We start from the raw sequence: 57230 nt of genomic DNA on the forward strand, positions 1-57230 counted from the left end.
AGAGACGCTTGCGTTTTGGAGTGCGGCGCTACTGCCTAACCATTACCCACATCTTTTTTGAAGGTCCCGCGGAGAGAAGAAGTGCCTGCGAATCACGCAAATCACGCGAATAAAATCCTCCCCATTCGCGTTATCTGCGTGATTCGCGGGCCCCATCCGCAGTCTTTTTGAGATGTGGGTAATGCTTAGGCTGCTGCGCCGCTTTTCAATGCGATCGTTCTGAGAAGCACCCGCTGATAAAGGTCGGGAGCCGTCATCTCAAAGCGGCGCAGCAGCGCCGCGCTCCAAAACGCAAGCGTCGAAGGGAGCCAATGCCCGGCTCAGGCAGCCCCGTCCTATTCCCGCGGCGGCGTGTGTTGGAGAATTTGCCACCACTTGTGCGGCGGGGGCGTTGGAGCCGGAGTCGCTGCCGGAGCCGCCGCAACCTTCGGCTTTTCCGGCTCTGGTCGCGCCGGCGGTGTCCCATGGACTTTTACCGGCGTCCCGACCTCGGCAATGCTATAAAACAGTTCTGCCTTGACCTCTGGCATCCGCACACATCCATGCGACGCCGGATATCCCGGCAAATACCCCGAGTGCAACCCCGTGGCTCCATCGAACCGCAGAAAATGTTTCATCGGCGCCTGCACGAACTTCGCTCCCTTGGGGACCGACATATCCGCATCCGCATCGCGGACCAGCGTTTTGCCGTTGGTGTCCACGATCCTCCCGTAAAGCGAGGAGAGATGGTTCTCATCCTTCTCCAACACCTGGAAATCGCCCGTTGGGGTGAGATGCCCCGGTCGGCCACTGCAGATCGGCGATTCGTAAACGACCTTCCCGTCCTGCAGCAGAAAGGCCTTTTGGAGGCCGAGGTCGATATCAATAGCCAATGGGGCAACCGCTCGAGCGGCGACGCAGGAGGCAAAAAAGAGGACGACGGGGAAGCGCACGCGGCTGACTATAGCAAACCCCGCGCCTAATGTCGCCTGGCGAGTGACAAAGTAACGTCACTTCGACAGCATGACGCCATGTCCGCTCCTCTTCCTGACGGTGTCACGCTGATCGACCATCCTCTTGTGCAGGTCAAGCTTACCCAGTTGCGTGATGCCCGCACGGACACCGCCGGTTTCCGCACACGGCTGCAGGAATTGTCCGCGCTCGCGGTCGTCGAAGCGACTCGGACACTGACTACTCGGCCGGTTCGCATCGAGACGCCGCTCGCCCCCTGCGAAGGCCGCACCCTCGTCCGTCCGGTGATCGTCGCTCCCATTCTGCGTGCCGGCCTCGGTCTTGCGGAGGGCATGCTCGACCTGCTGCCGGATGCGAGCGTCGCGCACATCGGCCTGTCGCGGAATAAGACCACGCACCGTCCGGAGAGTTACTTCTTCAAAGCGCCCGCGCACCTGGCCGAAGCGGATGTCATCGCTCTCGATCCCATGCTGGCCACCGGTTTCAGCGCCGCGGGCGCGATGGCGCAACTCAAGGCGGCCGGCGCTACATCCATCCGATTTGTCTGCCTGGTGAGCTGCCCGCAAGGCCTGGCGCACTTGCGCAGCGAGCATCCCGACGTGGAGATTTACACGGCAGCCATCGATCCCGGAATGAATGAGCAGTCCTATGTCGTCCCCGGTTTTGGGAATGCCGGGGACCGCTATTTCGGGACGGCCGCGGCCCGCGTCTTCGCATAATAATCCCGCAGCCCTTCCACGACCGCATCCGCATACTCGCGGAAGATACTCGGCCGAGGCTCTCCCCCGAGCATCTGTTCGCCCTCGTAATCCCCGGCCTGCACGCGTTCCCAGATGATCTCGCTGTTCATCACGTAGGGCTCCAGAAAGACCACCGGCGCATGGTAGAGCCGGTTGGCGAGAAGATTGCGCGCCCAGATGTAAGGATTCTCCGCCGCGCGAATGGCATTGCCCGTGGTATAGGCATAGGGCGGGAGTTTCGTGGCCGCCGACACGGCGCCGGCCATTTGATCGGACACTGCCAGGTCTTCGACAAAGGTCCCGCTGAGCAGCTTCTGCAGCATCTCAAACCGTTGGTCGTCGAAATGTAATTCACCGGCGGAGTAACAGCCATTGACGATGAGGTGCAGATGATTGCGCGGCACGAAATCGGGATGCAACGGATCGCCCCAACCTTCGGCATTGAAGTGCAGACAGACCACGAGGTCGGGCTTGAGCTGCGTGTTCACCAGATCGGCGCGCTTGCGAATTTCGCTAATCCGATAAAAGAGCAATTCGCTCTTCGACTGGACGGTTTCCCCGCGGCCCGGGTCGTTCATACCGTTGTACGTTTCCCGCGGCGAAGTGACGCCTTCTTTGGCCAGTTCCTCGCGGGCGGCGTCGCGCAAGGTCTCCGGACGTTCGTTTGTCACCGGTTCAGTCGAATCGCGCACCATCGAGACCTGCGCGCCGAGCGCTTGAAGCTTCGGCACGAGCATCTTCGCCACGCGCAGGGTCATGTCGCCCTCGGTGACCGGCCGCGATTCACCGATCTGGTAAAAGCGTTCTTCCATCTGCGCCCACTTGCCGCCGAGATGTCCCGGATCGAGCGCGATCTTGAGCCCGGCCAGCGGCTGCCCTTCCGGCGGCGCACCGAGTTCCGCAGCCGTGCGCCAAAAACGCGGTGCCGCTTTCACGGAGGCAATGTCCCTGGCGAAGAGCAGGCGAAATTCCGTGGGTGGCGTTAGCGTCTTCTTGATCACTGCGGCATCGGCTTCGACATCGATCACTCCCTTGGCCGCACCATTGGGCGCGTAGACATGATCGAGCAACCGCAGGAATTCATCGTGGGTGATGGTTTCTTGGAAGGCCTCGAGTTGTGACCAATCCGGCTGGGGGGCAAGGGCACTGAGGCGTTGGGCAAACGCGGGGACGGCGGCGATCAGCAGCGCCAGCAGGAGAAGGGGGCGAGGGAGAATCACCGGAGGAACATCCAACATCCAACACCCAACGTCCAACATCCAATAGCGCGAGCGTTTGCGCGGCGGATCTCTTCGATTGGATGTTGGGTGTTGGGTGTTGGATGTTCTGTCTTTCATTCGATGTTGGATGTTGGATGTTCTGCCTTTCCGTACTGGATATTCTGCCTTCAAACTCATCCCTGTGAATCGCCTGCAAAAAATCCTCGATACCAAAGAGACCGAAATCGCGAAGCTGTTGCCGCGCCTCGACCACCTGCGTGCCGCCGCCTTGCAGCGCAATGATTTCCGCCCTTTTGCCGCCGCGCTGGACCGCGGCTCGGATGCGCTGGGGCTGATCGCCGAGGTGAAGAAGGCCAGCCCGAGCGCCGGGGTCATCGCGGAGAATTTCGACCCGGTGGCGATCGCGCGACAGTATGAAGAGGCTGGGGCGCACGCCATTTCCGTGCTGACCGACGAGCAGTACTTTCAAGGCCATCTCACGTATCTCACGAAAGTGCGTTCCGCGGTGGGCCTGCCCTGCCTGCGCAAGGATTTCATCCTCCACGATGTCCAGATTTTCGAAGCAACCGTGGCCGGCGCCGATGCCATTCTGCTCATTGTCGCCGCGCTGGAGCAGGCGCAGCTCGAGGCGCTCTACAAGACCGCTGACCTCTGCCAGCTCGACGTGCTGGTGGAAGTGCACACGCGCGAGGAGCTCGATCGGGCGATCGATCTTGGGGCGAAACTCATCGGCATCAACAACCGCAACCTGACGACCTTCGAGGTCGACCTCGCCACCACCGAACAGCTCAGTGAGGAAGTGCCAGACGGTGTCACGCTGGTGAGCGAGAGCGGTCTCAAGACCCAGGCGGATACCCGCCGCGTTCACGCCGCGGGTTGCCAGGCGATTCTCGTGGGAGAAAGCCTCATGCGCACCGGCGACATCGCTGGGCAGGTGAAGGAATTGCTGAACGTGGAGTAGTTCCTATCCGCGCTTCACCTCGTCCCAGAGCGTATCCAGCTCCGCGAGGCTAAGCTTGTCCATCGCGATGCCCCGTTCGCGGGCGAGTGCTTCGACCTTCCGAAAGCGCATGGAAAATTTGTCCGTCGCGCTTTGCAGCGCGGTCTCACCGTCGACCTTGAGCTTGCGCGCGAGGTTCACCACGGAAAAAAGCAGATCGCCGATTTCTTCTTCGATCTTCGCGGTTGCGCCCTGCGCCACCTCTGCTTCGACTTCGGCGAGTTCTTCACGAATCTTGGCCACGACCGGCGCCGCTTCGCTCCAGTCGAAACCCACCCGGGCGGCTTTCTTCTGCACCTTTTCCGCGCGCATCAAAGCCGGCAGCCCGCCGGAAACGCCATCGAGCGCCGAGGTCGCCTTGTCGCCCTTTTCCACCCGTTTGATGTCGTCCCATTTCTTGAGCACTTCCGACGAATCCGCGCAGCGATCCTCACCGAACACATGGGGATGCCGCCGCAACAATTTTTCCACGATGCTCCGTGCCACGTCGTCGAAGGTGAACCGCCCCTCCTCCGTCGCGATTTGCGCGTGAAAGATGGGCTGTAGCAGCAGGTCGCCGAGTTCCTCGCAAAGATTCGCGTCGTCTTTCTGGTTGATCGCCTCAACCACCTCGTACGCTTCCTCGATCAACCCCGCGCGCAGACTCTCGTGCGTCTGCTCATGATCCCACGGACATCCATCCGGCGCGCGCAGCGCCGCCATGATAGCGCAGAGTTGCTGGATAGGAGGCTGGGAATTGTCGAGAGCGGCGGCGTGGGCGGGATTGGGCATGGGAGATTTAGCATCTAGCATTTGGCATTGAACATTTGGAAGAATGGCCTTCGGCGTTGGATGGGCGAGACGATGCGGCTGCGCGGCGGCAATCTTAAATGCTCGATCCTCAAATGCTCAGTTTTCAAATTCGCCACAGCGACCGGTGGGCGCCGAACTCGGAGATTTCTCCCGTCGTATTCCGTGCGATGTAGACCGTGATCCCGATGACGCTGATAAAGGTGCCGACGAAAACGATGGCCACCAGCCAGCTCGGAATCGAGGTGCCGATGGCGAGCGCCTGGTAGAACGACGCAAAGGAAGTGATCGGCTGGCTGGCATGCAGGAAGATCTTCGTGACCCAGGCCACGAGAATGATCATGAAAATGAAAACGTAGTTCCGTTTCAGGCGTCGTCCGACGGCTTCAAACGCGCTGATCTTGAACGACGGCAACAGCAGATCCTCGCAGACCAGCTTCTGCCATTCGCCCTGCAGCAACGTGGTATTCTGTGCGACGATCGGCACGAGGAAATGCGCCTCGAGCATGCGCACCCGGGCGCGAAAGGCATCGTAGAAACGGTAACGCCGCGCCTCGATCCAGAGCATGATCCAGACGATGGCGAGATTGAAAAAGAAGATGATGTGCGGCACACGCTCGAACGAAAATGCCACGGTAAAAATCGACGAGGTCGCGGTGATGGCCCAGTTTGTGGTCGGGTCGAGCCGCGCGCGCCAGGCCATGATCCGCGAGATTTCTCCGCGGTAGAAATGGGCCATGGCCGTGACATAGCTACTGTCGAAGTGAGGGGCGGTGGCCGATTTGGATTCCGGCGGAGGTGCGGGGGGCGGCGGCGCACTGGGCTCTTCGCTCATGGCTGAATATGGGAGCGCGCCACGGTTCGGCTGTCGAGGCGCAAACGCGGACGCTCAGTGCTGGTCCTTGCGGATCAGAGCCTCGCGGGCCTTTTGCAGCGATGCCTTTTCCTTCGGCGTGAGGCTGTCGATGCCGGACTTGGCGATCTTATCGAGCAGGGTATCGAGCTCGCTATCTGGTTCATTGACAGCGGCGGCTGCTCGATAGGCGGAGGTGCGAGGCGAGGGCAGGACCCGCAACTTGGGTTTGCGACGGAAAAACTGTTTCAAGCGCCTGATCGGCGACTCGTAGTCGTCGTATTCGACGGCCTTCGCCTGCCGGATGTAGAGAAATCCGACGATGCAGGAACTCCAGAGCTGAGCGATCTCGAACCAGTGCTTTTCGCCGAGCATCATGAAAGTGCCACAGGCGATACAGGCGAAAGCCAGCCATTTGAAAGGAATCCAACTCCATGCATCCGCATTTGGATACAGGGTGGCGAAGGCGACGATGAGCCCGCCGATGAGCATGTAATAGCCATCGAGGAGCGAAGAATGACCGAATCCCCACCACCAGACCGCCGCGACCGCCGGAGGCGTTAGCGCGAGAAGCACAAGCAGACGGGTCAGCACCACCCGGCCGAGATGAGTTTCAATGCCGACAGCCACCCAATAAAAGAAAAGGATGGCGAAGGGGCTGAAAAAAGAGACCGGAGAGATCAGGACGTAGGTGATGGCTCGCCAAATCCACCATGGTGGGTCCAGCGGCATGGCAAAAACGAAGAGCCGCAGAAATTGCGGTGCGGTGGCGTTCATGATCGCCGTTCCGATCAGCCCAAGACCCATTGCGGCACTGAGAATCGTCGTGAGATAAATGGGAAAATTGTTCCATTGTCCCAATGGAAGGGTCGGGCTGGAATTATAGCGGGCCATGCAAGATAAGAGATAACCGTTTGCGTGGCGGACCGCAAATCTCCCGTGGGGGCTCATCGAAAAGAGGAAAATATTCAAGTCCCGTGTCCTAATTCCACCCGGCCGTGCTGTTACCCGATTGAAACTGTAACCCTCAAATCACGATTCCTACCTCAATGAAATCCACGACTCTCCTCCTTTGCGCTGCCGGCCTTCTCGCTCTCGCCGTCCCGGCTTCCGTCCACGCCGGCGGCAACCCGGACAAGAAAGCCGCCAAGAAGGCCGCAAAGGCGATCCTGGCGCAGTATGACAAGAACGGCAACGGCGCCATCGATGGCGATGAAGTCGACGCGGTAAAGAAGGCCTATGCCGCCGACCCGAACGGCCCGCTCAAGCAGTTCGACACCAACGCGGATGGCAAGCTCGACGACACCGAAATCGCTGCGATTCAGGCCGGCAAAGGTGGTAAGAAGAAGAATAAGAACGGCACACCTTCGACCCCGACCCCCACGACCAACACCAGCACCGCCAACTGAGCACGGCCTGTTTTCGCCGCGCCTGATGTGCGGTAGACTCCCACTTTGATGAATCCCGAATCCGACGCTGCCGCCGGCCTCGACCGCAACAAGCAATTGATGCGGCTCATGACCCAGCATCAGCGTCGGATTTTCGGTTATATCTATACGCTGGTTCCAGATCGGCACGACGCGGAGGACATCCTGCAGGAGACCAGCGTGGTGGTTTGCGAGAAGTTCGAGCAGTTCAAGGAAGGCACCGACTTCGTGGCCTGGGCCTGCCAGATCGCCTATTGGGAAGTGCGACGGGCGCGGCAGAAATTCGCCCGCGCGAAGGTGGTGTTCGATCAGGATGTGGTCGATGCCGTGGCGCAGACCGCGGCGGAGATGATTCCCGAGGTGAGCGCGCGGCACGAGGCGCTGGCCCATTGTCTGCAGAAACTGCATGCGCGCGATCGGGAACTGGTCCTCACGCGCTACGAGCCAGGAAGTGGCGTTGAAGTGGCGGCGCAACGCTCGGGGCGTTCGCTGGAGGCGGCCTATAAGGCGCTCGGGCGCATTCGCAAGCTGCTGCACGATTGTGTAAGCAATCAACTTTCCGTGGAGGGGGCCGCATGAACCTGAGTGATCCGGAATTGCTGGAGCTGAACGCGCTCTGCAATGCGCTGGTCGATGGCATCATCACCGATGCGGAGAAAGCGCGCCTGGAGGAGATGCTGCGCACCTCGGAAGAGGCCCGTCGCTTTTATGTGCGGGCCCTCGCGCTTTCCTCCAGTCTCATGCAATACGCCGGCGAAATGCAGGCGGATGCGCCGGATATTCCGGCCGTGAGTTCGCGGGTGGTGCGACCGGCGGCATGGATCTGGACATTCGGTTCGCTGGCGGCCGCGGCAGCGATCGTGCTCGCGTTTTGGCTGGGCTGGACGTCCGACCGTCAGCCCAAAAAAGCGGACGGCGCGGAAATCGCGGACGCATCCGCGGAGAACGACGAGAGCGTAGCCCGGCTCTCGGGCGCGAAGGATTGCCATTGGTCGGGAACTGCGCTGCAGCCCGGGGAGGAATTGCACCGCGGACAGCGGATCAATCTGGATGCGGGTTTTGCGGAGATCACCTTTGACTGCGGCGCGCAGGTGACGCTGGAAGGTCCGGCTTCGCTCGACCTGGACTCCGCGTGGGAAGCGGTTTTGCAGCGGGGTACGCTGAAGGCCAACGTGCCGACGGAAGCGGTTGGATTTCGCGTGTCGAATCCGAGCGTCAACGTGGTGGATCTCGGCACGGAGTTCAGCATGGTTGCCGATGAAGGTGGGGCGACGGAAGTGTTTGTCTTGAAAGGTGCGGTCGAGACGACCGCTCGCGATGCGTCGGGCAATGAAGAACGCCCCGTGGTGCTAAGGGAAAAGCAGGCACGACGCTTTGCGCACGCCGGTGGTTCCGAGGTGCGCGACCGCGAGGCGAAACTCGAGAGATTCATGCGCAAGGTCGCGTTCGAGCGCATGTCCCGACCGGTGAATTATGTGCATTGGTCGTTCGATGAATCCACCGGTGACGTTGCGGCAGCCAGTGCCGCGGGGTTCGAGGCGAAATTGGAGGCGCCCTCGGCATCGGACCTGATGGAGGCGCACGGCAACGGTCGGGTGCATGGTGCTTTGCAATTGGACGGACGAAGCTTTGCCCGCGCGGCGTTCCCGGGTATCCGCCAGCGGACGGCTCGCACCGTGGCTTTTTGGGCGAATGTCCCGGCCGATGCCTCACTCCCCGATGCCGAGGCGATGCTGGCCTGGCCGCTCGGGAATGCGGGGCGCAGCGTGCAGATTGGTTGGAATCGCAATCCCAACCTCGGAGTGCTGGGGGCGTTGCGGACCGATGCGGGGCGCAACAGCATCATCGGCAGCATCGCCTTGCGCGACGGTCGCTGGCATCATCTCGCCATTGTTCTCTCGCCGAAGGTAAAGGGGGAAAAGGGCGAGAGGGAAGGTGGATTGCAGTTGCGGCAATATGTGGACGGGCGGCTGGAAACGACTTCCTACAAGCACACCAACCGACGAGCCAAAGGCGCTGAGGCGTCGAGTCTCGCGGAGGATGTCTTATGGATCGGTCGCCCGGTCGATGACGCCAGTGGCGCGCGTTTCCGCGGTTCGCTGGATGAACTCTTCATCGCCGATGCCGCGCTCACCCCCCAGGAAATCCGGCACCTCATGCGCGAGAACAAGCCGGCGACGCAGGAAATGCTGGCGGCCCAGTAGGGGGGGACGGTTTCTAGTTTCTGGTTCCTGGTTTGCCCCCGCAGCACCATGGGCGTCTCGCCAAGCCTCGGCTCTGGTTTGCCCCCGTTGCGCCATGGGTGTCTCGGCTTAGAGACTGTGAAAGAAAGCGGCAGCGAGATTATTTGGCCCGCGAATCACCCAGATAACGCGAATGAAAAACACTCCATTCGTGTCATTCGCGTGATTCGCGGGCCCTTTTTCACAGTCTCTTAGACCGGATCGGCTCTGGTTTTGGTCTCGCTTCTTGCTGCCGGAATTGGCCTGCCATACGGTCTCGTATGCCCCGCCCATTGATCCTTCTCCTCTTGGTGGCTCTTGCGTTTACCGGATGTACGCTCTATCGCCGCGACCGCGAATTGCTGCAGGATCATCACATCTCCGGGGCGCTGTACGACAAGATGATGCGTCACGAGCCGCTGGCGCTGGATGAGATCATCGAATTGTCACATCGTGGAGTGCCGGGGCCGTTTATTGTGCATTACCTGCAGCCGACTTATTACGTCTATAAGCTGGACGCCAACGATGTGGCGCGACTGAAACAATCGGGCGTTCCCGAGGGTGTGACGCGTTATCTGCTGGCGACGCCGGGAATGTTCAGCCCCAGCCAGGCGCCGGTCTGGTACGACGACGACCCGCACTTCCACGATCCCTATTGGGATTGGCGGCGGTACTGACGAATGTCGGAATACAAATTTGTTTTTCCGCGAAGCGCTTCCTCCCTACAACCGCGAGATCAGTAACTCGCGCTGGAAGATCAGCTCTTTCGGCAAGCGATCGTGGAGCAGCAGAAAAAGCTCGGTCTGCGAGATGAGTTCGCGCTGCCATTCGGCGGCGTCGATCTTCATGCATTGCGCGAATTTCTCGCGGGAGTAATCGAGGCCGGTCCAGTCGAACTCCTCGTAGCGCGGCATCCAGCCGATGGACGTTTCGCTCGCCCGGGCGCGGCCGCGGGTGCGGTCGATGATCCAGCGCAGCACACGGAAGTTTTCCCCGAAGCCAGGCCAGAGGAATTTGTCGCTGCCGTCTTTGCGGAACCAATTGACGTGAAAGATGCGCGGCGGATCGGTGATGCCTTCGCGCATGCCCAGCCAGTGGTTGAGATAATCGCCCATGTTGTAGCCGCAGAAGGGCAGCATCGCCATCGGGTCGCGGCGCACCTGGCCGACCCCTCCGACGGCCGCCGCGGTCATCTCGCTGCCCATGGTCGCGCCGAGATACACGCCGTGGATCCAATTGAAGCTCTGGAAGATGAGCGGCATGGTGCTGGCCCGGCGACCGCCGAAGATGATCGCGCTGATGGGCACGCCGTGCGGATCATGCACCTCGGAGGCCAGCGCCGGATTGTTCTTCATCGGCGCGGTGAAGCGCGAATTGGGATGGGCCGCTTTCTCGGATGAATCAGGTGTCCACGGGTTGCCATTCCAGTCGAGCAAACCGGCGGGCGGCGGATCGTCGTGGCCTTCCCACCACACCGTGCCATCGGGTGCAAGGGCGACATTCGTGTAGATCGTGTCCCGCGAGATCGAGTCCATGGCGTTCGGGTTCGACTTACGATTCGTCCCCGGCGCCACGCCGAAGTAACCGGTCTCGGGATTGATCGCGTAGAGCCGCCCGTCGGGGCCCGGCTTCATCCAGGCGATGTCATCGCCGATGGTCGTGATCTTCCAGCCATGGAACGCCTTCGGAGGAATGAGCATGGCGAAGTTCGTCTTGCCACAGGCACTGGGAAAAGCCGCGGCCACATACGTCTTCTCGCCCTCGGGCGATTCGACGCAGAGGATCAGCATGTGCTCCGCCATCCAGCCCTGGATGCGTCCGAGATAACTGCCGATGCGCAGCGCGAGGCATTTTTTCCCGAGCAACACATTGCCGCCGTAGCCGGAACCGACGCTGATGATCGTATTGTCTTGCGGAAAGTGGGCGATGTAGCGGCGCTCGGGTTGGCAATCGAGCACGCTGTGGATGCCGCGGTTGAACTCGTCGCCCGTGCCGAGCTGATCGAGCGCGATCTTCCCCATTCGGGACATGATGCGCATGTTCAGCACCACGTAGATGGAATCGGTGATCTCGATGCCCACCTTGGTCAGCGGCGAACCGGGTGGTCCCATGAGATAGGGGATGACATACATCGTGCGCCCGACCATGGCGCCGCGGAGCAGGGTGTAGAGCTTGTCGTACATCTCGCGCGGGGCCATCCAGTTATTCGTCGGGCCGGCGCCTTTTCTCCCTGGCGTGCAGATGAAAGTCGACTGCTCCACGCGGGCCACGTCGTTGGGATTCGAGCGGTGATAGTAGCAGCCGGGCAGCTTTTCCTGATTGAGCTCGATCAGCACTCCTTGCTGGACGGCGCGTCCGGTCAGAAATTGCTTTTCCTCCTCGGAGCCATCGACCCAGAAAACTTGATCGGGAGTGACCAACGTGCGGACCTGTTCGACCCATCGGAGCAGGACTTCGTTCGCGGGCGCTTGCACGCCGAATTGCTTCGTTTCCATAGCGGATGGAGCATCGCGCCCCGCGCCGCCAATGGCAAGGCGGCTGCCACTGCCGCAGCACTATTTGGAAAATCGCGCAGGTCCACGAGGAATTTTTTGACCGCGAATTTCAGATTTCAGGGATTGAAAGGGGCGGCGGATTCTTTAATCCGCGAAATCACTCGCGCCCTCCTTGCGTGTCATTCTGAGCGGAGTGCTCCGGTGGTAAGGTGGCGGAGCACGCAGTCGAAGAACCCCGCCGCTTTACCAGAGATCATCGCTGGTTGTTCCACGGGGTTCTTCGACTGCGTTCCGGTCGTTAGACTCCCTCCACTCCGCTCAGAATGACCCGCGAATAGAAGCGAATTTATTTCACAGTCTCTCAGGCTGTTCGGCCCGCTGAACCATACGCCAATAAATCCAACCTCTTTGGTTGTGGCTCCCGAACTGACCGACACGTGGCCCACTATGAGACTTAGGTCCTATACTCCGGTGGGCGGCTTTCGCGGTAAATAGGCAGGCTTTTTTCTCTCGCCGCATCCCATGAACAAAATGGCGCGCACATCTTCGGTCCAGGGGCTCTCGGCTGCCCTGGTGGGATGCGCACCGCGCGCCGCTCTTCGTCACGCCATGAAAATGAATCTCCGTCATCTCTGCATTTCGATTGGTTCGTTGTTGGCCATCGCGGCGTGCGATTCGAAAGAGAAGGCCGCCGGCCCGCCGCCGCCTCCCGACGTACTCGTGGCCCCGGCCGAGGCGCGCGATGTCCCGGTGTATCGTGAATGGATTGGCACACTCGATGGTTCGGAGAATGCAGAGATTCGCGCGCGGGTCACGGGTTACCTGATGAAGCGCGATTACCAGGAGGGCGCCCTGGTGAAAAAGGGAGATTTGCTCTTCGAGATCGATCCGCGGCCCTTCGAAGCGGCGCTGGCCGAGGCGAAGAGCCAGCTCGAGCAGGGCAAGGCGGTGCAACTCGCATCGCAATCGGAGGCGGATCGGAACAAGGAGCTGTTCAACAAAAAGGTGATCTCCGAGACGGAATACATCAACAAGACGCAGCTCAATCAATCGAACCTCGCGAAGGTCGAGGCGCTCAAGGCGGGTGTCGAGCAGGCGCAATTGAACCTGAATTTCTGCAAGGTCACCTCGCCCGTCGAAGGCATTGTGGGCATCGCGCAGGCGCAGGTGGGCGATCTCGTGGGTACGCCAGCGAGCACTGTGCTCACCCGAGTGTCCACGCTTGATCCGGTGAAGATTCTCTTTCCGGTCAGCGAGGCGGACTACCTCCTGGCGCACGCGCGCGCTCAGGAGGCGCTTGCGGTTCCCATCGAGCAGCGGGCGGGGACGATCGAGCTGATCCTCGCGGACGGCTCGATTTTTCCGCACAAGGCGAAGCTGCTTTCGATCGATCGGCAGGTCGACCCATCCACGGGGACGATCCTCATCACCGCGCTGCTGGCGAATCCAGGCAGCGTGTTGCGGCCGGGGTTTTTCGCGCGGGCGCGGATCGTCGCGGAGATTCTGAAAGACGCTGTCGTGGTGCCGCAGCGCGCGGTGTCGGAGGTGCAGGGCAGCTATCAGCTCGCGATCGTCGGCGCGGATGGAAAGGCGGAGATTCGGCCCGTGCAGGCGGGCGCGCGCGTCGGCACGGACTGGGTGATCACGTCGGGGCTGAAGGCCGGAGAGAAAGTGATCGTCGAGGGCATTCAGAAAGTGCGCACCGGCGTGCCGGTCGCGGCGAAAGCGTGGACGCCGCCGGCGCCGCCATCGACTGCCGAGCCGAAGGCGGAAGCGAAATAACGCGCCATGTCTTCCTTCTTCGTCAACCGCCCGATCGTCGCGATGGTCATCTCCATCGTCATGACGATCGTGGGCATCACCGCCTACTTGAGCCTGCCGGTCGCGCAGTTCCCGGACATCGTGCCGCCGGAAATCCAGGTGAGGACCACCTTCACGGGCGCCGACGCGCTGACCGTCGAGCAGGCGGTCGCCACGCCCATCGAGCAGCAGATGAGCGGCGTGGACAACATGAACTACATGCAGTCCGTCAATGGCAACGACGGCACGCTCAAACTGACGGTGAACTTCGAGGTCGGGACCGACGTGAACACCGCGCAGATTCTTTCGCAGATGCGCGCGAATCAGGCGTCGTCGCAGCTTCCGCAGGACGTGAACAAATTCGGCGTCACGGTGCAAAAGTCCACGTCGTCACCGCTCATCATGTTCGCGCTCTATTCGCCGAAGGGCACCTACGATAACATCTTCCTTGCGAACTACGCGAACATCAACCTGAGCGATGAATTCACCCGCGTGAAGGGCATCGCCAGCGTGACCGTCTTCGGCGCCGGGCAATACGCGATGCGTATCTGGGTGAAGCCCGACCAGCTCGCAAAACTCGGTCTCACGATCCCGGAAATCCTCAACGCCGTGCAGGCGCAAAACACGGTGAATCCCGCGGGCACCATCGGCGGCGAGCCAGTGCCGAAGGGGCAGGAGTTCACCTATGCCGTGCGCGCGAAGGGGCGTCTGCAAACGGCGCAGGAGTTTGGCGAGATCGTGGTGCGCGCGAACGCTGACGGCTCGATGATGCGCGTGAAAGACGTGGCCCGGATCGAACTCGGCGCGCAGAACTACGCGATCGTCGGCCGGCTCAATGGCAAGCCCGCCGCGCTGGTCGCACTCTATCAGCTGCCCGGCTCAAATGCGGTCGCCGCCGCGGACGGCGCGAAGCGGACGATGAAGAAGCTGGCGGAGAAATTCCCCGCGGATCTCGGTTACGCGGTCTGTCTCGACACCACGCTCGCGGTCACCGAGGGCATGGTGGAAATCCAGCACACGCTCGCCGAGGCGCTCCTCCTGGTCATCCTCGTGGTCTTTCTTTTCCTGCAAGGCTGGCGCGCGACGCTCATCCCGCTGCTCGCCGTTCCGGTGTCGCTGGTCAGCACCTTCGCGCTCTTCCCGATGTTTGGCTTCACGATCAATACGATCTCCCTCTTTGGACTGGTGCTGGCGATCGGCATCGTCGTCGATGACGCGATCATCGTTGTCGAGGCGGTCGAGCATCATATCGATCGCGGGCTCTCGCCGCGGGAAGCGACGTTGCTCGCGATGAAGGACGTCACCGGTCCGGTCATCGCCACGACGCTGGTGCTCGCGGCGGTGTTCGTACCGACGGCCTTCATTCCCGGAATTACCGGGCGATTGTATCAACAGTTCGCGCTGACCATCGCCATCTCGGTTCTGATCTCGTCCATCAACGCGCTCACGCTCTCGCCCGCGCTCGCCGCGATGCTTTTGAGGCCGAAGAAAAAGAGTAAAGGGCTGCTGCAAAAATTCTTCGATTGGTTCAACCGCGCCTTTGGTGTAGCGACCAACGGCTACGTTACCGGCTGCCACTTCCTGATCCGCAAATCGCTCCTCGCCGTGCTCCTGCTGGGCGGCGTGGTGGTGCTCACCGGAATGCTTGGCAAACGCATTCCCGGCAGCTTCCTGCCCGAGGAAGACCAGGGCTATTTCTTCGCGCAGATCATCCTGCCCGACGCTGCGTCGCTCCAGCGCACGGATGAAGTGATGAAGCAGTGCGAGGAGATTTTGAAGAACACACCCGGCGTCGAATATTACTCGACAGTCACCGGCCTCAACTTCCTCAGTGGCGTCAATACGACTTACAGCGGCATCTTTTTCGTCTCGCTGAAGGGATGGTCCGAACGCAAGGCGCCCGGGGAGCAATACGCCGCCATCATGAAGCATGTGAACGCGGCCTTTTCCAAAATCCCCGCCGCGCAGGCGTTCGCTTTTTCGCCGCCGGCGATTCCCGGCATCGGCACCAGTGGCGGTGTCACCTTCATGCTCCAGGATCGCGCGGGCCGGGACGTCGCCGTGCTCGCGGAAAACGTGATGAAGTATGTGGCCGCCGCCCGCGCGCGACCGGAACTCGCCAGCGTCACGCCGATGTTTTCGCCCGCAGTGCCGCAGGTTTTCATCAACGTGGATCGCGACAAGGTGCTGAAGCAAAACGTCGAGCTGAGCGCCGTGTATCAAACGCTGCAAACCTTCATGGGCAGCTACTTTGTGAACTACTTCAACCGCTTCGGCCGGCAGTGGCAGGTCTTCGTGCAGGCCGAGGGCGACTACCGCACGAGCGCCGATCAGGTCGGGCAGTTCTTCGTGAAAAACAAGAATGGCGCGATGGTCCCGCTCAGCGCGCTCATGAACTCGAAGCCGATCAGCGGCCCGGAATTCACGATGCGCTACAACCTTTACCGCAGCGCGCAAATCAACGCTACGCCGGCCGCCGGCTACAGCTCCGGCCAGGCGATGCGCGCGATGGAGGAAGTCTTTCACGCCACGATGTCGAACGAGATGGGCTTTGCCTACATGGGCATGAGCTATCAGGAAAAGCGGGCACAGGAAGGGGTGTCGTCGAGCGCGATCTTCGCGATGTCGCTGCTCTTCGTCTTCCTCATCCTTGCCGCGCAGTATGAAAGCTGGAGCCTGCCCTTCAGTGTGTTGCTCGGCGTGCCGGTCGCCGTCTGCGGTGCCTTCGGCGGGCTGATGTGCGGCCATTATGAAAACAACATTTACGCGCAAATCGGGCTCGTCATGCTCATCGGCCTCGCGGCCAAAAACGCCATCCTCATTGTCGAGTTTGCCAAAATGAAACACCAGGAGGGCTTGAGCCTCGTCGAAGCCTCGCTCGAAGGGGCGAAGCTGCGGCTGCGCCCGATCTTGATGACTTCGCTCTCCTTCATTCTCGGGTGCCTCCCACTCGCGCGCGCCAGCGGCGCCGGTGCGCTCTCGCGGCAGGTCATGGGCTACGTCGTCATCGGCGGCATGATGGCCGCCAGCTTCATCGCCATCTTCCTCATTCCGGTGCTCTTTTACGTCGTGGAAAAACCTCACCGGCGGAAAACCACATGCGAAGAAAGCCGACGCCCCCGCGCCCCCCGCGCCGCACTAACCACCCCACCTGCCCAAACGGGCACCACAGACAGAAACCAAAACCCCCACAAAGCCCACCATGAAGTACCTCAGCATCCTCACCGCCGCAGCTCTCTTGCTCGGCATCACCACCGCACTACCCACGAGCGCCCACGCCTCGAGCGCTGTCCAAATCAGTTCCGCCGCGCGTTCCGCCCTCCGCGGTCTCTATTCCAACAACGCGAAAGCGCGCGAAGTCGGCCGGCAATCCGTCGCCGTCCTCGTCTTTCCGAGCATTACCAAGGGCGGATTCATCATCGGTGGGCAGCACGGCGAAGGCGCGCTGCTTTCGCAGAGTGGCACCCTCGGCTATTACAACACCGTGGCCGCTTCCTACGGCCTCCAGGTCGGCCTGCAAAGATTCGGCTACGCGATGTTTTTCATGAATCGCCGTGCGATGGGGCACCTGCATCGCCAGGGTGGTTGGGAACTTGGCAGCGCCCCAAGTCTCGTCGTCGTGGATCGGGGCACGGCCGGTTCCTTGAACACCACCAACCTCAAGAGCGGGATCTACGCCTTTTTCTTCAATCAAAAGGGGCTCATGGGTGGTCTCGGACTCCAGGGCTCGAAAATCACCCAAATCCATCCCAGGTGATCGAACCTCATCCGTTGCCGTAACCCGCCGCGCAGATCACCTGCTTCACGCCATCGCGCTGAGGCAAGCAAATGGCACAATCCGATGACCTCGCCACCTCCTCCCAGTCTCGATTGGTTCACGCTGACGATGGGCCTGTTCGGCGGGTTGGCCCTGTTTCTTTACGGTCTGGATCAGTTGTCCGAGGGACTGAAGCAGGCTGCCGGCAACAGTCTGAAGACGCTGCTTGCGCGGCTGACGTCCAACCGGTTCCTCGGCGCACTGACCGGCGCGGTCGTCACCGGCATTCTCAATTCCTCCTCAGTCACCTCCGTTCTCGTGGTGGGATTTGTCACCGCGGGCGTCATGTCGCTCGCGCAGTCGGTCGCGGTCATCATGGGTGCGAACATCGGCAGCACCGTGACCGCCCAACTGCTCGCCTTCAACCTGTCGGCCTATGCGCTTCTGCCGGTGGCCGTTGGTTTTTTCATGCTCTTCGCGGGCAAGCGCGCCACGCTGCGGTATTGGGGGATGATCGTGATGGGTCTTGGTCTTGTCTTCTACGGCATGGGCGTGATGAGCGAGGCCATGAAGCCGCTGCGTTCCCACGAACCATTTGTCCAGGCGCTGGCGCGGATGGAGAACCCTCTCCTCGGCATTCTGGGCGGAGCTCTGTTCACCGGCCTGGTCCAATCGTCGGCGGCGACCGTCGGCCTGGCCATCGCGCTGGCCGGCGAAGGGTTGCTGACGCTGCCTGCGGGAATCGCGCTGGCATTGGGCGCGAACATCGGCACGTGTGTGACGGCGCTGCTCGCCGCGCTCGGCAAGCCAGCCGAAGCGGTGCGAGCCGCGGCAGTGCATGTGGGGTTCAATGTGGTCGGGGTCATTGTCTGGCTCCCATTCATTGGTCTGCTGTCGCGGCTGGCCGTCGCGATCTCTCCGGAAAGCGCGGGACTCGGGGGCATGGAAAAGCTCGCCGCAGAAGTGCCGAGGCAAGTCGCGAACGCCAACACACTTTTCAACGTCATCAACACCTGCCTCTTCATCGGTTTCACCGGATGGTTCGCGCGCACGGCCACCAAGCTCGTGCCTTCGCGTGAAAAGGAGGAACCATCAGTCACTCCCAAGTTCCTCGACGCAGCGGCGCTTTCCGTGCCGGCAGTCGCCCTCGAACAAGTGCGACAGGAATTGGGACGGCTCGGCGGAATCGTGCGCACCATGCTGGTCGAACTACCGGAAGCGCTCACGCCGTTGTCGTCCGAGGCGTTGCCAGAGGTTGAACGACGCGCCAAAGATGCTGCGGAACTCGAAATCGCGATCCTCGATTTCTTGGGGCGCATTCGACAGGGAAATCTGACTCAAGACGAAAGCGACACCCACATATCGCTGATGACATCCGCGACGCATCTCCGGACGATCGCCGAAATCATCGGCGACGACCTTGTGGGTTTGGTCCGGACTGCCGCGGAAAAGCCTTCGCTTCAAATCGACCGCACAGCGATACGCGAGCTTTACGTGAAAGTGCAACGATCCGTCGATCTGGCCGTGCGCGTTGTGCATCAGGACGCTCCAGCCGCAGATACCGTGCTGGCCATGTCTCAGGGTGTCCGACAATGCGCCGACGAACTGATGTCCCGTCTCGCGACAAGCTTCAACGCGAGCAATCCGGACGGCCCCACCACACTGCGCCTGCAGACGAGCTTTGCGAATTCCCTCCGACAAATCTTTTCTCTGGCCAAGCGGATTGCCAAAAGCCTGCCCGCTCCTGAAACCATCGAAACCACCAACTCAAAACCAAAAAAGAACACCGAAAAATGAGCAATCTGGTCGTGTTGGGGTTCACCAATGAAGCGGACGCCTTTGAAAGGCGCGCCGCACTCGCCAGCCTCCAGAGTCGATACCTCATCGAAATGGAAGACGCCGTCGTCGTGACACGCGACCCGGGCGGAAAGGTGAAACCGTAGCACGACACGAACCGAACGAAACCGCAGCAAACGCATGAGTTCAACTATGAGCACAACGAATACCGATGACGTTACGAAATGGCACGCCATGGCCGCGGACGAGGTGGTGAAGCGGCTCACCACAGACATCGCAAAAGGACTGGATGCGGGCGAGGCTTCGAGCCGCCTGGCAAAGCACGGAGCCAACCGGTTGCCGGAAGGCAAGAAGCGTGGGCCGTTTGTGCGTTTGCTGTCGCAGTTCAACAGCGTCCTCGTTTACGTCCTGCTCGCTGCCGGCTTTACCAAGCTGATGATGAGCCTCTGGATCGACGGCTCCATCATTCTAGGTATCGTGGTGCTCAACGCGCTGCTCGGCTTTCTCCAGGAGGGCAAAGCCGAGAAAGCCCTCGACTCGATCCGCAACATGCTGTCCGCAGAGGCCCGGACGTTGCGTGGCGGCGAGACGCGCATGATCCCCGCGGAACAGATGGTGCCGGGCGACATCGTGCTGCTCGAGTCCGGCGACAAAGTGCCGGCGGACCTCCGCCTCATCGAGGTGAAAAACCTGCAGACGGAAGAAGCAGCGCTGACCGGCGAGTCAGTTCCTGCCGTGAAGTCTGCTGCACCCGTCTCCGCCAAGGCGACCGTCGGGGATCGCGAATGCATCGCCTTCTCCGGTACCATGGTCGTGGCAGGCCGCGCGACAGGGGTGGTTGTTGCGACCGGGAGCGAGACGGAACTGGGCCGCATCAATCAACTGCTGGCCGGCGTGAGCGCGCTCGAAACGCCGCTGTTGCTTCAGATCAAGAAGTTCGGTTATGCCATCACGGCCGTCATCGGTGTCGTGAGCGTCCTGATCTTTTCCTACGGGAGGTGGGTGAAGGGCATGGATTTCGTCCCACTCTTCCAGGCGGTTGTCGCCATCGCGGTGTCGGTCATTCCCGAGGGCCTGCCGGCGATCATCACGATTACCCTCGCGATCGGCGTGCAGCGCATGGCCCGGCGCAACGCCATCATCCGGCGCCTCCCGGCGGTCGAGACCTTGGGCTCGGTGTCGCGCATCTGCTCCGACAAGACGGGCACGCTCACGCTGATGGAAATGATGGTCGTGTCGGCCGTCACCCCGGACTCCCGTTATCAGATCAGCGGCAACGGCTACGCACCCGAGGGCGAGGTCAAGCAGGACGGGAAGGCGGCGGGCAGGGATCCCGTCCTCGATCTCCTGGGGCGTGCCTCCATGCTCTGCAACGACGCGGAGCTCTTTCAGAAGGAAGGCGTGTGGAAGGTGGAGGGCGACCCAACCGAAGGTGCGCTCTACCCTTTCGCGACCAAGCTCGGCTTGGACCGGCAGGCTGAACAAACTGCGTTTCCACGAACAGATGCAATCCCCTTCGAGTCGGAGCACCGCTTCATGGCGACGCTACATAAACCCAAAAGCGGCGCAGAGGTACTCTTCGTTAAGGGCGCTCCTGAGGTCATTCTGGAAAATTGCGACCGGACACAGACGAAGGACGGAAAGCAGGCGCCGATTGATCGCGGGAACTTCCTCAAGGCGTCCGACGAGCTCGCGGCGCAAGGCGAGCGCGTTTTGGCGCTGGCGTGGCTCGAAAATCCCGGTGTCAAAGCGGGCAGTCTTGGCCCGGCTGATCTCCCGAAGAACCTTGTCCTGCTCGGGTTGGTGGGTCTGCTGGATCCACCGCGCAAGGAAGCCATCGAGGCGGTGAAAGAATGCCACGGCGGCGCCATTCGGGTCACGATGATCACCGGTGACCACAAAATCACCGCCGCGGCTATCGCCAAGATGCTCGGGATCGGCGATGGGAAGACGGCGATCACGGGTGCCGAGATCGAGGAGATGGATACGGCCACGCTGCAGGAGCGGGTCCGTGACGTGGATGTCTTCGCGCGTTCGAGCCCCGAGCACAAGCTGCGCCTGGTGAAAGCGATCCAGGCGAACGGACAGATCGTGGCGATGACGGGCGACGGAGTGAACGACGCGCCGGCCCTAAAGAAGGCCAACATCGGCGTTGCGATGGGAATCAAGGGTACCGAGGTCACCAAGGAAGCCTCCGAAATGATCCTTGCGGACGACAACTTCGCCTCGATCACGGCGGCGGTGAAGGAAGGCCGCACGGTCTACAACAATATCGAGAAAGCGATCCTCTTCATGCTGCCGACCAACGTGGCCGAGGGCCTGGTCATCGCGGTAGCGATTGTTTTCGGTTTTACCATGCCGCTCACGGCGCCGCAGGTTCTGTGGATCAACATGGTGACCGCCGTCGCGCTGGCGCTGGTGATCGCCTTCGAGCCGCACGAACTTGACGTGATGAAACGCCGCCCGCGCGCGGTAAGTCGTCCGATCCTCACCGGATTCGGGGTTTGGCGTGTCGCCTTCGTCGGTTTGGCTCTCCTGGCGTACACCCTCGGGGCGTTTTTCTGGATGAAGTCGCAGGGCGCCTCGGATGCGCTGGCGCGGACGGTTGCGGTCAATGCGATCGCCTTCGGTCAGGTCTTTTACCTGCTCAACAGCCGCTACCTGCTGGATTCATCGTTTTCGATCAAGGCCCATCTCGACAACCAGTACGTGCCACTTGGCATCGGCGCCATCGTGGTTCTGCAACTCGTGTTCACGTACGCGCCACCGCTGCAGCGCGTGTTCGACAACGAAGCCATTCCGCTCAGCATCTGGCCCTGGATCCTCCTTGGCGGCCTGGTGTTCTTCCTAGTGGTGGAGGCGGAGAAGCTCATCATCCGTTCGTCAGCCTCAATGCGGAATGCCGTTTCTACGGTGGAGGCGGGAACGTAAACTCCACGAGCATTGTTGGTCCACATCCGAAGCGGCCGAATCCCGCCGACAAACCGCGAAACCATGAGCCACATCTCCTCATCCAGCGAAGAAGCGGACGCCGCGGAACTCGTGCTACCGCTCAGTGATCGCGCGCACTTGTTCAACGCGCCTCCCGCCGATCCGCTATCGCGTAGCCCGGCTGAGGTGCTTAGCATCTCGGGTGTCGAACATTTGCTCAACCTGCTGCACATGGACAAACAGCGGCAAAAGGCCCGCCAGCTCGTGCTCCTGCTGTCCCCGGAAAAGGCGTCTTCCGCGTCCGCCGAACAGATCACGCGCGCCCTCCATCGCCTGGCGGAACTGCGCATCGAGTGCGAGCATCGCGAACTGCGGGGGACCTACCGATCTGGTTGGAGAATGCTCGGTGTCGCGGTGATTCTGCTGGCCGTCTGCCTCGCGCTGGCGTCGATCTTCACGAGCCATCTTACCGAAGGTATGCGTCCGCTCACGCGCCAGACCTTCGAGTATGGCTTCGAAATCATTGGCTGGGTGCTGCTGTGGCATCCCATCGACGTGCTCGCATTCGCGCCGCTGGCGATTCGCGCCCGGATCGCCGCGCTTCAATCCCTCGTCGGCATGGAGGTCGTCATTCGCGCGGACAAGGTATGAAGACTCTCGTCGAGAACATCGCCAGGCGGTTGCTGGAAGCCTGGCGTTCCAACGAACGTCCGCGCCGTTGGCATACGCATCGCTGCCAGTGCGGGCAGCCTATTTTCTTTCGCAACAGCCAATGCCTGACGTGCGGCGCAGCGCTCGGATACGAACCCGATTGCACGGAGGTGCTCGCTTTGCTGCCCGGACCGGGCGAGGGCACATGGCTACTGACCGGCGAGAAGACCGCGTCGCGCACTTTCCGGCGCTGTGCCAACTTCGACTCACCCTGCGGTTGCAACTGGCTCGTGCCCGCCGAAGACGAGTTGCCCCACTGCGTATCCTGCCGGCTGAACCGCGCGATCCCGGACTTCGCCGACGCGGACAATCGGCGCTACTGGCGCGCCATCGAGAACGCGAAGCGGCGGCTCGTCGCGCAACTGCTCGCCATCGGGCTCCCCGTCAAATCGAAGGTCAGCGAAGATCCGGAGCGCGGCTTGATGTTCGACTTCCTGCGCTCGCCGCCGGGGGGGGCGCCCGTGACGACCGGCCATGGGCGCGGCGTGATCACGCTCGATGTCGAGGAGGCCGACGATGCCCTGCGGGAGAAAACCCGGCTGGCCCTGCACGAACCCTATCGCACGCTGCTCGGGCATTTCCGGCACGAGATCGGCCACTACTATTGGGATCGCCTGATCGCCGGCACCCCATGGCACGAGAAGTTTCGCGAACTGTTCGGAGACGAGCGCGCTGACTACGGCGCCGCGCTGCGGGCCAACTACGAGAGCGGACCTCCGCCCGACTGGCGCGAGCGGCACATCAGTTCCTACGCGTCCTGCCATCCGTGGGAGGACTGGGCGGAATCCTGGGCGCACTACCTGCACATCGTGGACAGCCTCGACACGGCGATGGGATTCGGCCTCAGCGGCGACGATATTGGCGCGGAGTCCCCGCTGTTTTCGATGGAGGACCTTTATGCGCCCGACGAGCCGGACGCCTGGCGCGTCCTTTCGCTGGTGAATTCCTGGATGGAACTGGTCACCGCCCTGAACGAACTGGCGCGCTGCATGGGGCACCAGGATTTTTACCCATTCGTGATGTCGCGCCCGGTGCTGCGCAAACTGCACTTCATTCAACTCGTGGTGAAAGGCGAACGGGCGGCTGCTGTGGGTGCGACCGGCGAGGAAGTCCTGAGGAGCGAGCGATGAACGCGTCCATGCCATCCGACGGGCCGCCCAACGCGCCATTCGTCTCGACGGGCCAGTTACCGTCTTCCGACTTGGTGAAGTCGTTGGTGGCCGAGGCGCACGCGCGCTTTAAGGCAAACAGCGATGGTGAAAATTCGCAGGTGTATCCCGCCCTGGCGCGAGTGTCGGGCGAACTGTTCGGCATCTGCGTCGCTGGCACCAGTGGCAACATCTATTCGGTGGGAGACGCGGAATACGAATTCTCGATCATGAGCGTGTCCAAGCCGTTCGTGTTCGCCCTGGTCTGCCAGCTTTTGGGTCCGGAAGAAGTCCGCCAAAAGCTGGGCGTGAATGCCACGGGGCTGCCGTTCAACTCGGTGGGCGCCGTCGAGCAGAGTGCAGACGGACGGACTAATCCGATGGTCAATGCGGGGGCGATCGCGGCCACGAGCCTCATTCCGGGTGAGACCATTGAGGCCAAATGGCGATTCATTCACGACGGGTTGTCGCGCTTTGCCGGCCGCACGCTTCCGCTCAACGAGGAGGTTTACGCTTCCGCGCGGGAAACGAACTCCCGCAACCAAGGCATCGCGCGACTGCTCCAGAGTTGTGGCCGCATTTACATGGACCCCACCGCGGCGACCGACCTTTACACCAAACAGTGTTCGCTGAACGTCAGCGCCAAAGATCTCGCGGTGATGGGCGCGACACTCGCCGACGGCGGGGTGAATCCGCTCACCAGAGATCGGATCGTTGACCCGGCCGTTTGCCACTACACGCTCGCAGTGATGGTGACCGCCGGGCTTTACGAAACCTCGGGCGACTGGCTCTACGACATTGGACTGCCGGGCAAGAGCGGGATCGGCGGCGGAATCGTCGCCGTCTCGCCGGGCAAGGGCGGACTCGGGATCTTCGCCCCGCCGCTCGATAAAGCGGGCAATAGCGTCAAGGGCCAGCTCGTGGCCAAATTCCTCTCCCAGCGGCTCGGCATGGACCTGTTCGTCTCGCAATCCGATCAATAACACGCACATGAACCTGGATATTTACGGCACACTCATGGCCGCTTCACTCGTCCTTTTGCTCGGAGGAAAACTCGTCGCATGGACGCCGCCACTGCGTGCCTACAGCATTCCAGAGCCGGTCGCCGGAGGATTGCTCGTCGCCCTCGCGGTCTTCGCCGCCCATGCATTCGCCGGTTACAACGTCAGCTTCGACACACGCATGCAGACGCCGCTGCTGCTGACCTTCTTTGCGTCCATCGGCCTCAACGCCGATCTCGCCAGCCTCAAGCTAGGCGGACGCAAGCTCGTCGTTTTTCTATGCGTCGTGCTCGGGCTGCTGTTCATGCAGGATCTCGTGGGAGTGGTGCTCGCGAGCGTCCTTGGTTTCCAGCCGCACGTCGGATTACTCGCCGGCTCGATCGCGCTCTCCGGCGGCCACGGCACCGGGGCGGCGTGGGGCGCGTTGTTTGTCGAACGCCACGGCGTTCACTACGCGATCGAGATCGCGATGGCGTGCGCGACATTCGGCCTCGTCCTCGGCGGCATCGTCGGCGGCCCGGTCGCGAAGTTCCTCGTCGGTCGTGTGCCGAAGCCCGCGGGCTGGGACGACGCAAAAGACGAACCGACCATCTTCGAGCATCCCGGCGAGGACCGCCGGATCACCGCGCCCGCCGTGATCGAAACGATTGCGCTCGTCGCCGTGAGTCTGCTTTGCGGCAACGCCCTCTCCGGCTGGCTCCGCGGCAGCGCGCTGGAATTGCCGGCCTTCGTCTGCGCGCTCTTTGTCGGCGTGTTGCTGCGCAACGGCCTCCAGGCGCTCGGCTGCTATTCGGTCTTCGACCGCGCCGTGTCGGTGCTGGGCAACGTCGCGCTGTCGCTCTTTCTCGCCATGGCGCTGATGACGCTCCGCATCTGGGACCTCTCCGCGCTTGCCCTGCCCATGCTCCTGCTGCTCGCCGCGCAGACGGCGCTGATGGTGAGCTATGCGATCTTCGTCACCTTCCGCATCATGGGAAAAAACTACGACGCCGCCGTGATCGCCGCCGGCCACTGCGGCTTCGGGCTCGGCGCCACACCCACCGCCATCGCAAACATGCAGGCTGTCACCGACCGCTACGGCCCCTCGCGACTCGCCTTCCTCATCGTGCCGCTGGTCGGCGCGTTCTTTATCGACATCGCAAACGCCCTGATCATCAAACTGTTCCTCGCCCTTCCGCATCTCCAGTAATCTCCCCCGACATGAGCGAGAATTCAAAAGATCAAGATGCACCGCCGTCCGAGCGGCTGATACGGCCGGTCAAGGCCTTCACGAAACTCGAAGCCGCGGGCGGCATTCTGCTGATGGCCTGCACGATCGTCGCGCTCGTGCGGGCGAATTCGCCGTGGGCTGCGAGCTACTTTCACCTGTGGCCCGTCAACGTGACGTTTGACTTCAGGGGCGCGCAGCTTTCCGAGGAGCTGCACTACTGGATCAACGACAATGATCCGAAGCACTCGGCTACTAAACAGCAACGTGACTGAAAGGATTCAGATCTCTTATGCGTAAAGTGTTGCTGTTATCTGCGTTGCTCTTGCTCGGTCTTATCGGCTCGCAGTTCTTGCCAGGATTGATAGGGCCAGCATACGCCACTGTCGCCGATTGCGTCCGGATACCGACCATGGCTGGTCTCGCCTTCATCATGATCCATGTCGGCTACGAATTCGACATCGACCAATCCAATCTTAAGCAATACGGCTGGGACTACTTCGTCGCTTTCACGACAGCAAGTTTTCCTTGGGTCTTTGTAACGCTCTATTTCGTCTTTGTCCTTCTTCCTCCGGGCACTTGGGGAACGCTAGCAGCGTGGAACGAAATGCTTCTAGCAGGAAAATTCGCGGCGCCAACTGCGACGGGTGTTCTGTTTTCGATGCTTGCTGCGGCCGGGCTCAGCGCGACGTGGTTGTACCGAAAGGCTCGTGTCCTCGCGATCTTCGATGACCTTGATACCGTAATGCTGATGATCCCGATCAAGCTACTCATGATTGGCACGGCGCGGCAACTGGAAGTGATCGTTGTGGGAATGGTGGCCATGCTTGCAGTTGCCTACGTCTGCATGCACAAGATTCGCATCCCGGTAACCTGGCCGTGGGTTCTCGGATACGCTGTGGGTATCTCCGGAATCAGCGAGGTAATCTATCAGGGCTCCAAGCTGATGGACGAATCGGTTCCGATTCACATCGAGGTGCTGCTCCCTGCATTCGTCCTCGGCTGCGTTATCGCCTACCCGAAATCGGCCGCCAAAGATGGAGCTGTAACGAGTGATAGTCACCATGGTTATCCGGAGCTTGAGACGCCGTCCGAACGGCGCGTTGCCGCGGTCGTTGCCGCCGTCTTCATGGTTCTGGTTGGACTGTCGATGCCGCTGATTACAAGCGGCGACTCAGGCGGCCAGGGCGGCGCGATGGCCAAAGCGATCGAACCCACATTTCATGGGGGCGGTTCTCCGGCGGCCGTATCCGCTGCGGCCGGAATTGGCGCTGCCCAGCAAATTGGCCGGATCACCGCAGCCCAACCCCCAATGGGTTGGGGCCTCATCGCCCTGCACGTCCTGGTCATCACCGTGATCTCAAACCTCGGCAAGATGTTCCCCGCAGTGTGCTATCGAAAGGAGGCGCATTGGCGTGAGCGGCTGGCCCTGGCCATCGGCATGTGGCCTCGCGGAGAGGTCGGCGCAGGCGTGCTCATCATCTCACTAAGCTATGGCATCGGCGGGCCGATTGTGACTATCGCCATGTTGAGCCTTGCGCTTAACTTGTTACTGACCGGTGTGTTTATCTACACGATCAAGCGACTCACGCAGCCGCTCCCAGCTTATGGCTGAAGGCAATAGGGCGCGCCTTTCTCATGTGAAGAAGAGGTATCAGTTCGTTGCGATCGCCGCAGCGCTTGGCCTCGCTGGCTGCGCGCAATACGCCAGCGTTCGGGAGACACGGCCGCGGTTTCGGCCCGAGCGCGCCGCGCTTGAGGCGCTGGTGTCGGTCGAGCAGTCCATCGTCAAGGCGGCGCAGAAGCAGAAGCGCGAGCCGAAAGCGGCGATGGGCGAGCTGCTCACGGCGGCGGAAGCGGCGGAGCGGCAGCTCGCGCGCAATCCTAACGACGCGGCGGCGCGCGACGCTTACAACTTTGCGGTCGCCCGCGTCATCGGCACGATCAAACAGGCGAAGCTCGACCCGTGGTCCCAGCCGCTGCGCGTGCCGGCGACGGGTGGCGAATTCGTGCTCACGCACCAGCCCGATCCTCGCCCTCAGTGGAACCCCGCGCTTTACGACTTCACGCCCGCCGACCAGTTCGACATCGGTGGCACCTTTGTCACCGAGAAGGTCCGCAAGGAGGGCGTCGGCGCGCCGCTCGTCGCCATCGGGCGTGAAGAGAGAAATGACGCGCGAAAGGAGTTCACTGTTTCGCGCACTTACTACGGCGTCACTGGGCTCATCCGCTTCGAGAGCCGGCGCGCGGTGATCAGCTTCGAGGATCCGCTCGCGAGCGAGCGCGTCACTCTCGGTGGGCACGGCTTCCCGCTCGCGGCAGATTATACCGCCCCGCTCGCGGTGATGCTGGCGAGGATGAACCTGAAGAAGATGGATCTCGCGCGGCTGCTGTGGCCGGAGAAACACGCCGAGACGGCACGCATCGCGCGGCTCCAGCCTTACGACCCGAACAAGACGGTCGTGCTCGTGGTCCACGGGCTGATGGATACGCCGGCGACGTGGGCACCGATGATCGATCACCTGCGCGGCGACGAGGAGATCCGCCGCCATTACCAGTTCTGGTTTTACAGCTACCCAAGCGGTTACCCGTATCCCTACTCGGCGTCGATCCTCCGGCACGAGCTCGACGCGGTCCAGCAGCGCTTCCCGATGCGGAGAAAGATGGTCGTCATCGGTCACAGCATGGGCGGCTGCATCAGCCGGCTGCTCCTCACCGATACCGGCGACAAGCTCTGGATGGAGGCTTTCAAAAAGCCGCCGGAGCAGGTGGCGATGTCGCCGGAGCACAAGAAGCTCTTCACCGACGCGCTCATTTTCCGCCACCGGCCGGAAGTGGGCCGTGTCATCTTCATCTGCGCGCCCCTGCGCGGCAGCCACCTCGCGATCAACTGGGTGGGGCGCATCGGCTCGATGCTCGTGCGTGCGCCGACGACCTTGCTCAAGGCGGGCACCGAAGTGCTGACCGACGTCGAGTTCGAGCCCGACGAACTGAGGCTGAAACGCATCCCGAATAGCGTGGATACGCTCGCGCCGAACAACCGCTTCGTGAGAGCGATCCAGACTTTCCCGCTCACGCCAGGCATCCCGTATCACGTCATCTGCGGCGACCGCGGCAAGGGCGGGAACAAAGACCGCACCAAGCCGGAAATGTCCGACGGTATCGTGCCATACTGGAGCAGCCACATGGAGGGCGCGCAGAGCGAATTGATCGTCCCGTCGGGCCACAACGCACATCAGAATCCGCAGGCCATCGCGGAAGTGCGCCGCATTCTCAAGCTGCACGCGAACCGATGAACGGAGGCCGACGTTTGCTCTTCATTCCTGCACACAACGACGATAACCGGAGGATCAAATTCCATGAGCGCACAATTGCTGGCTGACATTTTGGCGACCATTTCGCACACGCGCTTTCATGCGGAAGCGCGGCTGCTCACGTGGCACCCGCGAGGATTGCTCGACGATGCGCTCGCGGATGAAGTTGTCGATTTGGCCGAGTCGGAAACCTTCTCCGAAGCAGACCCATTTCGCTGCTTCACGGACTTCAGCGGGCTGACGGAGATCCGATTGAAAATCGGACACGTTTTCCGAATTGCTGAGCAGCGGCACGGCGCGCATGAGCCGATGAAGTCTGCTTTCTTTGCTGACACGGTCGTGGGCTTCGGCATCGCCCACCTGTATGTGGAGCTGATGAAGGGTGCGTTCATCGAAGTACGCGCCTTTCGCGAACGCTCCGCGGCGGCGGAGTGGCTCGGTGTGCCGGTGGAGATTCTCCAGCCGGAGCTGTAGCCAGATCAATGACCCCGGCTACAGCTACCAGCCTCCGAGAGAGCGCGATTTGCCAGCGGGAAAAAGCCTGCACCGGCAGCGGTGGTGGCGCCGGTGCCGGAAGCGCCGGTTCGCACTTAGCGTAGCTCCTGCTTTCCGAACGGGGATGTTTTCGCTAGAAGCGTTCCATGCCCCCGCTCTTCATCCGGATCTTCGTGGATACCTGGTATAACCTCCTGCCGGCGCCGTGGGTGCAGATCGCCGTGATGCTCATGTCGGTCCTGTGCGGTGGCATTGTGGGAGGCGAGCGTCAACGTCGGGAAAAACCAGCGGGCCTGCGGACCCTGATGATGGTGTGCCTCGGTTCGGCGCTATTTACGACGACTGGCTTTGCCTTCACTTCCTCCACCGGGGATTCCGGTCGCGTCGCCGCGCAGATCGTCACCGGCATTGGCTTCCTCGGCGCGGGGGTGATTTTGCATGGGCGCGGCTCGATCAGCGGGACGACAACGGCGGCGACGATTTGGGTTACGGCCGCGATCGGCATGCTGGTCGCCACGGGCTACGCCTGCGCGGCGCTGGGCGTAAGCATCCTCATCCGCGTTATGCTGCTGGCGGTGAGGAAGTTCGAGGTGCACCGTTACGGCGGAATGAAGGCGGTCGGTGTCGAGGTGGATTTCGCGCCCGATGGCGGCAAGACCCGGGTCCGTATCGAGCGAGTGCTGGTCGGATTTGAAGGCGCCGCGATCACGACGCAATGGGCTTCATCATCCGAAGAGTGCGAGCGACTCTCTCTCCAGCTCCATTTGCCCCAGCATCATCTCCACGAGTTGCTCGGGGAAATCGCCGATATCTCAGAAGTGATTCGCATTGAGCGGACGTCTTACGCAGACGCGAGCCCGTAGTGTAAAATTTGTGAGGCAGGTCCCGGCATCCGTGCGGGAGAGGGACGGGCCAAAGACTGGTGCGAACCTGGCTGGAGGAATTTCTCGCTCCCAAGTGAATAATCCTTGCGTAAGTCATTGGTTGCCACGATCTATACGCGCGGCTTCGGGCAGCAGGTTTCAGGCGAGATATGGGACGGTTTGACGCAATTCTGGAGGGGACAGAGAAACGAAAATGTAATTATCAAGGAAATCGCGACTATTTTTTTTGAAAAACATGACATCGAACTTGCTTAGCAAGGGTTCCTTATTACTGTCCGCAGTCGCGTTTTTCCCCACAATCCATGTCTTTCCATCGTTTCGTCCCGCACCCCGGTTTTTCCTTATTTGCGGGTGTTCTCTTGGGGATATACGTAAATTTACTGAGTAGTCCGGTTCGGGCTTCGTCCTTGGACGAAAATAGCACGCTTCATCTGCCCAATCGGCCCCAGCCGGCGGCGATGGCCAAGCACGCTTCGGAGCGCCGTGCCGGGTTGCATTTTCATTCCACGGCATCGGCCACGCCCGATTCCCTGATCCGCGCGAAACCCGGTCCGTGGGGCGATCTCGAGTACTACACCGCCTATCTCGAGGCGACGACCGCGCAGTTGAAGAGCACAGAACTGGCGACCTACGACACGGAATGGAATTTCGTGGGCTACACCGATGATCAGGTAACGAAGCTTTTCCAGAGCACCGAAATGCCGGCGACCGTTCGCGCCGAACTGCTCGATCCCGCCAAGTGGCGCCACCGCGACAAAATGATCACCGTGGTCCCGAGCAATGAAGCGCTGCTCGGGATTACCCCGGAAGCGCGGGTCGCGATCTACAGCGTGCTCACCCAGTGGGAGGAAGACACTTATCATCACGAGCCGGTGCTCATCTCCGCGCACAGCGTGCGCGAGTGGCTGGAGCATGCGGATCTGCCCGATGACGTGGTGGCGGCGATTGAAAAGACCTCGTATCACCGCGGCAAGAATCTCGTCTTCGCGGATACCCCTCTCGTTCTGCGCATGGTGCAGACCGAAGATGAACGCCTCAAGATTCGCAAGGCCCTGACCCGCACGCCCACCCTCGTGGTGAGCTTGCGCGTGACGCCGGAAACCGATGTCGCCGCGATCGCGGATTACTGGGGCAGCGCCACGCCCTCCAAGGACATGCTGCCGTTCCTCGAGTCGATCGTGGACAACGGCGTGTCGCGCTCGGTGGACATCAACCATCTGTTGCCGCCGCTGCCGCGACGGCTGCTCTATACATTCCCCAATGCGGAGTTCGGTCGCACGGGTTACTATCCGGACTGCCATTGGTCCTCGCTAAATTTCCGCAACTCCGAGCCGCTCGAACGCCTCGCCGATCCGCCGCTGGCTACCGCCTACGTGCTGCAGAACTACACGAAAGTGCAGGGTCCTTACCAGTACGGCGACGTGGTCTTTTTCATGGACGGTGCTTCCGGTAATGCCATCCACTCCTGTGTGTATCTGGCCGACGATCTCGTTTACACGAAGAATGGCCGTTCACCGACCCAGCCGTGGGTGATCATGAAGCTGGACGAAGTGGTAAATTACTACGGGATGTTCTACAACACGCAGCTCGCGTGCTATCGGCACAACGTCGAGTAACGGCGTCAACTTTCGATCTGCCTCAAGACACCGCGAGCCGCGCGAGTGCCGGTGGCAAAGCAGCCTTGTAGCAGATAGCCGCCGGTCGGTGCTTCCCAGTCGATCATTTCCCCAGCGAGGAAGATTCCGGGCAGGCGCTTGAGCATGAGGAATTCGTCGAGTTCGCTCCACCGCACGCCGCCGGCGGAGGAGATGGCTTCGGCGAGGGGCCGCGGGCCGGTGAGGGGGATGGGGCACTGTTTGGCGATTGCGGCGAGTGATTCGGCGGAGCGGAGATCGGTGCTTCCAGCGCCGAAGACGAGCACGGAGTGGGCCGCGTCGGTGAGGCGCCAGCGCTGTTTGGCTTCGGCGAGGAAATTGCACCGGATCGGGCCGAGTTTGGCGACGAGTTGAGCGACGGTGTTGGCTGGTTTGAGATCGATCGAAAGCCGGGGCGACGCGAGCGCGCGCAGAGCCGGACCGAGTTGGTAGATCGTGCCGCCTTCGAGGCCGTAGCGGGTGATCATGAGTTCGCCGCGCGCTTCGGTTTCGCCGACTCGAACGACGATATTTTTCAATGGCTGACCTTCTGCTGCGGCGAGCAATTCCGAAGGCCACGCGACCTCCCAGCCACAATTCGCCGCCGCGAAGGGCGCGATCTCGACGCCGAACTCGCGAAGGATGGACATCCACGCGCCATCCGAGCCGGTCTCCGGCCAGGAGCCGCCGCCGAGCGCGAGGATGACGAAGTCCGCTTCGTAATTCTTCGTGGCGTCCTCGACCTGAAAATCTAATTGGTATCGTTCACCGCGGCGCAGCCCGCACCAGCGGTGATACATTTCGAAATGCACACCGAGCTGGCGCAGGCGTTGCACCCAGCGGCGGAGCAGCGGTGCGCCCTTGAGCGCGCGGGGATACACGCGCCCGGTCGAGGCGGCAAAGGTCTCCACGCCGAGCTCTCCCGCCCAGGTACGCAGAGCTTCCGCATCGAAATCAGTGATCAGCGAAGTCCATTGGTCGCGGGGACCGGAGTAGCGCGCGATGAATTCCTCCCGCGGTTCGTCATGCGTGAGGTTCAGGCCACCGCGTCCCGCGACGAGAAACTTCCGGCCGACCGAGGGCTTGCCATCGAAAAGCGTGACCTGCGCGCCGCCGCCCGCCGCGACTTCCGCGGCGCGCAAGCCAGCCGGTCCGCCGCCGATGATCGCGATGTGCATACGGGGAACGAAACAGAGCCGTGCCCCCGCGTGCAATGCCCAAAGAAGCGGCGTCGTCCCTCCCTACTTCTTCTCGGCGCCTCTGCGGCCTCCGCATTCTCTGCGTTTCAATGGGCTTGGCATTGGTTCCGATCTCTCTCCGCAGAAGGAACGCGCAGAGTGGCCAGCGACGTCGCAGGTCGAAAAGCGGCTATCAACTCTCAACTCTCAACTATCAACTCAGTTTGGAACCTGCATTCGCGACTTGCCACTCTGGCCGTGCGCGTTTCACATCGTCGCCGGCTGCGCGCTCGTTGCGCGGCGCATTCCACCCCTATGAAACTTCTCTCCCTTTTCTCCGCGTGTCTTTTATTCGCCGGTTCCGCGTTGTTCGCCGCGGATGCCATTCCCGACGACGTGATCTTCGAACCCGGCGTCGAGTATGCCGTGGCCGGTGGTGAACATCTGCAGGTCGATGTCGCGCGGCCGAAAAATGGCGACGGGCCGTTTCCCGCGGTGGTGTGTATTCACGGCGGCGGTTTCCGCGCTGGCAAACGCGAAGGCTACGACAAGCTGTGCGTGACGCTCGCGCAGAAGGGCTATGTGGCCATCACCGTCACCTATCGTCTCGCGCCGGCGTTCAAGTTTCCGGCCGCGGTGCAGGATTGCAAAGCGTCGGTGCGCTGGCTGCGGGCGAACGCTGCCAAGTATCACGTCGATCCCAAGCGTATCGGCGTCACCGGCGGTTCCGCCGGCGGACATCTTGCGCAATTTCTCGGCAATACGAATGGGGTGAAGGAGTTCGAGGGCGACAGCGGCAATCTCGATCAATCGAGCGACGTCGCGTGCGTCGTGAATTTTTATGGGCCGAGTGACTTCACCAAATCCTACGGCAAGAGCGTGGACGCCGCGGAGGTGTTGCCGCTGTGGCTCGGCGGAAATCTGGAGACCGCGCTCAAGGAGCACATCCGCGCCAGCCCCCTCAACTGGGTGACGCCCGACGCCGTGCCGACGCTGATCTGCCACGGCACCGAGGACAAATACGTGAACTACGAGCAGGCCGGCTGGATGGTCGATCGTCTCAAGTCCTGCGGCGTGGAAGTGGAACTGCTCACGCTTCAGGGCGCCGGTCACGGCTTCAAAGGCGCGGACGCGGACAAGGCGCAGGAAGCGCTGTTGGACTTCTTCAATAAGCATCTCCACCCGCGGACGAAATAGACGGGGACACGCCGTCCAAAGCAGCACTGGAGGGCACCGCTCCGGTGCCTGGGCTGTTTGTTGGAATGCAAGCGTCCTGCAAGGAGAGCGCGAAGCGCCCCTAAAAGGCCCGTCATCCTGAATAAAGTGTCCCGGGGGCGAAGGTGGGCGGGACACGCAGCGAAGGACCTCTGATCTCCGTGGGCGAAGGCGGAGGAAAAATGGACGCGTAGTCACGCGTAAGTGGAGGAAGCTCCGCGCGAAAACCCACAGAGATCAGAGGTCCTTCGGCTCCGCCCATGATTCCCCGCTTCGCTCAGGATGACGGGCTTTTTTTGGAGCCGCTTCGCGGGGCGCCTCCACACATTCCCAACAGTCGCGGCTTAGCGCGGATGCGCCGCGACTTTGGCGTTTAAATCACCCGGTCCAGCAACGCCTCGCCTTTTTCAAAACGACGGAGGTTGGTGAGGAAGTGCGCGGCGAGGCGGTGCCACTCATCGTGATGGCCGCCGGCGGCGTGCGGGGTGATGTAGCAATTCGGCGCGCTCCATAGCGGATGTTCCGGCGGCAGCGGCTCCGGATCAGTCACATCAAGATAAGCGGCTCCCAGGCGGCCGGAGTGCAGCGCAGCGAGGAGAGCTTCCTCATCCACCGTCGTGCCCCGGCCCACGTTGTAGAAGACCGCCCCGGGCTTCATTGCGTTGAGGCGATCGGCATTCACAAAACCGACCGTCGCCGGATTATCCGGCAGGATGTTGACCACGTGGTCCGCCGTGGCCAAGGCCTCGGCGAGCTGGTCTTCCGTGATGACGGTGACGTTTTCATTTCCCGCCGGGCGGCGTCGTACGGCGGTGACTTTCACCCGGAATGGTGACAGCATTTCCGCGAGCCGCTGTCCGATGGCGCCAAAGCCGAGCAAGACAACGTGCTGCCCAAGCAGCAGGCGCGTCGCCGCGCGACGTTCGTGGGTGGGCCACGCGCGGCTGGTGCGCTGCGTGTCGAGCGATTGCGGCAACTGTCGCGCCTGCGCGAAGATGAACGCCATCACGTGCTCGGCGCAGGGCTCGTCGTAGACCAGTGAGCTATTCGTCAGCACCGAGCCGCGTTCGCCGAAACTCTGGCGAAAGGCAGCGCCATCATAGCGCGTGTAGCCGGCGGTGGTGAGATGGATCCAGCGCAACTTCGGGCATTGCAGGGCCAGCTCCGGGTCCGGTTGACCCAGGGCGATATCCGCCTCCTGCAGACTCGGATCCGCTTCGGCTTTGACCAGGTTCGAGACCGCGAGCTGCGCCGAGAAGATCAGCCGATGCGGTTTCACGCCTTCAATGAGTTCGGCGCGCACCGCCTCGGGAAACTTCGCGTTGGTCCAGATGGTGAACATGGTTACTTCACCTGGCCGGATTTCAAATAGGCCGCGATGTCCGCCACGGTCTGGGCGGTGAGGCCGAGCACTTCCGGCGGGAACATCAGCGATTTATCCATCTTGGTCACCGACTTGATTTTCTCTTCGTCGATTTCCTGCCGCTGACCACCCACACACTTCACGATCGTGGGATCGCCGGTGGTCAGGACGATGCCGTCGATGATCAGGCCATCCTTGGTTTCGATGCGCGTGCCTTCGTAGCCGTGCGAGATTTCCTTGGACGGATGCAGGATGGAATCGACGATCACTTCGCGCGGCTGGGTCTTGCCGAACTGGGTGAGTTCCGGGCCGAAGTCCGCGCCCTGCTTGCCCACCTTGTGGCAGGTCAGGCACACCGTCATCGCAGCCTGTCCGCGCTGCGGGTCGCCGGTGAGGGCGAGCACTTCTTCATTCGTCGGCGGCTTCGGTGCGTCCGCGGGCACCTCGGGTGTGGGTGTGGCGACGAGCGGCTTTTCCTTCAGCAGCCCATGCTGACGCATGAGCTTGGTCAGGCCGTACTGGCGCCAATTGTTGCCACGGCGGCTGTTCAGCCACCAGAGGACGTTTTCCTTCAGCGGGAAATTGTCCGCGCCGGCGATATCGATCATCGCCTGGGGTGCGTCGGGCGATTGCACGAAGGCGAGGGCGTCCATGGCCAGCTTGCGCTGCGCCTCGGAAAGCTTGTCGTCGAGCGCGCGGGTCTTGAGATCCGCGACTTCCGCCGGCACGTGCAACCGCCAGGCCAGCCAGGCGAAAGCGTCCGACCACTTTTCCGCCGGTCCACCAAGCACTTTGCTGATCGCGTCATACACTTCGGTTTCCTTGCCGCTGGCGCCGGTGCCAAACGCTTCGAGATAGGTGCGATCCTTGCCGTCGAATTTCTGGGCGATCTTCACCAGCAGATCGCGGCTTTGCTCGGCGGGCACATCGCGCAGGCTCAGCGCGACTTCGCGTCGGACCGCCGCGGATTTGTCGTTCACCATCTTTGCATCCATGGCCAGCACGTCCACATTCGCGCGCTTCAGCGCGCGATAGGCGACGAGCCGCGTGGTGTCATTCTTCGAATCGAGCAACGGCTTCACCTTGGCCACGCCGGCCGGCCCCATTTGCGCGAGCAACCAGATGGCGCGCGCGGCGATGTAGGGATTCTCGTCCTTGAGCAGCGCGGCCACGGCGGGCACGGCCTTTTCGCCCTGCGCCTTGAGGCGCTCGAAGCCGCTGTAGCGCACGTTCACTGCCGGGCTCTTCAACGCGGTGATCTGGCCGGCCGTGGTGTTGAGATCGAACTTCGGAATCTTCGGCTTAAAGCCCTTCGGCGCGATGCGATAGATTGTGCCGGACATGGTATTGTCCAACGTCGCGTGGCCGCCGACGCGCGCGTCAAACCAGTCGGCCACATAGATGGCGCCATCCGGCCCCACGCAGACGTCTGCAGGGCGGAAGAGGGTCGGCAGTTCGCTGGTCACGCTGCTGGTGCCGCCGAGAAAGTCCGAGCCGGCGAATTTCTTTTCCTTGTTCGAGGTGAGGAAATCGAACCGATCGAGCTTGAAGCCCGCGCCTTGCGGTTTCGGGAAATAGCCGAAGACGACGTTACGTCCCGCTTCGCAGGCGAGCAGCAAGCCCGGCCACTTTTTGCCGAGCGCGCCGTTTTCGTAGAAGGCCACGCCGGTGGGTGCGCCGCCGCCGTAGACATCGCCCGAAGGCATGGTGCCCGGATCTTCCTGGCGCCACTCCGCCGTCGGGATGTCTTGGCCGGGCCGCTTGTCCGCGCCCCAGGCGCGCTTGCCATCGGCCGAGGCAAAGCCGGCGTTGCCGTAGAGCAGCAGCGGCGTCACGCGGCAGGCGGGCGGATCGTCGTTGTCGCTCTGGTAGATGTCGCCGAGCGAATTGACCGCCTGTTCGTAGCTGTTGCGATAGTTGTTGCCGATGATCTCGACATTCGAGCCGTCGGGATTCATGCGCGCGGTGAAGCCGCCGATCCAGACGTGGCCGTCGTCGCTTTTCTCTCCGGCGATCTTGGTCGAGTCGGCGACCTGCGCCGTTTCCTTGCCGTGGCTGTAGGGGCTGCCGATGCGAAAGGTCTTGCCCGATTTATCGGTGAATTGCGCGCCGGTATTCCCCTGGTTGAAATAAAAGAGACCGTCTGGACCCGCGGTGACCGAGTGCAGGCTGTGATCGTGGTTGCGTCCGTTGAAGCCGGAGAGAAGCACCTCGCGCTTGTCCACCGAGGTATCGAAAACGTGGTCGCCCTTGTCATCGGTGAAGACGAGGAGATTCGGGGGCTGGGAGACGATGACCTTGTCGTCGATCACCGCAATGCCGAGCGGCGCGACGAGATCCGGGTCCTGCACGAAGACGGTGCTCTTGTCGGCCTTGCCCGCGCCGGTGGTGTCCTCGAGCACCACGATCTTGTCGCCGCCGGGTTGGCGATTGGACTTGCTGCGATAATCCACGCCTTCGGCCACCCACACGCGCCCGTCTTTATCGATGTCGATATTCGTCGGGTTGTGGAGCAGGGGAGTCGTCGCCCACACCGTCACTTCCAAGCCTTCGGGCACAGCGAAAAGATTTGCCGGAACGATCGTCGGCGCCGGTGTTTTCGCCACCGTAGCGGCGGGCTTCGCGGGAGCGGCCTCGTTCTTTGGAGCCGGTGTCGCCGGGGCCGCCGGCGTCTTGGCATCCGCTCCCCGGACAATTCCCGGAGAAACTGGCAGGACGACGATGCTGGCAGTGAGGAGATACGCGATAGTGCGGGACAGAGGCGATATGGAACTCATGGAAGAACGGGTAGGAATTAGCTCGCCCACACCGCTGACGGCAGCAGTTGAGGGAAGGGGGATTTTCCACGGCCCGCCGCTCGCGTCCAGTGCGGATCACGACCTCTGCGTTTCAACCGTCTCTTTAAGGATGAAGACGCTTCAGAAAGTCGTGCACGCCGGGATCCGGTGCGGGCTTGCTGGAGAGGATCTTTTCCTCCTGCACGGCCTTTTCCCGTTCTTCGTCCAGCCGCTGCTTTTTCCTCTGCAGCGCCAGGTCGATGCCGATCAAAAGAAGGATCAGCGCAATGACCGAGGTGATGGCGAAGGCTTTCACGGAGAGCAAGATATCACGGAGCCCGCGGCGTGCGAGCGCCTGTGGCCGGACGCGATATCTATCTCGATGAACCGTATTTGCGCGCGATGTCCATGGCCTGCTCCTGGGGCGTCGGGGTGCGGCGCGGGGCTACGGGGACGATCGCCGTCGCGCCCGGCGCGGCAGGAGCATTCTGCGCGGTGGCGCCCGGCGCCGGGGGATATTTGTAGGGATAAAGGAAGCGCGCCATGCCCGGGCCGTTCATGATTTCCATGCCCACCGGCAGGTTGGTGATGTCGTGCGCAATATCGCTGGTGTCGCGGATCATCATCTGGGCAAAGACCCAGTGATCGGTGTCCCAAGTGAAGACGTATTCGTACCGCGAGAAGCCGACAAAGGTCAGATAGCCGAGGATGGGATTGAAAGGATCGTCGCGCTGTTGGATGTAGGTCGAAACCTCCGACACCGTCTCACCCGTGTGCAAGGTGCGCGGCAGCTTTTTCGCCATGTCGTCGAGAGAGGTCTTGGGATCTGGCTTGTCGTGGAACGAATTGCGTATGGAGCTTCCGATCCACGCACCGAGCGGTGTCGTGGAGAGATACCAGCCGCCGGCGCAAAGCAAAATCAGGATGATGAAAGTGGAGAGCTTCATGACAGATCAGGCCGCAGTGTCTTGACGAGCGACCTCATCGCGCCCGCACGAGGTGGTCGCGGGACGGCGAAGAGATGGTATGGAACTCAGCTTGCAGGACGATTTCATTTCCTTCCGGAAGACACTCCGTTGGTTGCTTTTTTTAACCCCCAACTCGTGCTGACTAAAGAATAAATCGAGAGTGACGGAGTACGTAGTTTCAGCGGGACGCGTGCCGCGATGGGAAAATTTCCCGGCGGGAAAGGTTTATCCATTTGCCGCTGCGTACGCGTTGGCGTTTAATCGGAGAAAATGTTTTCCGTCACGATCCTTGGCAGCGGCAGCGCGGGCAATTGCGCCCTGGTGGAAACACCCCAGGCGCGGCTGCTGGTCGATGGCGGTCTGAGCGCGCGGCAGATCGTCCTGCGACTCGCCAAGTGTGGGGTGAACCCGGTGGAGATCGATGGCGTTTTGCTCACGCACGAGCACGGCGACCATTCCGGGGCGCTGGAGGTGTGGTGCAAACAATTCGCCACGCCGATCTATTGCAACCGGCTCACTGCCGAGGTGTTGCAGCGCGAGTCTTCCCCGCAGTCGCGCAAGGATTGGAAGCTTTTCGTCACGGGCAGCGCGTTTTCGATCAAGGACATCACGGTGGAAACCTTTCCCGTGCCCCACGATGCGGTCGAACCGGTGGGGTTTGTCTTGCATCATGGTAACGAAGCGCTGGGCGTGCTCACGGATCTCGGCGTGGCGACGAAACTCGTGCAGGAGCGCGTGCGCGCGGCACAGACGCTCCTCATCGAGACGAATCACGATGAGAAACTGCTGCAGAACGACACCAAGCGGCCGTGGAGTGTGAAGCAGCGGATCATGTCGCGCCACGGGCATCTCTCGAATGCGGCGGCGGCGGAAGTGGTCGCGGAATTGCTGGCCGGTGGCCGGTTGCGCCGGGCGGTGCTCGGGCACTTGAGCCGGGATTGCAACAGCCCGGAACTGGCTGTGGGCACGGTCCGCGAACGGCTCGATGCGGCGGGTGGCAACGCGGTCGAAGTGATCTGTGCGGCGCAGCGCGAGATCAGTGCGCGGATGGCGGTGGCAGGGATGTGCGCAGCGTAATCCCGTAGTCCGTGGCGAGGGAGCGGAGTTTACCGCCGTCGATTTCCTCGGGTTCCGCGCCGGGGTGAAAATAAATTTCCGTCAGACCGTCGGGGAGACACTCGAGAGACGAGGTCAGAATCTGCGTCGTCATTTTCCCGGTGTCCCGCAAGCCGAAGATGCGATCGTTGAAGGCGATGCCGTGACGCTGGAGTCCGGGCTGAGCGGCGCGGCTCAATTGGCGAAAGATGGCCGGCAGCAAACTCGACGACGGTGGGTATTCGCGGACGAGTCGCGTGGCGCGAAAACCGTACTCCAGCGCGATGGGCAAGGTGAGCCGCAGCACCGTGGGATGCAGATGCAAATGGGTATGACCATCCCAGTAAGTCGGCGCGAGACCGAACGCGCGAAAGCGCTCGAACTGCGCGCGAATCTCGCACTGCAGCGACTCGGCGAGCGAGGAACGAAAAGCGTAGCGTAGCCCGGCTCGCGCGGGTGACGTGACGAATCGACCGGCGGCATCCGTAATCGCCGAGATGGCGGAGGCGCGTCCATCGCAGAGCGTGAGGTGCAAGCCGACGCACAGCGCCGGATGACGTTGCGCGATGCGCACTGCTTCCTCCGCGTGCGACTCGTGAACCATGAGGCCGGCCTGGGTAAGAAAGCCCGCTTCATGGCAGCGCTCGATAGCTTCGTTGACTTCGTGGCTGCGGCCGAAGTCGTCGCCGGTGACGATGAGTTGTTTCAATTTGTGCGTGGCCCGGGCAAGCTCCGGTGTCGCGATGACGATTTGCACTTTCTTCCCAGCATTGCACAAGCCATGAGCGTGCCGGAACCCGGCTGGCACGCGTGGTTGCTCGTGGTGCCGTTGACGAGTGCGATCTATGATGTGCTCGTGGATGGCGCCCTGGCGCGATGGATGAGTGAGCCGGTCGCGGCGGGTGAGATTCCGCCGGAACCGGTCACGTTTTTCCGTCCGTTGAAGCGCGGAGTGCCGCGCTTGCGTGAGAAGCTGGAGATGCTGGTGCAGTCGAGCTTGGTGGAGGATCAGGTATTGCTCGGCGTCGATCCTGAATCCGAGGAAGAAACGATCGGCCAGGAGGTGCGCCGTGCTTTTCCGAAGCGGGACATCGTCGTAGTGCGGTGCCAGCCCGGGCGCGCGATGAATCCCAAGATCTCCAAGCTCGTGCAGATGGCGCCGCTGGCCCGCCACGCGTCGTGGTTGTTGAGTGACAGTGAGATGATTTTGTCGCGCGAATTTCTTGGAGCGCTGCGCGCCGAATGGCAGGTGGAGAAGGTCGCCGCGCTGACCACGGCGTATCGGTTTGTGAACTCCCAATCCTGGCCGCAGCGCTGCGATGCCCTGGGAGTGTTGCTCGGACTCTGGCCGGGTATTTCGCTCGTGCGCCGCTATGGGCAGGTGAATTTCACGCTGGGCGCCTGCACGCTATTTCAGCGAGCGGCTCTGCAGGCGATCGGCGGCTGGTCGGCTTTCGGCAATGAACTGGCGGAAGACCAGCGTTTGGGCGAGGCGCTGGTGCGAAATGGGCAACGCGTCCGCCTCAGCCGCCAGGTGTCCACGCTCGATTGCGATACGCTGTCGTGGCGCGACTACTGGCGGCATCAGCGTCGCGTAGCGGTGACGTATCGCGCGGCGAATCCGGCGGGGTTCGCGGGGATGCTGCTGACGTTCGGCCCGGTGTGGAGCGTGGCGTGCGTGCTGATGGTTTCGACCGAGGAATGGATGACCGGGCGATGGATGCCGGAGCGCTGGATTCTGGCTGCGGCTGTGGTGGCCATCGTCATGCGCGGATGGATCGTCCATCGCGCCGCCCGGCTGCTGCAATTTTCCGTGCCGGCGATGCCTGTGGTTCTGAGCATCGCCAGCGTGGTGGAAGCTGCGTGCTGGCTGCTGAGTTGGTTCACCCGCCGCGTCTGGTGGAGCGGACGCTGGTGGCGAGTCGGCTTGCGCGGCACGCTTTCGCCGGCGATCAGCGACGCGGCGCGACCGGAATCGGCATCGTAGCCGGCTCGGGGGCCTCGGATGTCTCTTCCACGTCGGCCGATTCCTGCCCCGAGCGTTGCCGCCCGCGGCAGATGCTGCAACGCCACGAGCGCCGCTGGTCGCGTTGATGAAGAAAGAGCCAAACGAATCCCCAAAGCCCGAAGGTCAGCATCGTGGCGAGCCGATGTTTACGATGATCGATGCCGCGTCTGGTGAACCGGCGTGTCTGCCCGCACCGCCTGCAATAAAACGAGGTGGAATGGCGAATCATGATGAGCGTGAATGAGGCCGCAGACATTCGCGCTCCCGCCGTGGAGATCAATTCACGGAATGTGAAATTGCGATGACGAAGGAGGAGAGGAAAGGCAGAACATCCAACATCCAACGCTCAACATCCAACACCCAATGACGCAAGCGTGATGCGGCGTCGCTTCTGCCTGTTGGATGTTGGATGTTGGTCCAAAGGACTTCCGTCACCCTTCCAGCGCGAGCTGATGTTCGATTTCCTTGAGCCGATGCTCGGCGTTGGCCGCGTGGCGCGTGCCGGGCATGCTTTCGACGATCTGCATGAGCAACGCGCGGGCACTGCGCGCGTCGTGCTGGAATTTCCAGTACACATCGACGAGTCGGGCGCTGAGGAAGGCCGCGTCATCGGGAGTCCATTCGCGCTGCAGCGCCTCCTCCAGCATGCTCTGGGCGCCGGCCACGTCGTCCAGATGCTCGCAGGAAATCTTGGCGATCTCGCTGTAGGAGAGCGTGTCGTTTGGATCGTTTTGCAGCATCTGCCGATACTCCTCGACGGCCGTCGCGTAATCGCCGCGGGCCAGCGCGGCCTGGGCGGAAGAGTGCGGATCCTTTTCGATTTCCTGGTTGGGCTGAAAGAAGAAGTTGCCCACGGCATCGCCGATCCGCGGCATGACCATGACCACTACGATGATTGCCGCCGAGCCGCCGATGAGGATGAACCCGGCGAAAAGCAGCACCACCTTGCTGGGATCGATATCGGGGTTGGCCTTGGCCAGCCGGGCCTCGTGGAAAAGCACGAAAGCGAGGTAGGCGAGACCGAGAAACAGAAGCAGGCGGGGGAGTGCGCGCATAGAGTTCGGGGGGGCCGGGCAGGTAGCGTAGGCGCAATACCCTGCCCTGACAAGCTATCAACGCACCCCTGTTCCCGCCCGGATGTGCGAATCGTTTGAAAAAGCGCTTGTCAACCGCGCCCACCGCGACAGATTCTCCCGCCATCTTCGCGGGTATAGCTTAATGGTAAAGTTCCAGTCTTCCAAACTGGCCATGCGGGTTCGATTCCCGCTACCCGCTCCAAAGCTCGGTGCTGAGGAGCTTACGGCGCGCGTGTGGTTCGGGAACGCGGTTTTCAGAACAAAAGGCAGAACTCTCCCGCCGATTTCAAAGATGTTCCGCGATGTTCTGAGTTGTCGTGGCATCCCTCAAATGCTCTGTGTCCTCCGTGTTAAATGAGCTGCGCTCTTGGGACTGCGCGGTAAGCGTCCGCGAAACACCTCCAGCGGAGATGGTCATAGATGTCAGATCATCGGCGCCTACGACATCTACGACCGGGAGAGACGAAGGGCTCACGCAGGATGGGCGCGGACGGGTGTTCGGATTGCTACTTCGGGGTGCGGCGGCGGCGGAAGGAAAATAGCAGGCCGGTGGCGCAGAGCAATATTGCCCCGGTGTTGGGTTCGGGGATTACCTGAAGGATGCCGGTGGGTTCGTCGAAGCTGAAGGATTGGGCACCGACGGAGCCGGTCCAGAGGCCGGCGTCGTCCGTGAGGGTGCCGTTGTAGGAACCGGTTAGGTTGATGGTATTGAAGCCGGCGGCAGTGCCGCCATTCAAACTGAAGAGGTCCCAGCTCGAGTTATTCGCGAAGGTGCTGGTGAAGTTGAGATTGAGGGTGCCGCCGAGGGTAAAGGAAGCGCCGGGATTTTGGGTGAAGACGTCATAGGTCCCGGGATCAGCGCCGTTGATGTTGAACTTGATGGAGTTCGTCGAAGCCATGGTGAAAGTGGCCCCGCCCAAGACGGTGACGTCGCCATTGGCCAAGGAGCCGGAAAGCGAAAACGCCAGGATGCCGGAATTCACTACGGTCGGGCCGGTGTAGGTATTGTTGCCGGAGAGGGTGAGTGTGTTGCTGCCGTCTTTGACCAGGGCGACCGAGTTGACGCCGTTGTCCACAATGGCGGAGGAAATGGTGAGCGCGCTGGGAGTGTGGACGTACAAGGCGGTGGTGCCCGAAGTGAGGTCGCCGCCATCGATGGAAGTGCCCGAATCGCCGATGACGCCGCCCGTCGCGATGGTGGCAGTGCCGGAGGAGAGGTTCAGGCTGCCGCCGCTGGCTACGCGGAGGGTGTTGACGGTCTTGTTGCCGCTGCCGCTGACGGCGGTGTTGATCACGGTGTTCGTCGTGGCCACCCAGGTGGAATAGTTATTGTTAGTCGAGCCCGAGGTGTTACCGATCACTCCGCTGCTGACGGCGGCAAAGCGATTTCCCCCGGCAGTCGCCCAACCGCCGATGATGCCGTTGGTGTTAGTCGTGGTTGTCTTGGCCAGACCACCGACGGCGATGGTGACATCGAGGGTGCCGGAGAGGTTGTGGGTGAGCGCACCGAGCGAGATGCTGTTGGTGGTGGTGCCGCCGCCGTTGGGGCCGGCAAAGAGGGTATTCGCGCCGGAATCGATGGTGGTGGAGGCAACGACTTCGGTGACGCTGCTTCCGCCATTGAGCACGATCGATCCTCCCGCGAGGATCAAGGCGCTGTTGTCATCCAGTTTGCTGGTGGTGTCGGTGAGGTAACTCAGGCGGAGCACGGCACCGCCGGTGACGGTCGTCGTGCCGGTGTAGGTATCGGGGCCGTCCAACTCGAAGACGATCCGGGAATCGGAATTGCCGGTCTTGACTGGCGAGGATAGGCCGCGGCCATCGAAGGTCAGATTCGTCTGACCAGAGAGGGTGGAAATCGCGCTGATGGCTCGGATGCTGGCGGCTGAGCCGTTCGTTGTGGGCCGGGTGGCGGTCCAGGTTTGGGAGGCAGTGAGGACCAGCGGAGCGTTGAAAGAGAGGAAGCCGTCGCTGATTTGATCCACGATGCCACCCGTGCCGACTTGAATGGAGTTGGTGCCGGCGGATGCGCCCATCGTCCATACGTTGCTCGCCGAACCGACCGATCCCGAAAACGTGAGGCCACCCGCCCCGACCTGCGTGGCTCCGATGGTGACGGTGCCAGCCGTGCCTTGAAGCTGAAAATTCGCCAGGTCACTATTGCTGGTCCAATTGAGGCGCGTCGCCCCGCCATCGATTGTCCAATCCGGCGTGGTGCTGAAATCCCACGTGCCATTGCCGGCCTGAATTCCCGCGGAAGCGGACGAATCCCAAACGAGCGTGGTCGCTCGGGCCGAGAATGTGGAGACCAGGAGAGCTGCGAGCAGCAGCGACAGGGGGGAGGGCTGGTACTTTTTCATGCTGGGGGGGCTCGATGCTTATGTGACAAGATTGTTCTCCGGATCGCGGCCGTGGTGAGCCACGGCGTAATAATACGCCATCCCTGGCGGTGCTTTCTTGTATGTGGGCGGCGAAGATTTGTAGAATCCCCGCATGAATGCGCTGAATTTACACCGGAAATTCCTGCGTCGGATCGGCTCTCCGGAGCAGTTACTCCGGCTTTTCGATCTGCTGCCCGATGTCTCTTTCTTTATGAAGGACCGGGAAGGCCGCTTCGTTGCTCTCAATCGCCAGGGCTGCGACTACTGCGGCGTGAAATCGGAGCGCGAGGCCCTTGGCAAGACCGACTGCGATTTTTTCCCGCAAACGCGGGCCGCCGAATACATGGCTGACGACCGTGTGGTGATGAAGACCGGACGGTCGATTCTCAACCGCGTGGAACCCGCGCCGGAAAGGGAAGGGTCGCCGCATCTCGTCATCACCAATAAAATCCCGCTGCGTGACGGGCAGGGCCGCGTTGTGGGGGTCGCCGGTTTTTCCCGGGCGCGTGGAGCAAGTGCGCGTCGCTCCCGCCGGCGACAAAACAACTCGCTCGCGGCCGTTGAGACGCTTGGCACGAACGATTACGCCAGCCCTTTGACCACCGGGGCAGCTCGCCCAGCTCGCCGGCCTTTCTCCCAGTCAATTCGAGCGCACCTTTCGGAAAGCGTTTGGAGCCAGCCCGCGGCAATATCTCCTGCGCGTGCGCGTCGAAGCGGCGTCTCGAAAGCTCGCTGATACCGACAAGACGATCGCGGCCGTGGCCGTCGAATGCGGCTTCTACGATCACGCCCACTTCACGCGTTCCTTTCACGCCGTCACGGGCATCAGCCCCTCGCGTTACCGGCGCGAGCATCAGTCGCCCGGCTTGTGAGAGATCTTCGCGGGGACTTTTCGGCCCGCTTTCCAAGGAGTTCTCGCTGGGCGTGTTTGGATTTCTGTGGCCTACGCTTCCTTCGGAGGACGAGATGGTTATGATGATGTCTCCTGGCCTTCTCCCCGTCTTCTGTTCGTGAGACGCGGCCAGGCGATCGATCGAATCAATAGCAATGGCGATGAAATTTTCCCAATGGCTGACGGGTTTGGCGGCGCTGCTGGTGCCTTTGCGCGAGCTTTCAGCGGACGAAATGACGCTCGCTTTGCCTGGTGACTACGAAGTCGTGCAACGATTTTCTGCGGAGAAAGGCAGCATTGCGATCGCCGGCGAGATGGGAGGCGGGGGCGAGCGTGATGTAGCCGTGGAGGCGCGATGGCGCGGTGAGCGGGAAGGAGAGTGGCATCCGCTCGAGGTCCATTGGAATGGCGGGCGCTTTACGACGAAGATGGAGGCACCGGCAGGTGGATGGTATCGAGTGGATGTGCGGGCGATGCGCGAGGGGCAAGTGGTGGCGGAGCGGAGCGTGGAGCACGTGGGAGTGGGGGAGGTATTCGTGGTTGCGGGGCAGTCGAATTCCGCGAACTACGGCGAGGAAAAGCAGACGACGCAGACGGGGCGCGTGACGGCGCTCGATGGGCGTGGCTGGCAGTTGGCGAATGATCCGCAACCCGGGGCGGCGGGATCTCGGGGCAGCTTTATGCCGCCGCTGGGAGATGCACTTGAGGAACGGTTTCATGTGCCGATCGGGTTCGTGGCGTGCGGTGTCGGTGGCACGAGCGTGCGGGAATGGCTGCCGCAGGGGGTGGTGTTTCCGAATCCGCCGACAGTGGAGTCGCGGGTGGTGCGATTGGCCGGTGGCACATGGGAAAGCAAGGGGCAGCTTTATGCGAAGCTACTCGCGTCGATGAAGGCCGTGGGCCCGCATGGTTTCCGCGCGGTGCTGTGGCATCAGGGCGAGAGCGATGCGAATCAACAGGACACCTCGCGCACGCTGCCGGGGAAGCTTTATCGCGAATATCTGGAAAAGATCATCCGCGAGTCGCGCCGGGAGGTGGGTTGGGATGCGCCATGGTTCGTGGCGCAGGCGAGTTATCACACACCGGCGGATGAAGGCTCGCCGGATCTGCGCGCCGCGCAGGCTTCACTCTGGCAGGATGGCGTGGCGCTGGAAGGTCCCGATACGGACGCGCTCAAAAGCGCGTATCGCGAGAAGAATGGGCAGGGTGTGCACTTCACGGGAGCGGGATTACGCGAACATGCAGCGCGATGGGTGGAAAAACTGGCGCCGTGGCTGGAGGAGCAATTGAAGACCCGGGCGGTTCGCTAGGCGCGAGGTCGGATCTCTCGGGGGAATGGTAAAATGGACGTTCCTTGCGCGGAAATACGGATTTCTGGCGAAAGGCGCGGCGGGTCATCCTGGCACAAACTCTGCCGGCAAAGCGAGGTGCTTCATCCTTGGGAAACTGAGTGGAAAAGCACAAATCCCGTTCTCTGAAGGCCTGTTACTTTTTGGTGACGGCTACAGAGAGATGATGAGGGTTATTATTAATCTGTTGCGTACCTTCATTCCCTCGGTTAATGGCAGCACGCTCCGCGCGCCTGCGTGCGGTGACACCCCCTTACGCCCCTATTCCAAGCATGATATTTCACCGGTCCTGGCTCCCACTCTTCGTGGCCGGTTGTCTTTTGCCCAGATTGGTTTCGGCGCAGGATAATACCGGGGCTGGATCCGCAGGATCGGCTGCCGGTGGTTCGGCCGCCGGAGCGCCAGCGGCCGGGGCGCCAGCAGGATCGCCAGCGGCGGGAACTCCGGCTGCAGGATCTGGAGCGGGCGGGGCCAGTTCCGCTTTCGGAGCGGCGCCCGCCGCGCCATCGACGGGTGCCAATCCGAATGCCCCGAGTCAGGGAACTCTTCCTAATGGGACGCAGAGTCCGCAAGGCCAAGGAGGACAAAACCAAGGGACACAGAATCCCAGCGCACCCGGGACGGCCAACGGCCAGCCGACGCCCGACAACACTACGGCTGGAGGCAGTGCCTCGGCTTTCGGCAACGCGGAAAAGCCGGGCGGTGCCTCGCAACTGCAGCAGGCTCCTGCTTCTTTCACGGTGCCGGGCTTTTATGGGCGGGGACCGCAAAGTTTTACCGTCGGTGAGGGCCGGTTGGCCCGCCCCAAATTCCGCTTTTCCGGGAACATCGCGGTAGGATACGACGACAACGTTTTCCAGACGCCATCGCATCCTCAGGGTGTGCCTTCCCAAAAAGTGCAGGTAGTGGAAACGCCGGGAACGCCTGCGGGCTCAGTGCAGGTCGTGGTACCTTCCGGCGACCCCAGCATTCCCGATTCCGTGCAGACGGTACAGGTTCCAGCCACGGCGCCTAAATTTCGGACAGTGACCATTCCTGGTGTTCCCGCGGCGGAACGGATCGGCAGTTGGATCACCCGCACGGATGCGAAGTGGGATGTCCAGTTTGCCAATCGCCGCACGCTGTTTACCTTCGATCTGGGCGCTGGCGTGGACTACTACTGGAATCGACCGGGCAAGAAAGAGGACTACACGGGCGTGTTGTCGATGGTTTACCTGCGAAAGCTGACCGGACGGGCACAGTTCACCTTCTCGGCGGATGCGTCTTATCAATCGCAGCCGGATTTTTCGCAGATCAACCAACCGACCAGTTCCAACGTCGGCAGCTACCTGAGCTCCAACCTGAAGGCGGACCTTTCGTATCGTCTCACACCGCGATTTACCGCGGTGACCAGTGTCAGTTATAATTCCGTCTGGTACGAGCAGCAGTCACAGGGTGCCGACAACTACGGGACGACTACTTTTGGGACGGAGTTGCGTTATCTTTTCTCCCCGCGACTCACTCTGGTTGGCGAGATGCGTTACAGTTCCGATCTTCACACAAACAATTCCTCCCTGGATACACGTTCGTACTATTTGCTGGTGGGTGGTGACCTGTCGCTGAGCCGGCGGTTCAGCACGACTCTCCGGTTCGGCGAGGTAGTGCAGGACTTCACCGAAGGGGGCGGGAACAGCTCGTCGCCCTACCTCGAGGTGAGCTTGAATTACCGCCTCCTGCCGCAGACCGGTATCGCTTGGAATGCGCGATACGGTTACGAGGAAGCCGGCGTGGCGAACTCCCGCAACCTGGTCGCGCGCACGGGACTGCAGGTGACACAGATTTTCACCCCTCGACTTCAGGCGGTTCTGAACGTCAACTATCTGCGCAGCGAATTGCAGACGGTGTCCAGTGGAGCGACTACCACTACCACCACCGCGGTCTCTCCCGAAACCGGCGTTGCCTCGACTGCCAACTCGAACCTCACCCAGGATACGATCGATGCCTCTCTCGGCTTTTACTATACGCTCGACCGCCATTGGTCGCTGAACCTGACGTATTCCTATACGATGGTAGTCAGCGACGATGCCGCTCTCAATTACGACCGGCAGCGCATTTTCCTCGGCGCTGCCTACCAATTTTAACATTCAAACAGATGAAAAAGATGTTTCGTGTTTGTACGGTTGCGCAATCGCCGTACTGAGCTAGTAATAATTTCACCTCCCCCGTCACTACCCGTCTATGAACGACTCCAACGAAGTCAAACTGCACTTTCTCGATTACTGGAGAATTATTCGCCTGCGGATGGGTCTCATCCTGTTGACGTTCTTCCTCGTGATGGTCACGGCGGGCGTCACCACCTACTTCCTGCCGAAGAAGTATTATTCCAAGGTCACCATGGAGGTGAAACAGGATAAATCCGATCTGGTGCAGACCTTCGGGCCGGGCCAGTTCCGCCAAACCTACGATCCGCAGTTCGTTGCCACGCAATTCCAGATCCTGCAGAAGACCGAGATCCTCTATCCCGTCATTGAACGTCTGGATCTAATCAAGGAGTTTTCGCCGCCGGGACAGCGTCTGCCGTTGCAACAGGTTTACATCCAGTTGCGCAACTCGATGAAGCTGAACGAAGTGCGTAACACCGGCCTCATCGAGGTGGGCGCCAAGGATACCGACGCACAGCGTGCGGCCAATATCGCCAACGCGATCGCGGTCGTTTACCAGGAAGAGCGCCAGCATGAATTGGACAAAAACGTCGCTCGTGGATTGGAGCAGTTGAAAGACGAAGTCGACAGAAGGCGCAAGGAGATGGAGGACACCTCGGCCGTCGCCATGCAAATCCGCGCCCGGGAAGGGATCGTGGATTCCGATCCAGATAAGGAAAACTCCGTCATCAGCGGCGGAGAGGGTGGCAACGTGCTGCAGCGCCAGCAACAAGTGAACGAACAACAGATCAAAGTGGTGGAGTTGGAGCGGCAACTGGAAATGATCAACAGCTTGAGCCCCGAGCAACTGCAGGATGCGCTCAAAACGCTCGGTATCGATGACACGACAGTCTCCCGTAATCTTCCTTTGCTGCAGGACGCCGCAGCAGAGCATGCGCGCCTCACCAATCTCGGCCTCGGGGTGAACCACCCGCGCATCAAGGCTCTGGACGCCCAGATGGCGACCTACCAGAAAATTCTCGGCGACCAGCTCAACACGATCAAGATCACTCAAGCCAACCGTCTCCGGCTCGAGAAGGATAAACTGAGTGGTTTGCAGGAGATGTCGAAGGCCTCCCGCACGGACGACATCAAGGAAAAGGCCAGCTTGGTCGAGTATGTCGACGCCAAGAACAAATACATTCAGGCCCGCAAGCTCTACGAATCCGTCGAGCTTTCCTACGTCACCCAGAAGATGAACAATTCGGTGAAGGGTGATTCCGCGAAGATCTGGGAAAAAGCGGAAAAAGCCGAGTATCCCTCGGAGCCCAATGTGCCTGCCTACATGGGCATGGCCGCGATCATCGGGCTCGTCCTCGGCGTGGGTCTCGCCTTCTTCATCGACTACCTCGACACCAGCGTGAAGACGCTGGATGACGTGGAGCGCTACCTCCAGATCCCGGTGCTGGCGGTGATCCCGAACAACGTCTCGATCCTCATGAAGAACGCGGGCGACACCTCGGACGCCGAAGCCTACCGCATCCTCCGGGCGGCGGTGGAATTCAACAAGCCGTACCGCGACGCCAATACCTTCACTCTGATCAGCGGCGGCCCCGGCGAAGGCAAGTCAACCACCCTGAACAACCTCGCCTACACCTGCGCCAAGGGTGGCTACAACGTGCTCGTGGTGGACGCCGATTTGCGCCGCGCTTCACAGCATCATTTCTTCGACGTCGACAACTCCTTCGGCCTCACCGACTACCTGCTCGGACGCGCGGAGATCGATGAAATCATCAAGACCACGAAGATCGACAATCTGTCGTTTATCCCCAGCGGCCTGCTCCCAGGCGATTCCGTGGGCATCCTCAACTCGCAGCGCATGACCGACCTCATCGCCAAGGTGAAGTCGCAATACGACCTCGTCTTCTTCGACTCGCCGCCGATCCTCGGCGTGAGCGATGGCTCCGTACTGGCCAGCGAAGTGGACGTCACCATCATGGTCGTGCAGCACCGCCGCTTCCCGCGCGTCATGCTCCAGCGTGTGAAACAGGCTGTGCTCAATGTGGGCGGTCGCCTGATCGGCGTCGTCCTCAACAACGTCGATGCCAAGCACGACGACGGCTACTCCTACTACTACAACTACAACGAGTACTACGGCCCGCGTCGCGGCACTCCGAAAATCGAGGCTCCCGCGCCTCAGCTCGCGCGCCCGCGCGATACCCACCGCGAAGATTACTGATTTCTCGCCATGCGCCACTCGCTTTCTCTCTTCCTCGTCCTCCTCACGGCCGCGCCTGCCCTTCATGCTCAACGGCTTTCCGTGCCGCGCGCCGTTCCAGTGCAGCCGACTGCGGCCGCTCCCCTGGCGATGCCGGTGAACAATGGCACGATCGCCACCTTGCGTCCGGGAGATGTTTTCGAAATGCGGCTCAGCGGCATGCCCGCGGAGTATGCCGGCGATTTCAATCTGCAGTACAGCGTCGGTTCGGAAGGCACTGTGAGCGTCCCGCTCATCGGTGAGATGCGCGCGGCGGGATTGACTGCCTCCCAACTGGAGCGCCAGGTGGAATCGAAGCTCGTGAATGACAAGATTTTCACCCATCCCACGGTGCTGATCAATATCGCGCAAGCTACGCGCTACGTCTCCATCAGCGGCGGCGTGCGGCAACCGCAGCGGCTGTCGTGGAGCAACGACCTCACGCTTTCCTCTGCCATTGGCAACTGCGCCGGCCTCAGTGACTTTGGCAGCCCGAAGGGCATTCGCATTATTCGCGAAGGCAAGATCTTCGGGATGTTCAACCTCACCGAACTGCAGAAGGATCCGTCAAAAGATCCGAAGCTGCTGCCCGGCGACCAGGTCGTCGTGCGCGAGTAAGCGGCAGAGGAATCAAGATTCCGGCCGTCCACATCGCGGCGCCGTTATCCATGCGTTTGATCGCCCTTTTAGCTGTTCTGTTGGTGGGCGTTTGTCCGCTGGCGGCCCAGGTCAAAGACGATAAACCCAAAGTGGAGGTCAGCGGTGACGTTTTCTGGCCGCAACGGCTCAACTGGAGCCCTGACCTCACGCTGGCTTTGGCGATTGGAAATTGCAGCGGCGCTGGTCCGTTCAGCAGGGGGCGTGGGATACGTCTTTTGCGAGACGGCAGGGTGATTGGAATCTATAACCTCGCCGAACTGCAGAAGGATCCGTCAAAAGATCCGAAGCTGCGGCCGGGCGATCAGGTGATCGTTCCGTAATGATTGGATATTTGCCCGGCTCGAGGTAGTTCCGATTTCCGCCATCGGTCTACGCCGCGGCAAACAGCTCCCGGTTCTTCCACACATAACCGAAAGCCGAATAAAGCGTCAGGATCAGTGCCGCGGCGATGAGCACCGCCCCGCCGTAACGCCACGCGTGGAACCACCAGAAGAGCCCGCTGATGAAGCCCGCGCGTTCGAATTCCGACAGCGAGAGCAGCAGCAGAAAATAGATCACCGTCACCATCTGCCACACCGTCTTGTGTTTCCCCATCTTGTCCGCCGGCAGGATGATGCCCTTGCTCAAGGCGAGCAGGCGCAGGCCGGTGATGAGGAATTCACGACTGATGATGACAATGGCCGCCCACGCCGGAATCGCGTGCTCGGGAATCAAGCAAATGAACGCCGCTGCCATCAGCACCTTGTCCGCGACGGGATCCATCAGCTTGCCGAAATCCGTCACCAGATTGCGCCGCCGCGCGATGGAGCCGTCGAAATAATCGGTGATCGAGGCCGCGACAAAAAAAATGAGACCGGCGGTGTACCCCCAGCTCCAACTCCAGGTCCACAAGCCAAAGGGCCTCCAGTCCGGCCCGCCTGGTGATTTCCAATTCCAGGCCAGCGTCATCGACGCGACAAATCCCGCGGTGATGTAGAGCCGGGCGACGGTAAGACGATTGGGCAGGTTCATTCGATACGGGACGCGGTGGCGTGCCCGCCCAATGAACATCGCAACTGGTCGTCAGTCGTGGTGGAAAAAAGCATGCGCAGCGCCGCACTTTGCGGGCACGCGCCCGCCCGGCTCAAATCCTAAATCGCAAAAGTTGGGAGAAACACCGAAGGGTGCGGGGAAAAGCGCCATCGGGAGTGTCGATTTTGCTGTGCTCCGCAGCGCGCCTGCGCTTTAAACGTCGCCGCTCTTTTTCCCGAGTATTTGAAAAAAGGCTACCCGGCGATCGAACTTGTCGGCTGGGAAACCCCGCCCCGCTACGACGCGCAGTCGCACAAGATGTATTGGGCCAGGGAAATCCGCTTCGCCAATAGTCCGGAGACCACGCTGAACTACAACATCCGCATGCTCGGCCGTCACGGTGATCGGCTCCTGTTCGCCTGATTCATTTCACCGCAATTTTCGGTCAGCCTCGCGCAAAATCCGTGTTTTCCCCGCCGCTTTCGAGGATTAGAAGTATTACCCCAATTCTTTAAATCCCCGATTTCAATACCCTATGGATCTCACACGCACTGCTTACGGAACCTGGTCTGGCGGCCGCTTCATGCACTTTGGCGAACCGCTCCCCGAGGAACGTTTTCTCTCCGCCATTCGCCACGCCTACGACAAAGGCATCCGCACTTTCATGACCGCCGACGTCTATTCCAACGGTGGCGCCGATGAAATGCTCGCCCGCGCTCTGGCCGGCGTGCCGCGCGACACCTACGCCCTCGTCGGCATGATCGGCCACGACTTCTACAGCGGCCAGCGCGATGGCTCGAAGGGCTACCCGCGCTTCACTCATCCGCAGCTCCGCGGTCCGCGCGACTACGCCGATTACGTCCGCATGGCCACCGAAAAAGTGCTCGCTCGCTGCCAGACCGACCACCTCGATTGTCTCATGCTGCATAACCCCGATTCCATCGGCTACACCAGCGACGCTGTGTGGAAGGCCATGGAGAAAGTCCAGGAAGCCGGCCTCACCGAAATGCTCGGCGTCGCTCCTGGGCCGGCCAACGGATTCTCCCTCGATCTCATCCTGAATTTCGAACGCTTCGGCCCGCTGCTCGATTGGGCGATGATCATCCTCAGTCCCATGGAACCGTGGCCCGGCTCCATCTGCCTGCCCGCGGCCGAGCAACACGACATCAAGCTCATTACCCGTGTCGTCGATCACGGCGGCATCTTCCACGATGACGTGAAGCCCGGGCACAAATTCGGCGAGCGCGATCACCGCGGCTTCCGTCCGCCCGGTTGGGTCGAAGCGGGCAACAAGAAGCTCGATGCCATGCGCCCCATCGCCGAGAAACACGGCCTCACCGCGCTCCAGTTGGCGTGCCTCTGGAACCTCGGCCACAAGCCCGTGAAGAGCGTCATTCCCACCTTGATCCAGGAAGTCGGCACCGACGCGAAACGCTACGAGGAGAAGATCGATGAACTCGCCGCGCTCCCTGAGGTCACGCTCAGCGCCGATGAAATCGAGGAGATCCGCAGCATCGGCGATAACACCGGCTGCATGGACCTCAAGGGCGGCAACCCGCGCCACACCGGCGAACCGCTCCCTGACCGCTGGAGCCTCAGCAACGACCTCAACCAGGTCGCCCAGCGCTGGCACATCGACCCCGTTACCGCGCTCGCCTACCACCACGCACAAAACTAGCGCCTGCGCCTCTGGGCGAAACGGCGTTGATTGGTTGATTTAAACCCCGAGGGCGTAGAGGCGGAGAGGCCCAGAGAGAACCCTTGAGAGGGCCGCAGAGGAGGATCACAACGATCCCGCACCTCTGCGGCCTTCTTCATTTTGAAGAGAGGAGAAGAATCACGCGGCAGCGAGGCCCACACCTGTGGCGGCGGCCTCCCGCCGTCGGTCGCGACGGACATCTTTCGACTTCGTTCAAGATGGCTATCGATGGGGGTGACGAATCAATCTCACGGTCTTGGCCTGCCGCGAAATCAACTCGCAAGGGGGCCGGAAGAGCATCTACTCTCGACGCGTCATGAGGCCCCCGGAAAACACGTTTCCCCGCAATGTTCTCACGAGCGAGATGGGACTCGATTTTTACGCGGCGAAACCGCTGGCCTGCGCGCCCGTCTTCCCGCGGAAAACAGTCTAACTCCGATGAAGCTCACGCGGCATGAAATCATCCTCGTCGTCGCGCTCATTTCCGCGCTGGTCGGCGGCGAATTTGTGAAGCGATATCGCCTCGCGCATCCGGTGCCGATCGCGCCCGAGCAGCCGGTTTCAAAAAATAATTCGCGCGCGAAATCCGCGCGATGATGAAAGAGGAAATCACTCGCGAAGCCTGATGTTTCCTTGCTTCGTGGGTGATACGTGAATCGAAAATGCGCGAAGTCTCAGTGCCCGATTTTGTCATTCACGTCACTTTTTTGGAAAAAGTACTTGAGGGAAATAGGGTACCCGCTAATTTCCGCGCCCCGCCCAACAAGGTGGTGCTGCACGAAGCTGAAAAGCGACGAGCGGTGAC

The 57230-nt window shown here is 61.5% G+C and carries 49 protein-coding genes, 1 tRNA gene and 2 pseudogenes (1 of these 52 running past the window's edge); 37 read left to right on the top strand and 15 right to left on the bottom strand.

The genetic code is table 11. From position 1 onward, the window contains the following. Nucleotides 1-335 precede the first annotated feature (335 nt). Nucleotides 336-932, bottom strand: a complete 597-nt coding sequence (locus CFE428DRAFT_RS29535; protein WP_006983390.1) for a L,D-transpeptidase — start codon at nucleotides 930-932, stop codon at nucleotides 336-338. Nucleotides 933-1010: 78 nt separating this feature from the next. On the opposite strand from CFE428DRAFT_RS29535, the gene upp reads away from it, so the two are divergent. Next, complete coding sequence (gene upp / locus CFE428DRAFT_RS29540) at nucleotides 1011-1670, top strand: uracil phosphoribosyltransferase (protein WP_006983391.1); 660 nt, start codon at nucleotides 1011-1013, stop codon at nucleotides 1668-1670. Here the strand turns inward: upp and CFE428DRAFT_RS29545 are convergent. After that, complete coding sequence (locus CFE428DRAFT_RS29545) at nucleotides 1634-2911, bottom strand: N-acetylmuramoyl-L-alanine amidase (RefSeq protein WP_157447683.1); 1278 nt, start codon at nucleotides 2909-2911, stop codon at nucleotides 1634-1636. The genes upp and CFE428DRAFT_RS29545 overlap by 37 nt on opposite strands. 181 nt (nucleotides 2912-3092) lie before the next feature. Here CFE428DRAFT_RS29545 and trpC point away from each other — a divergent pair, with 181 nt between their 5' ends. After that, a complete protein-coding gene (gene trpC, locus CFE428DRAFT_RS29550) occupies nucleotides 3093-3872 on the top strand; it encodes an indole-3-glycerol phosphate synthase TrpC (protein WP_042726083.1) in 780 nt (259 codons plus the stop codon). Nucleotides 3873-3875: 3 nt separating this feature from the next. Here trpC and mazG read toward each other — a convergent pair whose 3' ends face one another. The 3 genes from mazG to CFE428DRAFT_RS29565 form a co-directional block, all read right to left on the bottom strand. Beyond that, on the bottom strand, nucleotides 3876-4682 hold the full coding sequence (mazG, locus tag CFE428DRAFT_RS29555) for a nucleoside triphosphate pyrophosphohydrolase (RefSeq protein ID WP_006983394.1): 807 nt from the start codon (nucleotides 4680-4682) through the stop codon (nucleotides 3876-3878). A gap of 124 nt (nucleotides 4683-4806) precedes the next feature. After that, nucleotides 4807-5535: a DUF2270 domain-containing protein gene (locus tag CFE428DRAFT_RS29560; protein ID WP_006983395.1), complete on the bottom strand. Its 729-nt coding sequence runs from the start codon at nucleotides 5533-5535 to the stop codon at nucleotides 4807-4809. A gap of 54 nt (nucleotides 5536-5589) precedes the next feature. Further along, entirely contained in the window at nucleotides 5590-6447 is an 858-nt protein-coding gene (locus tag CFE428DRAFT_RS29565) for a DUF6576 domain-containing protein (RefSeq protein ID WP_006983396.1), read from the bottom strand. 155 nt (nucleotides 6448-6602) lie between these two features. On the opposite strand from CFE428DRAFT_RS29565, the gene CFE428DRAFT_RS29570 reads away from it, so the two are divergent. The 4 genes from CFE428DRAFT_RS29570 to CFE428DRAFT_RS38510 all read left to right on the top strand — a co-directional run bounded on the left by CFE428DRAFT_RS29570 (nucleotide 6603) and on the right by CFE428DRAFT_RS38510 (nucleotide 9879). Continuing rightward, nucleotides 6603-6962 carry a hypothetical protein gene (locus tag CFE428DRAFT_RS29570; protein WP_006983397.1) on the top strand — a complete coding sequence of 120 codons (360 nt, stop codon included), beginning with the start codon at nucleotides 6603-6605 and terminating at the stop codon, nucleotides 6960-6962. Between the two features lie 48 nt (nucleotides 6963-7010). Next, nucleotides 7011-7559 (top strand): sigma-70 family RNA polymerase sigma factor, encoded by a 549-nt coding sequence (locus CFE428DRAFT_RS29575; protein WP_006983398.1) that lies wholly within the window; start codon nucleotides 7011-7013, stop codon nucleotides 7557-7559. Beyond that, nucleotides 7556-9184 carry a LamG-like jellyroll fold domain-containing protein gene (locus CFE428DRAFT_RS29580; RefSeq protein WP_006983399.1) on the top strand — a complete coding sequence of 543 codons (1629 nt, stop codon included), beginning with the start codon at nucleotides 7556-7558 and terminating at the stop codon, nucleotides 9182-9184. The genes CFE428DRAFT_RS29575 and CFE428DRAFT_RS29580 overlap by 4 nt, the downstream gene beginning before the upstream one ends. A gap of 311 nt (nucleotides 9185-9495) precedes the next feature. Then, complete coding sequence (locus tag CFE428DRAFT_RS38510) at nucleotides 9496-9879, top strand: hypothetical protein (protein ID WP_042726077.1); 384 nt, start codon at nucleotides 9496-9498, stop codon at nucleotides 9877-9879. A gap of 45 nt (nucleotides 9880-9924) precedes the next feature. On the opposite strand, the gene CFE428DRAFT_RS29590 is transcribed toward CFE428DRAFT_RS38510, so the two are convergent. Then, the gene (locus CFE428DRAFT_RS29590) at nucleotides 9925-11697 is read right to left on the bottom strand and encodes a phosphoenolpyruvate carboxykinase (GTP) (protein ID WP_006983402.1); all 1773 of its coding nucleotides are present in this window, start codon (nucleotides 11695-11697) and stop codon (nucleotides 9925-9927) included. A gap of 609 nt (nucleotides 11698-12306) precedes the next feature. On the opposite strand from CFE428DRAFT_RS29590, the gene CFE428DRAFT_RS29595 reads away from it, so the two are divergent. The 16 genes and pseudogenes from CFE428DRAFT_RS29595 to CFE428DRAFT_RS29660 all read left to right on the top strand — a co-directional run bounded on the left by CFE428DRAFT_RS29595 (nucleotide 12307) and on the right by CFE428DRAFT_RS29660 (nucleotide 32358). Then, a complete protein-coding gene (locus CFE428DRAFT_RS29595; RefSeq protein WP_006983403.1) occupies nucleotides 12307-13479 on the top strand; it encodes an efflux RND transporter periplasmic adaptor subunit in 1173 nt (390 codons plus the stop codon). Between the two features lie 60 nt (nucleotides 13480-13539). Continuing rightward, nucleotides 13540-16545, top strand: a pseudogene (locus CFE428DRAFT_RS29600) (efflux RND transporter permease subunit); the annotation flags it as partial. Between the two features lie 496 nt (nucleotides 16546-17041). Then, entirely contained in the window at nucleotides 17042-17254 is a 213-nt protein-coding gene (locus CFE428DRAFT_RS41450) for a lipid-binding SYLF domain-containing protein (protein WP_420196903.1), read from the top strand. 84 nt (nucleotides 17255-17338) lie between these two features. Beyond that, nucleotides 17339-19051, top strand: a complete 1713-nt coding sequence (locus CFE428DRAFT_RS29605; RefSeq protein ID WP_006983405.1) for a Na/Pi cotransporter family protein — start codon at nucleotides 17339-17341, stop codon at nucleotides 19049-19051. Beyond that, nucleotides 19048-19197 carry a hypothetical protein gene (locus CFE428DRAFT_RS37995; protein ID WP_006983406.1) on the top strand — a complete coding sequence of 50 codons (150 nt, stop codon included), beginning with the start codon at nucleotides 19048-19050 and terminating at the stop codon, nucleotides 19195-19197. The genes CFE428DRAFT_RS29605 and CFE428DRAFT_RS37995 overlap by 4 nt, the downstream gene beginning before the upstream one ends. Nucleotides 19198-19231: 34 nt before the next feature. Continuing rightward, nucleotides 19232-21982, top strand: coding sequence for an HAD-IC family P-type ATPase (locus CFE428DRAFT_RS29610; protein ID WP_006983407.1), 2751 nt, complete (start codon nucleotides 19232-19234; stop codon nucleotides 21980-21982). A 63-nt stretch (nucleotides 21983-22045) separates the two neighbouring features. After that, nucleotides 22046-22633 (top strand): hypothetical protein, encoded by a 588-nt coding sequence (locus tag CFE428DRAFT_RS29615; RefSeq protein WP_006983408.1) that lies wholly within the window; start codon nucleotides 22046-22048, stop codon nucleotides 22631-22633. Next, entirely contained in the window at nucleotides 22630-23823 is a 1194-nt protein-coding gene (locus tag CFE428DRAFT_RS29620; protein WP_006983409.1) for a zinc-binding metallopeptidase family protein, read from the top strand. Before CFE428DRAFT_RS29615 ends, CFE428DRAFT_RS29620 begins: the two co-directional genes overlap by 4 nt. Nucleotides 23824-23831: 8 nt before the next feature. Then, nucleotides 23832-24824, top strand: coding sequence for a glutaminase A (gene glsA, locus CFE428DRAFT_RS29625; protein WP_042726086.1), 993 nt, complete (start codon nucleotides 23832-23834; stop codon nucleotides 24822-24824). Nucleotides 24825-24831: 7 nt separating this feature from the next. Continuing rightward, nucleotides 24832-26031: a sodium/glutamate symporter gene (gene gltS, locus CFE428DRAFT_RS29630; RefSeq protein WP_006983411.1), complete on the top strand. Its 1200-nt coding sequence runs from the start codon at nucleotides 24832-24834 to the stop codon at nucleotides 26029-26031. Nucleotides 26032-26042: 11 nt separating this feature from the next. Further along, nucleotides 26043-26324 (top strand): Na+/H+ antiporter NhaA, encoded by a 282-nt coding sequence (locus tag CFE428DRAFT_RS29635; RefSeq protein WP_006983412.1) that lies wholly within the window; start codon nucleotides 26043-26045, stop codon nucleotides 26322-26324. Between the two features lie 17 nt (nucleotides 26325-26341). Further along, nucleotides 26342-27664, top strand: a complete 1323-nt coding sequence (locus CFE428DRAFT_RS39315) for a hypothetical protein (RefSeq protein ID WP_006983413.1) — start codon at nucleotides 26342-26344, stop codon at nucleotides 27662-27664. Next, nucleotides 27657-29345 (top strand): esterase/lipase family protein, encoded by a 1689-nt coding sequence (locus tag CFE428DRAFT_RS29645; RefSeq protein ID WP_006983414.1) that lies wholly within the window; start codon nucleotides 27657-27659, stop codon nucleotides 29343-29345. Before CFE428DRAFT_RS39315 ends, CFE428DRAFT_RS29645 begins: the two co-directional genes overlap by 8 nt. Nucleotides 29346-29408: 63 nt before the next feature. Next, a complete protein-coding gene (locus CFE428DRAFT_RS29650; protein ID WP_006983415.1) occupies nucleotides 29409-29837 on the top strand; it encodes a hypothetical protein in 429 nt (142 codons plus the stop codon). A gap of 167 nt (nucleotides 29838-30004) precedes the next feature. Then, entirely contained in the window at nucleotides 30005-30721 is a 717-nt protein-coding gene (locus tag CFE428DRAFT_RS34730) for an MgtC/SapB family protein (protein ID WP_006983416.1), read from the top strand. Between the two features lie 479 nt (nucleotides 30722-31200). Next, nucleotides 31201-32358 (top strand): hypothetical protein, encoded by a 1158-nt coding sequence (locus CFE428DRAFT_RS29660; protein WP_006983417.1) that lies wholly within the window; start codon nucleotides 31201-31203, stop codon nucleotides 32356-32358. 5 nt (nucleotides 32359-32363) lie between these two features. On the opposite strand, the gene CFE428DRAFT_RS29665 is transcribed toward CFE428DRAFT_RS29660, so the two are convergent. Next, the gene (locus CFE428DRAFT_RS29665; protein ID WP_006983418.1) at nucleotides 32364-33554 is read right to left on the bottom strand and encodes a TIGR03862 family flavoprotein; all 1191 of its coding nucleotides are present in this window, start codon (nucleotides 33552-33554) and stop codon (nucleotides 32364-32366) included. Between the two features lie 315 nt (nucleotides 33555-33869). On the opposite strand from CFE428DRAFT_RS29665, the gene CFE428DRAFT_RS29670 reads away from it, so the two are divergent. Further along, complete coding sequence (locus tag CFE428DRAFT_RS29670) at nucleotides 33870-34751, top strand: alpha/beta hydrolase (RefSeq protein WP_006983419.1); 882 nt, start codon at nucleotides 33870-33872, stop codon at nucleotides 34749-34751. A gap of 391 nt (nucleotides 34752-35142) precedes the next feature. Here CFE428DRAFT_RS29670 and CFE428DRAFT_RS29675 read toward each other — a convergent pair whose 3' ends face one another. The 4 genes from CFE428DRAFT_RS29675 to CFE428DRAFT_RS29690 all read right to left on the bottom strand — a co-directional run bounded on the left by CFE428DRAFT_RS29675 (nucleotide 35143) and on the right by CFE428DRAFT_RS29690 (nucleotide 39856). Next, nucleotides 35143-36111: a D-2-hydroxyacid dehydrogenase gene (locus tag CFE428DRAFT_RS29675; RefSeq protein ID WP_006983420.1), complete on the bottom strand. Its 969-nt coding sequence runs from the start codon at nucleotides 36109-36111 to the stop codon at nucleotides 35143-35145. Nucleotides 36112-36113: 2 nt separating this feature from the next. Then, nucleotides 36114-38909: a PVC-type heme-binding CxxCH protein gene (locus CFE428DRAFT_RS29680; RefSeq protein WP_006983421.1), complete on the bottom strand. Its 2796-nt coding sequence runs from the start codon at nucleotides 38907-38909 to the stop codon at nucleotides 36114-36116. A gap of 124 nt (nucleotides 38910-39033) precedes the next feature. Beyond that, nucleotides 39034-39225, bottom strand: a complete 192-nt coding sequence (locus tag CFE428DRAFT_RS29685) for a hypothetical protein (protein WP_006983422.1) — start codon at nucleotides 39223-39225, stop codon at nucleotides 39034-39036. 58 nt (nucleotides 39226-39283) lie between these two features. Next, on the bottom strand, nucleotides 39284-39856 hold the full coding sequence (locus tag CFE428DRAFT_RS29690; protein WP_006983423.1) for a hypothetical protein: 573 nt from the start codon (nucleotides 39854-39856) through the stop codon (nucleotides 39284-39286). 291 nt (nucleotides 39857-40147) lie between these two features. On the opposite strand from CFE428DRAFT_RS29690, the gene CFE428DRAFT_RS29695 reads away from it, so the two are divergent. Beyond that, nucleotides 40148-40954, top strand: coding sequence for an MBL fold metallo-hydrolase (locus tag CFE428DRAFT_RS29695; RefSeq protein ID WP_006983424.1), 807 nt, complete (start codon nucleotides 40148-40150; stop codon nucleotides 40952-40954). Here CFE428DRAFT_RS29695 and hpnK read toward each other — a convergent pair. Next, nucleotides 40914-41729, bottom strand: a complete 816-nt coding sequence (gene hpnK / locus CFE428DRAFT_RS29700; protein ID WP_006983425.1) for a hopanoid biosynthesis-associated protein HpnK — start codon at nucleotides 41727-41729, stop codon at nucleotides 40914-40916. The two genes, CFE428DRAFT_RS29695 and hpnK, sit on opposite strands and share 41 nt — an antisense overlap. 24 nt (nucleotides 41730-41753) lie before the next feature. Between hpnK and CFE428DRAFT_RS29705 the strand changes: the two genes are divergently transcribed. Further along, nucleotides 41754-42959 carry a glycosyltransferase family 2 protein gene (locus tag CFE428DRAFT_RS29705; RefSeq protein WP_006983426.1) on the top strand — a complete coding sequence of 402 codons (1206 nt, stop codon included), beginning with the start codon at nucleotides 41754-41756 and terminating at the stop codon, nucleotides 42957-42959. 452 nt (nucleotides 42960-43411) lie between these two features. Here the strand turns inward: CFE428DRAFT_RS29705 and CFE428DRAFT_RS29715 are convergent, their stop codons facing one another. Next, nucleotides 43412-44035 (bottom strand): tetratricopeptide repeat protein, encoded by a 624-nt coding sequence (locus tag CFE428DRAFT_RS29715; RefSeq protein ID WP_006983427.1) that lies wholly within the window; start codon nucleotides 44033-44035, stop codon nucleotides 43412-43414. 149 nt (nucleotides 44036-44184) lie between these two features. Between CFE428DRAFT_RS29715 and CFE428DRAFT_RS29720 the strand changes: the two genes are divergently transcribed. Next, nucleotides 44185-44258, top strand: a tRNA-Gly gene (locus CFE428DRAFT_RS29720). Between the two features lie 304 nt (nucleotides 44259-44562). Here the strand turns inward: CFE428DRAFT_RS29720 and CFE428DRAFT_RS29725 are convergent. Next, entirely contained in the window at nucleotides 44563-46416 is a 1854-nt protein-coding gene (locus tag CFE428DRAFT_RS29725; protein WP_006983428.1) for a beta strand repeat-containing protein, read from the bottom strand. Between the two features lie 232 nt (nucleotides 46417-46648). Here CFE428DRAFT_RS29725 and CFE428DRAFT_RS41455 point away from each other — a divergent pair, with 232 nt between their 5' ends. From CFE428DRAFT_RS41455 to CFE428DRAFT_RS29755, 7 genes and pseudogenes are all read left to right on the top strand, one after another. Next, a complete protein-coding gene (locus CFE428DRAFT_RS41455; protein ID WP_420196904.1) occupies nucleotides 46649-47173 on the top strand; it encodes a PAS domain-containing protein in 525 nt (174 codons plus the stop codon). After that, nucleotides 47085-47309: pseudogene (locus CFE428DRAFT_RS39320) on the top strand (helix-turn-helix domain-containing protein); the annotation flags it as partial. The gene CFE428DRAFT_RS41455 and the pseudogene CFE428DRAFT_RS39320, both read left to right, overlap by 89 nt. A gap of 181 nt (nucleotides 47310-47490) precedes the next feature. Beyond that, a complete protein-coding gene (locus CFE428DRAFT_RS29735) occupies nucleotides 47491-48639 on the top strand; it encodes a sialate O-acetylesterase (protein WP_157447684.1) in 1149 nt (382 codons plus the stop codon). A gap of 920 nt (nucleotides 48640-49559) precedes the next feature. Continuing rightward, nucleotides 49560-50798 (top strand): outer membrane beta-barrel protein, encoded by a 1239-nt coding sequence (locus CFE428DRAFT_RS29740; RefSeq protein WP_131989417.1) that lies wholly within the window; start codon nucleotides 49560-49562, stop codon nucleotides 50796-50798. A gap of 97 nt (nucleotides 50799-50895) precedes the next feature. Then, nucleotides 50896-53037: a GumC family protein gene (locus tag CFE428DRAFT_RS29745; protein WP_006983433.1), complete on the top strand. Its 2142-nt coding sequence runs from the start codon at nucleotides 50896-50898 to the stop codon at nucleotides 53035-53037. 9 nt (nucleotides 53038-53046) lie between these two features. After that, on the top strand, nucleotides 53047-53673 hold the full coding sequence (locus tag CFE428DRAFT_RS29750; RefSeq protein ID WP_006983434.1) for a polysaccharide biosynthesis/export family protein: 627 nt from the start codon (nucleotides 53047-53049) through the stop codon (nucleotides 53671-53673). Between the two features lie 50 nt (nucleotides 53674-53723). Continuing rightward, the gene (locus tag CFE428DRAFT_RS29755; protein WP_006983435.1) at nucleotides 53724-54035 is read left to right on the top strand and encodes a polysaccharide biosynthesis/export family protein; all 312 of its coding nucleotides are present in this window, start codon (nucleotides 53724-53726) and stop codon (nucleotides 54033-54035) included. Nucleotides 54036-54084: 49 nt separating this feature from the next. Here CFE428DRAFT_RS29755 and pgsA read toward each other — a convergent pair whose 3' ends face one another. Then, nucleotides 54085-54726, bottom strand: a complete 642-nt coding sequence (gene pgsA / locus CFE428DRAFT_RS29760; RefSeq protein WP_006983436.1) for a CDP-diacylglycerol--glycerol-3-phosphate 3-phosphatidyltransferase — start codon at nucleotides 54724-54726, stop codon at nucleotides 54085-54087. Between the two features lie 243 nt (nucleotides 54727-54969). Between pgsA and CFE428DRAFT_RS39325 the strand changes: the two genes are divergently transcribed. The 4 genes from CFE428DRAFT_RS39325 to CFE428DRAFT_RS38015 form a co-directional block, all read left to right on the top strand. Beyond that, nucleotides 54970-55149 carry a DUF2167 domain-containing protein gene (locus tag CFE428DRAFT_RS39325; protein ID WP_006983437.1) on the top strand — a complete coding sequence of 60 codons (180 nt, stop codon included), beginning with the start codon at nucleotides 54970-54972 and terminating at the stop codon, nucleotides 55147-55149. A 112-nt stretch (nucleotides 55150-55261) separates the two neighbouring features. Then, nucleotides 55262-56404: an aldo/keto reductase gene (locus CFE428DRAFT_RS29770; RefSeq protein ID WP_006983438.1), complete on the top strand. Its 1143-nt coding sequence runs from the start codon at nucleotides 55262-55264 to the stop codon at nucleotides 56402-56404. A gap of 459 nt (nucleotides 56405-56863) precedes the next feature. Further along, nucleotides 56864-57022: a hypothetical protein gene (locus CFE428DRAFT_RS38010; protein WP_006983440.1), complete on the top strand. Its 159-nt coding sequence runs from the start codon at nucleotides 56864-56866 to the stop codon at nucleotides 57020-57022. A gap of 65 nt (nucleotides 57023-57087) precedes the next feature. Continuing rightward, a protein-coding gene (locus CFE428DRAFT_RS38015; protein WP_131989418.1) for a hypothetical protein crosses the window boundary here: on the top strand, nucleotides 57088-57230 show its 5' portion. The gene runs 112 nt beyond the window's last position; the window shows 143 of its 255 coding nt (coding positions 1-143); it begins with the start codon at nucleotides 57088-57090; its stop codon lies beyond the right edge, outside the window.

Origin of the sequence: Chthoniobacter flavus Ellin428 (assembly GCF_000173075.1) — a bacterium.
Classification (GTDB): Bacteria; Verrucomicrobiota; Verrucomicrobiia; order Chthoniobacterales; family Chthoniobacteraceae; genus Chthoniobacter; species Chthoniobacter flavus.

Coding starts and splice junctions, on each gene's coding strand:
- CFE428DRAFT_RS41455 (WP_420196904.1), top strand. CDS start 46,649: ATGAAGGACCGGGAAGGCCGCTTCGTTGCTCTCAATCGCCAGGGCTGC.
- mazG (WP_006983394.1), bottom strand. CDS start 4,682: ATGCCCAATCCCGCCCACGCCGCCGCTCTCGACAATTCCCAGCCTCCT.
- CFE428DRAFT_RS29560 (WP_006983395.1), bottom strand. CDS start 5,535: ATGAGCGAAGAGCCCAGTGCGCCGCCGCCCCCCGCACCTCCGCCGGAA.
- CFE428DRAFT_RS29635 (WP_006983412.1), top strand. CDS start 26,043: ATGAGCGAGAATTCAAAAGATCAAGATGCACCGCCGTCCGAGCGGCTG.
- CFE428DRAFT_RS29575 (WP_006983398.1), top strand. CDS start 7,011: ATGAATCCCGAATCCGACGCTGCCGCCGGCCTCGACCGCAACAAGCAA.
- CFE428DRAFT_RS29610 (WP_006983407.1), top strand. CDS start 19,232: ATGAGTTCAACTATGAGCACAACGAATACCGATGACGTTACGAAATGG.
- CFE428DRAFT_RS29660 (WP_006983417.1), top strand. CDS start 31,201: ATGGCCAAGCACGCTTCGGAGCGCCGTGCCGGGTTGCATTTTCATTCC.
- CFE428DRAFT_RS39315 (WP_006983413.1), top strand. CDS start 26,342: ATGCGTAAAGTGTTGCTGTTATCTGCGTTGCTCTTGCTCGGTCTTATC.
- CFE428DRAFT_RS29650 (WP_006983415.1), top strand. CDS start 29,409: ATGAGCGCACAATTGCTGGCTGACATTTTGGCGACCATTTCGCACACG.
- CFE428DRAFT_RS29690 (WP_006983423.1), bottom strand. CDS start 39,856: ATGAAGCTCTCCACTTTCATCATCCTGATTTTGCTTTGCGCCGGCGGC.
- CFE428DRAFT_RS29665 (WP_006983418.1), bottom strand. CDS start 33,554: ATGCACATCGCGATCATCGGCGGCGGACCGGCTGGCTTGCGCGCCGCG.
- CFE428DRAFT_RS29570 (WP_006983397.1), top strand. CDS start 6,603: ATGAAATCCACGACTCTCCTCCTTTGCGCTGCCGGCCTTCTCGCTCTC.
- CFE428DRAFT_RS29695 (WP_006983424.1), top strand. CDS start 40,148: ATGTTTTCCGTCACGATCCTTGGCAGCGGCAGCGCGGGCAATTGCGCC.
- CFE428DRAFT_RS34730 (WP_006983416.1), top strand. CDS start 30,005: ATGCCCCCGCTCTTCATCCGGATCTTCGTGGATACCTGGTATAACCTC.
- CFE428DRAFT_RS29615 (WP_006983408.1), top strand. CDS start 22,046: ATGAGCCACATCTCCTCATCCAGCGAAGAAGCGGACGCCGCGGAACTC.
- CFE428DRAFT_RS29590 (WP_006983402.1), bottom strand. CDS start 11,697: ATGGAAACGAAGCAATTCGGCGTGCAAGCGCCCGCGAACGAAGTCCTG.
- CFE428DRAFT_RS37995 (WP_006983406.1), top strand. CDS start 19,048: ATGAGCAATCTGGTCGTGTTGGGGTTCACCAATGAAGCGGACGCCTTT.
- CFE428DRAFT_RS29565 (WP_006983396.1), bottom strand. CDS start 6,447: ATGGCCCGCTATAATTCCAGCCCGACCCTTCCATTGGGACAATGGAAC.
- CFE428DRAFT_RS29750 (WP_006983434.1), top strand. CDS start 53,047: ATGCGCCACTCGCTTTCTCTCTTCCTCGTCCTCCTCACGGCCGCGCCT.
- CFE428DRAFT_RS29595 (WP_006983403.1), top strand. CDS start 12,307: ATGAAAATGAATCTCCGTCATCTCTGCATTTCGATTGGTTCGTTGTTG.
- pgsA (WP_006983436.1), bottom strand. CDS start 54,726: ATGAACCTGCCCAATCGTCTTACCGTCGCCCGGCTCTACATCACCGCG.
- CFE428DRAFT_RS29675 (WP_006983420.1), bottom strand. CDS start 36,111: ATGTTCACCATCTGGACCAACGCGAAGTTTCCCGAGGCGGTGCGCGCC.
- CFE428DRAFT_RS29745 (WP_006983433.1), top strand. CDS start 50,896: ATGAACGACTCCAACGAAGTCAAACTGCACTTTCTCGATTACTGGAGA.
- CFE428DRAFT_RS29620 (WP_006983409.1), top strand. CDS start 22,630: ATGAAGACTCTCGTCGAGAACATCGCCAGGCGGTTGCTGGAAGCCTGG.
- CFE428DRAFT_RS29770 (WP_006983438.1), top strand. CDS start 55,262: ATGGATCTCACACGCACTGCTTACGGAACCTGGTCTGGCGGCCGCTTC.
- CFE428DRAFT_RS29670 (WP_006983419.1), top strand. CDS start 33,870: ATGAAACTTCTCTCCCTTTTCTCCGCGTGTCTTTTATTCGCCGGTTCC.
- CFE428DRAFT_RS38010 (WP_006983440.1), top strand. CDS start 56,864: ATGAAGCTCACGCGGCATGAAATCATCCTCGTCGTCGCGCTCATTTCC.
- CFE428DRAFT_RS29725 (WP_006983428.1), bottom strand. CDS start 46,416: ATGAAAAAGTACCAGCCCTCCCCCCTGTCGCTGCTGCTCGCAGCTCTC.
- CFE428DRAFT_RS29715 (WP_006983427.1), bottom strand. CDS start 44,035: ATGCGCGCACTCCCCCGCCTGCTTCTGTTTCTCGGTCTCGCCTACCTC.
- CFE428DRAFT_RS29680 (WP_006983421.1), bottom strand. CDS start 38,909: ATGAGTTCCATATCGCCTCTGTCCCGCACTATCGCGTATCTCCTCACT.
- CFE428DRAFT_RS29705 (WP_006983426.1), top strand. CDS start 41,754: ATGAGCGTGCCGGAACCCGGCTGGCACGCGTGGTTGCTCGTGGTGCCG.
- CFE428DRAFT_RS29605 (WP_006983405.1), top strand. CDS start 17,339: ATGACCTCGCCACCTCCTCCCAGTCTCGATTGGTTCACGCTGACGATG.
- CFE428DRAFT_RS29580 (WP_006983399.1), top strand. CDS start 7,556: ATGAACCTGAGTGATCCGGAATTGCTGGAGCTGAACGCGCTCTGCAAT.
- CFE428DRAFT_RS41450 (WP_420196903.1), top strand. CDS start 17,042: ATGAATCGCCGTGCGATGGGGCACCTGCATCGCCAGGGTGGTTGGGAA.
- glsA (WP_042726086.1), top strand. CDS start 23,832: ATGCCATCCGACGGGCCGCCCAACGCGCCATTCGTCTCGACGGGCCAG.
- upp (WP_006983391.1), top strand. CDS start 1,011: ATGTCCGCTCCTCTTCCTGACGGTGTCACGCTGATCGACCATCCTCTT.
- gltS (WP_006983411.1), top strand. CDS start 24,832: ATGAACCTGGATATTTACGGCACACTCATGGCCGCTTCACTCGTCCTT.
- CFE428DRAFT_RS29755 (WP_006983435.1), top strand. CDS start 53,724: ATGCGTTTGATCGCCCTTTTAGCTGTTCTGTTGGTGGGCGTTTGTCCG.
- CFE428DRAFT_RS29645 (WP_006983414.1), top strand. CDS start 27,657: ATGGCTGAAGGCAATAGGGCGCGCCTTTCTCATGTGAAGAAGAGGTAT.
- CFE428DRAFT_RS29735 (WP_157447684.1), top strand. CDS start 47,491: ATGAAATTTTCCCAATGGCTGACGGGTTTGGCGGCGCTGCTGGTGCCT.